Origin of the sequence: Rathayibacter sp. AY1F9 (genome assembly GCF_002932155.1) — a bacterium.
In the GTDB taxonomy this organism is placed as follows: domain Bacteria; phylum Actinomycetota; class Actinomycetes; order Actinomycetales; family Microbacteriaceae; genus Rathayibacter.
This window is the reverse complement of the sequence record NZ_PSVA01000009.1, coordinates 1-57,509: the sequence shown is the minus strand read 5'-3', so window position 1 is coordinate 57,509 and position 57,509 is coordinate 1. Positions and strand designations below refer to the sequence as shown.

The following is a 57,509-nucleotide window of genomic DNA, read 5'->3' as shown; positions in this document are numbered from 1 at the left end:
GAGGAGGCCGAGAAGGTCCAGGCCGCCGGCGGCCTCTACGTGCTCGGCACCGAGCGCCACGAGTCGCGCCGCATCGACAACCAGCTCCGCGGACGCTCGGGGCGCCAGGGCGACCCGGGGGAGAGCCGCTTCTACCTCTCGCTCACCGACGACCTCATGCGCCTGTTCAACTCCGGCGCAGCCGAGGCGCTCATGGGCCGGGGCAACGTCCCGGACGACATCGCCATCGAGTCGAAGGTCGTCTCGCGCGCCATCCGCAGCGCCCAGTCGCAGGTCGAGGCCCGCAACGCCGAGATCCGCAAGAACGTCCTCAAGTACGACGACGTCCTCAACCGCCAGCGCGAGGCGATCTACTCGGACCGCCGCCACATCCTCGAGGGCGACGACCTGCACGAGCGCACCCAGAAGTTCCTCGTCGACGTGATCGACGAGATCCTCGAGGTGCACACCGGCGACGGCAACGGCGACGACTGGGACTTCGACGCCCTCTGGACCGAGCTGAAGACGCTGTACCCGATCAGCCTCACCATCGACGAGGTGGTGCAGGAGGCGGGCAGTCGCGGCCGCATCAACAAGGAGTTCATGCGCCGCGAGATCCTCTCGGACGCGCAGCTCGCCTACCAGCGCCGCGAGGAGCAGCTGGGCTCTCCCGCCATGCGAGAGCTCGAGCGCCGTGTGGTGCTCTCGGTGATCGACCGCCGCTGGCGCGACCACCTCTACGAGATGGACTACCTCAAGGACGGCATCGGCCTGCGCGCGATGGCCCAGCGCGATCCGCTGGTCGAGTACCAGCGCGAGGGCTTCGCTCTGTTCCAGCAGATGATGGGGCAGATCCGCGAGGAGACCGTCGGCTTCCTCTTCAACCTCGAGGTCGAGGTGACCCAGAAGCAGGGCGAGGTCGCCGGAGTCGCGGCCAAGGGCCTCGCTCAGCCGGTCGCTCCGGCCGAGAAGCTCAGCTACTCGGCCCCGAGCGACACCGGCGGCGTCGAGGTCCGCAACCAGCGCGGACAGGTGCAGCAGGCGGCCACCGCGAAGGCCCGCGCCGAGGAGGCCCGCAAGGCGCTCCCCGAGGGCGAGGCGGAGGAGACTCCGACGACCGGCGCCTTCGGCCAGAAGCCGGGCGGCTCGGACGCCCCCGCCAACCGCGAGGAGCGGCGCGCGCAGTCCAAGCGCCGCTGAGTCCTCCCCGGACGACGCCGACGGCCCCGGTCCCGCAGCAGCGGGTATCCGGGGCCGTCGGCGTTCCTGCGGAGGCTCGGAGCCCGCCTCGCCCGCCATCAGGACTCGCCGCGCGCGAGGGCCGAGACGAAGCCGCCGGCGAAGGTGTCGCCGAGGCCGATCGTCGTCGGCCGGTCCGTCTCGAGGGCGAGCCCGGGGACGCAGCTGGCCTCGAGCGCCGACTCCACCGCTGCGCACACCGCTTGCGAGCAGGGCTGGGGAGGGAGTCCGCCGACGCGGTCGTAGTCGGCGGCGGTGAAGCCGTCCCCGAGGAGGTCGCGGAGCTCGGTCGCGCGGATCATCTCGTCACCGACGCCCCCGGAGCGTGGAGGCCCTGCGCGACAGGGGAGTGGAGATCGTGCTCCCGGCCGGTGCGGCCGCCCGGGAGCGCTGACCCGCTCCTCACAGCACGTTGATCGCGGTGGCACGCCAGCGCGCGTCCGTGCCTTCGAGCCGGATCGCGACGGCCCGGCTCCGTGCGCGGTGATGCACCAGCACGACTCCCTCGACGACACCGTCCCGCGGCTCCGTGACGATCACCCGTCCGACCGTGAACGGGACGCGCTGCGCCGTCCGCTTCCGCAGGCTGCGGGCGCGGGCCGCGAGCACGACCCGCTTCTGCAGGTGGTGGTAGACCTCGTCGCTCAGCCACCGCGCGATCTGGTCGATCTCGCGCGAGCCCTCGAGGATCTCGATCACGAGGTGCGTGAGCCGGGCGAGCAGGGGCTCCGGTTTGGGCAGCTCCGCGCGGGTCGCAGGCTGCGGGGCGAAGAACTCCGCGATGGTGAGCCGCTCCACGGCCGCCTCGGGGTCGAGGGGGAGGGTGCGGTAGTCGAAGGCGTGGAGGGGAAGGCTCATGCGGCGATCTCCTGGGGCAGGACGAGCTGTTCACGGGTCCGGGTCACCTCTCTGCTCGACGGGCGGGGCGCGCTGGGTCGGCACGCGAGGACGACCTCATCGAAGCAGTCGAGGGATGCTCATGGAGTGCAGAGGCGCAGACTGTGGATAATCGTCGACCGTCCCGAGCTGTGGACAGCGAGCCCGGCGTGCGCCGCCCGGCCGCGCCCTAGGCTTGTCGGGTGTCGACCCTCAGTGACCTCGTCCTCTCCCACGGCCGATCCGACGAAGCGGACGTCGAATGGCTGCACCTGCTCGTCGGCGATCTGCAGCTGCTCGCCGACCTGGCCTTCGCCGACATCGTGCTCTGGGTGCCCACGGCCGACGACAGCTTCGTCGCCGTCGCCCACGCGCGCCCCAGCAGCGCGGCGACGCTCTTCTACCGCGACTTCGTCGGGCAGAGGATCAAGTCGGAGTGGCGCGCCCAGGTCGTCGAGGCGTTCGAGACCGCGCGGATCGTCGACACCTCCGCCCCGGACTGGTTCGAGGAGACGCCCACCCGCGTGCGCGCGGTGCCCGTCCTGCGCCGCCTGGGGGCCTCCGACGGCGGGACGACGGACCGCCCCATCGCGGTCGTCACGCGCCACACCAACCTCAGCGAGACGCGCACGCCCAGCCGGCAGGAGCTGACGTTCAACGACTGCGCGAACGACCTCTTCTCGATGATCGCCTCGGGCGACTTCCCCGATCTGGGCGCGCCGACCGGTCCTCGCCGCGGGGCGCCGCGCGCCTCCGACGGCCTGATCCGCCTGGACGTCGACGGCGTCACCACGTTCGCGAGCCCCAACGCCCTCTCGGCGTTCAACCGCATCGGCTTCGCCGACGAGCTCGAGGGGGAGTCGCTCGCCGAGGTCACGACGAAGCTGATCGCGGGGAAGGTCGTCATCGACGAGTCGCTCCCGCTGGTCGTGACCGGCCGGGCGCCGTGGCGAACCGACATCGAGGCCCGCGGAGTGACGGTGTCGCTGCGCGCGATCCCGATCCGCGACCGCGGCGAGCGGGTCGGCGCCGTCGTCCTGTGCCGCGACGTGACGGAGCTGCGCCACCAGGAGCGGGAGCTCATCACCAAGGACGCGACGATCCGCGAGATCCACCACCGAGTGAAGAACAACCTGCAGACCGTGGCCTCGCTGCTGCGGATCCAGGCCAGGCGCACCCACTCCGACCTCGCCCGGGAGGCGCTCACGCAGGCGATGCGCCGCGTCGCCGCCATCGCGGTCGTGCACGACACGCTCTCGGAGGGGCTGAACCAGAACGTCGACTTCGACGCGGTCTTCGACCGGGTGCTGCTGCTGATCGCCGAGGTCGCCTCGACCCACAACACCACGGTGCACCCGAAGCTGACGGGGAGCTTCGGCAACCTGCCCAGCGAGTACGCGACTCCGCTCGCCCTCGCCCTGACCGAGCTGGTCACCAACGCCGTCGAGCACGGCCTGGCCGGACGGGAGGGCGACGTGGAGATCGTCGCCTCGCGCAGCGATGACGAGCTCACGGTGAAGGTGCGCGACACGGGCGTCGGGCTGCCGGAGGGCAAGGTCGGATCGGGTCTGGGCACGCAGATCGTGCGCACGCTCATCCAGGGCGAGCTCGGCGGCACCATCGACTGGCACACGCTGGTCGGGCGCGGCACCGAGGTCACCATCGAGGTGCCGCTGCGGTGGCTGGAGCGCGCCCGCTCCTGAAGCCGGAGACGACGCGACCCCCGCTGCCGAGAGGCGACGGGGGTCGGGGTCGTTCGTGCCGCCGAGCGGCTCGTGCGCCTAGGAGGCGCGGCGTGCGCGGGCGGCGCGGCGCTTCAGGGCGCGACGCTCGTCCTCGCTGAGGCCGCCCCACACGCCCGAGTCCTGGCCGGTCTCGAGGGCGTACTGGAGGCAGACCTCGGTGACGGTGCAGCGTGCGCACACCGACTTCGCCTTCTCGATCTGGTCCACGGCCGGGCCGGTGTTGCCGACCGGGAAGAAAAGCTCGGGGTCTGCGGTGAGGCAAGCGGCCTTGTCGCGCCAGTCCATGCGGGTGCTCCTTGTGTGAAGGCGTGCGTGGAGGAACCACGCAGTGTTCGGGTGGGATGATCGATCCACGCCGACGATCCCGACCAGTACTCGACCTCCGCGCCCTCACCGGCGCACGCCACGAGGCCCCGTGCTGGAGCGCGGGGTGGATCGGGGTGGTGGACGGGAGAACGCTCGGTTCTTGCCGGCGCACTCGACGCGATGCGCGAGCACTGCGTCGGCCACCCGGCTCCAGTGCTGGTCATCCGGCTCGCCCCCGTGCCTGACGGCGCGGCGGGATCGGATGTTCACATCGGCGGAAACCCACGACCCTGTGAGCGGTGAAACGAACTGGACTAGCCTGTCACGGGGATGAGCCCGAATCAAGAGTCCTGGATGGGATGTGCCTGTGACCGCTGACGCGAACGGGTCCCGCGGACCCCGCCCGACCGCCTCCCGGCCGCTCGGTCTGGTGGTGCTGATCGCGGTCCTGGCCCTCGAGACGCTCGCCGTCGCCGGGGTCGCGGCGTGGCTCGTGCTCGAGCTGCTGACGACCCGGGCCGATACGGTCGGCGGCGGGATCGCCATCGTCGTCCTCGCGCTGATCGCCGTGTGCTGGGCCGCCGCGACGACGCTCGGCGCCGTGCGACGGCGAGGCTGGATGCGCGCGTCGGCGCTGACGATCCAGCTGGTGATGATGGCCGTGGCGCTCGGCGCCTTCCAGGGCCAGTACGCCGTGCCCGACATCGGCTGGGCGCTGCTGGCGCCGGCCGCGGTGGCCGTCGTCGCGCTGTTCCTCCCGAGCGTGGTCGCCGCCACTCGTCGCGATCCGGCCGTGTAGCCGGACGGCTGGCGCGCCGCCGCTCGCGGGTGCGACGCTGGAGGGACCCCCTCCTCGACACGGAAGCGACGCGCATGGACTCCACCCGACTCGGCTCCAGCGGCCTGCAGATCTCCTCGATCGTCCTCGGCTGCATGAGCTTCGGCGCTCCCGACCGCGGTGCCCACGGCTGGAGCATGGGCGAGGAGGAGTCGCGGACCTTCCTCCGGCGGGCGCTGGAGCTCGGCGTCACCACGTTCGACACGGCGGACGTCTACTCCGACGGCACGAGCGAGGAGTTCGTCGGCCGGGCGCTCGCGGACTTCGCGGTCCGCGAGGAGGTCGTGATCGCCACGAAGGTCCACGGGCGGATGCGCCCCGGCCCCAACGGCGGCGGCCTCTCGCGGCGGCACATCCTCAGCGCGATCGACGACAGCCTCCGGCGTCTCGGCACGGACTACGTCGACCTCTACCAGATCCACCGCTGGGACCCCGAGACGCCGATCGAGGAGACGATGGAGACGCTCCACGACGTCGTCCGCTCGGGCAGGGCGCGCTACATCGGCGCCTCGAGCATGTGGGCGTGGCAGTTCGCGAAGGCGCAGTACACCGCGGATCTGGGCGGCTGGACGCGGTTCGTCTCGATGCAGGACCAGTACAACCTGATCCAGCGCGAGGACGAGCGCGAGCTGCACCCCTTCTGCGTCGACCAGGGAGTCGGCGTGATCCCGTGGTCGCCGCTCGCCCGGGGCCGGCTCACCCGCGACTGGGACGAGACCACGGCGCGCACCGAGACCGACGTCTTCGGCGGCACCCTCTACCGCCAGCAGGAGGAGGCCGACCGGCGGACCGTCGCGACCGTCGCACGCATCGCCGAGCAGCGCGGCGTGCCCCGTGCGCAGGTGGCGCTCGCCTGGGTCCGGCAGCAGGAGGCGGTCACCGCTCCGATCGTCGGAGCCACGAAGCTCCACCACCTCGACGATGCGGTCGCGTCGCTGGACGTGGAGCTGACCGCCGACGAGCTGGAGGCGCTGGGCGCCGACTACGCACCGCGCGCCAACGAGGGGTTCTGATCAGGCCGATGCGCCACCGCTGATCCGCCCGAGCGGTCTCCGCTATGTTTCCTCTCGAAGATGACGGAAGCTCGGATCGGGAGGCGGCATGGCGAGGAGTGCCGGGGATCCGCTAGGGGCGCGCTACCGCCTGCTCGAGCGGATCGGCTCGGGTGCCGCGGGCGAGGTGTGGCGCGTCGCCGACGCGCAGGGGCCGGACCGCGCGGCGAAGCTCCTCCGCGGTGAGCACGTGCACGACGCGGGCCTGGTCGAGCGGTTCGTCCGTGAGAGGTCGGTGCTCACCCGTCTGCGGCACCCGCACGTCGTGGAGGTGCTCGACCTCGTCGTGGAGGGGGAGACGCTCGGGATCGTGATGGAGCTCGTCGGCGGTGGACCGCTGCGGGAGCTGCTGCGGGACGAGGGCACCCTCCCGGCGGTCGATGCGCTGCCCGTGGCGGCCTCGATCCTCGACGCTCTCGCCGCCGCGCATGCGATCGGCACGGTCCACCGGGACGTGAAGCCCGACAACGTCCTGCTCGCGGAGGGTGCGGACGATGCGGGCTCCGCCGTCCGCGTCTCCGACTTCGGCATCGCTCACGTGGTCGCCGAGGGGCCGCGCGCGACGACGGGTGTCATCGGGACGCCGGAGTACCTCTCGCCCGAGATGCTCGCCACCGGAGCGGCCGGCCCGCCGAGCGACGTCTACTCGACGGGGATCCTGCTCTACGAGCTGCTGTGCGGCCGGACCCCGTTCGCCGGCCCCGGCGCCGATGTCGCGGTCGCCTACCGGCACGTCGCGATGCTCCCGCCGCCGCTGGATCTGCCGCCGCGGCTCGCGTCGCTCCTGGACCGGATGCTCGCGAAGGATCCGGCGTCGCGGCCGACGGCTGCGGAGGCGGCGGGGATCCTGCGACGCCTCTCCCCGGCGCTGGCCGGGCTGCCGGCGCTGCCGCGCGCGGCGGGCGCGGCGGAGTTCGAGGAGGCCGAGCGCCCGGGCACGGTCCTCCGCGGGATGGCGGTGGAGATGTCGTCGGAGCCGGTGGAGGAGGGGCCCGCTCCCGAGCTCGGCCCGTCGTCGCAGGCGACCGTGCTCCGCCCGGTGCCGCGCCGCGAGCTGCGCCTGGCGGAACGGCCGTTCGAGGCTCCAGCTCGGCGGGGGCGCGGCGGACGTCTGCGGATGATCCTCGCCGCCCTCGGCGCCGGCGTCCTGCTCATCGGGGCGGTGCTCCTCGCCGTCCAGCCGCGCGGCGGCGGAGCACGGGCCTCGGCACCGGATGCCGACCTGTCGGCCCGGCAGCAGGACCGGCCGCTGCCGACGGGCCTCGGAGTGACGCGATCGGCCACCTGGGACGCGGAGCGACGGGCCGTGGTCGTCGAGATCTCCTACTCCGCCCAGAGCGCGCCCCTCTCGGGGTCCTTCCTCGAGGTGCTGCCGGGCCCGGACGCCGCGGCGGCGTGCCCCGCGGCCAGCTGGTCCGGAGTGACGGCGGTGCGCAACCGGCCGAGCGTCACCGGAGTCGGGGTCGGCTGCGGTTGGAGCCTGACGGACCTGCACGTCCCGGCGCAGGGGATCGTCGACGTCACGGCGACCGTGCCGATCGCGGTGGCCGAGCAGAGCGCCCTGGACGGGTGGCTCGCGGCGGCCGCATCAGCGACGGCACAGGCGGTGGCCGACCCTGCGGTCACCGGGACGGCGTATCCCGTGCAGCGGCTGCGGGATGTGCGGATCGAGACTCCCGCGCGGACGGTCGGCCGGACCCCGCTGCCGGTGACGCTGGTGCCGGTCTGGCCGAGCGGGGCGGACCCCGTGAATCCCCTGCTGGCGACGCCGTCGTCCGCGCCGGCGAGCAGCATGCTCGACGCGATCGCGGGCGGAGTGGAGGGCGTGCGGTTCAGTGACGGCTGCAGCGGCGCGGTCGCCGTGTCGTCCGACGGGCTGACGGTGACCGCCCTCACGGTGACTCCGTCCTGCGAGCTGCGCGCCCGAGTGGGCGCGTTCTCGGACCTCTCGAGCAGTCCCTTCGCGATCACCACTCGCGAGTGAGTCGACCTCTCGCGCCAGTGTCGCGCCGTCGACGCCATGCGCGCCGTCTGCGCGGTCTCGCCTCCTACCATGACGAGACATCCTCATGAAACCACGGTGGAGTGGGGAGCGGGCGGGACGGTCCCGTCCGCAGGGGTAGAAAGGTGCGATCCATGTCACGTGTTCTCTCGACCGACGAGGCGAAGTCCGCGATCCAGCAGATCCAGTCGATCGTCAACGGCGGCCTCGCCGATCAGATCAGCCGCCTCGACGCACAGGGGCGGACACTGTCCGATCCGAACGTCTGGGACGGTCCGCTGGCCTCGCAGTTCCGCTCGTCGACCTGGCCGGAGACGAAGTCGGCCCTCGAGAAGGCCAAGCAGGAGCTCGAGGAGCTGCGCAGCCAGCTGGCGACGATCTCGCAGAACATCTTCGCCGCCGGCGGAGGGAGCTGACCGGCCGTCCCGCCCCTGCGTGCTCCGGCGAGCGGGGGCGGGACGTGCTCGTCGTCTCCGCGCTCCTTCCTCCGCGCACCTCCATCGGTGCGTCTCGGAGTGATCGGAGCGCTCTCGAGGAGGACGCGCCGATCGACTCGGTGGCGGAGGCGCGATCACCCGCCCGAGGGCGCTGATCAGCCGCCGTCCGCCGGCGTCGGCGAGACCGACTGCACGAAGTGGATCTCGCCGTCGAGGCTGACGAAGCCCCGGCCCACCGTGGGCGGGACGGGGAAGCGCCGCGGGATCTGCGCGCCGAGGAGAGTGCCGTCGTTGTCGACGTCGGGCTGGAGCAGCAGCACGCAGCGGGAGGCCGCCGCCTTCTTCGTCCAGTTCCCGAAATGGCTGCGGAGCTCGCTCGACCGGCCGGCCAGCACGACGCAGAGTCCCGGGCGACCCGACGAGACCAGCCTCATCAGCGCCTGGTCGGTGTCGTCCCAGCGCTCGGCGTCGTCGAGGAGGAGCAGCACGGGGCCCTCCTCCGTCGAGAGCGACGCGAGGAGGGTGCGGAGTTCCTCCGCGCCCACGGCGAGTCGGTCGAGGTCGGCGCCCCTCAGCGGGGAGCGTCGATCGCACACTCCCCAGACGGCGACCGAGCCGGCGGCCCGCGCCGCCTCGGCCAGGGCGAGCAGCACGGTCGACTTGCCCGATCGGGCGGGTCCGGCGATGACGACGTGCTCGCCCTCGAAGACCTGGAACGCCAGCGGGGCGAGGTCCGACTCGCCGAGGCCGATCGGGAGCAGCCACGGCTCGCGATCGAAGCGGGCCTCGATCCCGAGCGCGCTCACGGCGACCCTGTCGGGAAGCGTGCCGACCGTGCTCGTCCTGCCGCGCGCATCCGGCCAGGCGGCCGCGAGCTCGGCGATCGCGTCGTCGAGACCGGCCCTCGGAGTCGCGACCTGCGTCTGCAGGAGCGACGAGGTGAGAACGCAGCGCCCCGGCACCGCTGCCGGCGCCTGCACCGGCTTCACCCCGGCGGCGGCGTAGTCCTGCGGGTCGGCGAGGCGGAACAGCCACTTCTGCGTCGTGACCTCCTCCATCACCGAGGGGATCGCCCTCGCCCGGGTGCTCGTCACCGCGAAGTGCAGGCCGAGCTCCGGTCCGTCGGCGTAGGCGCGGGTGAACGCCTCCATCAGAGCCAGGCCCTCCCAGTCCTGGAACTCGTCCTTCAGAGTGGCGAGACCGTCGACGAGCACCAGCGCACGACGGTGGCCCCCGGGCGATGCTCGGCGCCGGCGCACCTCGTCGCGCAGGTGACGGAGGAACCGGGTCTGCTTCTCGTGGGATCCGCCACCTGCGCCGACGTAGGAGACGGTGTGCGGGAGTCGCGCAAGCGGGGCGGAGTCGCGGGAACCGGCAGCGAGGACGTAGAGGTCGAGCTCGTCCGGGGGGAAGTGGCGGGCGGCCGTCAGCGCGATCGACGCGAGCGCCGTGCTGGTGCCGCTGCCGGGGATGCCGATGAGGAGCAGGTTCCCCTCGCCCAGATCCCAGCCGGTCGGCGTCCGGCGCTGCCGGTCGGGGTCGTCCGAGAGTGCGACGTGCAGGACGTCGCCGACGACGCGACCGAGGTCGGACTCCTCCGCACCGAACCCGCTGAGGGCCACGGTGTCCTCGAGCGGCTCCGGCCAGATCGGGCGGGGAGGGCCGAAGCCCGAAGCGACGTCCGCCTCGACCACCGCGTCGATCAGGAGGTCGAGATCGGTCGGGGCCGTCTCGTCGGCGGCGACCGGGGAGGGGCCCTCGACGGGGACGCCCGTGGGTCCGACCGGGCGGACCTCGATCGCCTCGACGGCCGCCGCCTCCGCGCGACCGGTGACCAGCGCCGTCTGGACGGGCGAGATGTCGTTCTGGCCCCGCTTCACGTACGCCCGGCCGGTCTGGGAGCGGGAGATCCCGGCCGCGCTCGCGACTCCGATCACGTCGGCGGAGTCGTCCCGGCTCTGCACCCGGAGGGCGACGCGGAGGTTGGTGTTGGCGAGGATGTCGTCGTTCACCACTCCGGCCGGACGCTGGGTGGCGAGGATCATGTGCACGCCGAGCGTCCGGCCGACCGCGGCGACGCTCACGAGGGACGTCAGGACGTCGGGATGCTCCTTCGCGAGAACGGCGAACTCGTCGACGACGAGCAGGAGCCGCGGCATCGGCTCCGGCGGCGAGGTGGCCCAGTACGCGTCGAGGTCGTCGACACCCTCGCCGGCGGCGGCGAAGAGCCGCTGACGACGCCGCATCTCGGCCTGGAGCGAGCGCAGCGCGCGGTCGGCGAGCTGGGCGTCGAGGTTGCTGATGGTGCCGATCGTGTGCGGGAGCCGCTCGCAGGACGCGAACGCTGCACCCCCCTTGAAGTCGATGAGCACGAAGGTGAGGCGCGTCGGATCGTTCCAGGCCGCGAGGCCGGCCACGAAGGAGCGCAGGAACTCGCTCTTGCCCGAGCCCGTGGTGCCGCCGACCAGGCCGTGCGGGCCGTCGGCGACGAGATCGAGCACGAGCGGACCGTGCTCGGACGAGCCGACGGGCGCGCGCACGCCCCGGGCGCTCGACCACCACCCCCGGACGTCCGCGGCGGTCGGACGATCGGCGCCCAGGAGCGGCGGCAGCCGCACGAGCGCGGAGAGGGCCGCCCCCGCGGTGACGAGCTCCGGGTCCTCGAAGCGCGCCAGGTCGCGCGCACAGCGCTCGGCCGTGGAGGAGGCGAGACCGGCGAGCACCACGTCCTCGACGGTGATCCGCTCGTCGGGCCGGGAGAGGAGCGCCGAGGCGTCCGCTCCGACCCGGACGACGACCGTGCAGGAGGCGGGGAGCTGCTCCTCCGACGCCGCGAGGACGAGGCCGGAGATCCGGGTCGCCGCCTCGCGCTCGCCGCGGCCGAGTCCGAGGAGTTCGCGCGCCGGAGCGGCGCGTCCCTCGGTCAGCACGTCGGAGTCGAGCACCAGGAGCACGCGCGGCGAGTCCTCGTCGCGGAGGGCGCGGAGGAGCTCGGAGCTGCGGTCGCGCCGGTCGGAGAGTCGGCGTCCGCCCCCGGGCAGACGCGTGTGGGGGAGCCAGGAGGCCCAGCTCCAGTCGGAGTCGCGTCGCCGGTCGCAGAACACCCCGATCGCCAGGTCGGCCGGACCGCAGTGGACCGCCGCCTGGCAGAGCAGGCTCCTCGCCAGAGCGAGGCCGCCCTCGCGGTCGCCGACGATCCCGACGACGCCCGAGTCCGCGAGATCGATGGACACGGGCGCGCTCGGGACGACGCTCACCGCGAGGATCGCGCGCACCTCCTCCTCGAGCCGCGGCACTCCGCGCTGATCGAGCGGGGGAGACCACGGGACGTCGCCGACGCCGATGTGCAGGCGGAGCACATCGGCGGAGGTCGCGCGCCGCTGCCACAGCGACGTGGCGGGCAGCGCCGCCCGGCGGATCGTCGTCGCCGGGTCGGGCGCGTCCTCCTCGAGGCGGGCCCGTTCGACACGCGCGGAACGGGCGATGTCGTCGCGGAGCGTCTGCAGCGCCTCGCCGTAGCGCTGCTCCTCGGACCGGGTCGCTCGGGCGTGCCGGTGCCGCTGCTCGAACCACAGGCCCACCCCGGCCACGGGGCTGAGCGCGGCGAAGAGGGCGTAGCGCGCATCGCCCATGATGAGGACCATCGCGAAGGCGAGGACGAGCGGCGCGGCGACGGTGATCACGCTGAAGGTCGTGGCGGAGGCGATCTCGAGGCGGGCCGGCGGGACGACCGCCTCGCCGGCCGCCGGACGTCCCGGTCGCGGCGGCCGGTTGAAGGGCACGGTCGCCGTCGCGGTGACGTTGTCCGTGCTCCCCGGCTCGGGCGCGAGGAGCTCGGGAGGCGCGGGGCGCAGTCGGAGAGCCGCCCCACCGGCGATCACGACCACGGCGTCGGAGACGAGGACCCCGTCCCCGGTCGCGGAGACGCCGTCGACCAGAGTGCCGTTGGTGCTGTCGGCGTCGCGCACCCGCAGGCCGTCGCCCTCGCGGGTCACCGAGAAGTGCTCCCAGGAGGCGCTCGCCGTGTCGAGGACGACGTCGGCGTGCGGGGAGCGGCCCACGATCAGCGCACGGCCCCGCGGGATCTCGACCACGGCTCCCGCGCCGAGACCGCCCGACAGCACGGCCGTCCACCCGCGGGCCGCGGCAGGTCGGGGCAGGGGGGAGCGGGCGATCCGCGTTCCCTCGAGCAGCAGCAGATCGGCCAGCCGGGTCTCCACAGGATGCAGGGCGGTGTCGACGGCGAGGGCCGTCCCGGGCGGGAGGCGGTGCCCGGTGGCGGTGGCGATCAGCTCGCCGAGTGTCGCGGAGTCGCGGTGGCGGCCGAGGTCGATGTCGGAGCGGGTGCCGTCGAGATCGAGGAGGAGTCGCACCGGGGGCTCACGGTCGGGGCTGTCCGGCGAACCAGAGCAGCGGCGGGTCGGCGGGCCGCAGGCCGAGGCGCTGCGGCGAGGTGTGGAGGGAAAGTGCCGGGGCGTCCAGAGCGTGCGCGGCGCCGAAGTCGAGCGGCGGACCGGCGAGCCCGTCCGTCGGTCCGATCGTGGATCCGCGGAGTGCGGCGGCGACCGCCGAGGGTTCCCTGCTGCCTGCGACGGCCGCGGCTCGCACGAGCGCCACGACGGCGTCGTGGCTGGGGGCGTCCGCGACCGCGGCGAGATCGCGGAACGAACGGTCGCCGAGGAGGGTCGCCCGCGCGGCATCGTCGGCGGTCATCCGCACGGCCCCCAGGAACGCGGAGGCCGCGCGTCCGCGCTCGTCGCCGCGGAGGGCGACCGCGTCGCCGGAATCCGTGCCGATCGTCGTCAGATCTCCCGAGAGGGTGCCTCCGGCCGCGGCCAGGGCGGGAGCGAAGGCGGGGCTCAGCGCGTCGGGCGTGAGCAGGATCGGGACGGACGCCCCCGCCGCCTGCAGAGCGGCGACCGCCGTCGCCTGCGCCGCGGCGGGGCCGGACACGACGACGCGCTCGACCGCCAGCTCGCCCTCGAGGTGCGGGCGGGCGGCGGTGATGATCACGTCCGCGGTGGCGCCGGGATCGGCGGTCACCGTCGCGGCGGGCGAGAGACCGGTCGGGGTGCCTCCACCGGTGTCGACGAGGAGTACCCGGGCGCCGCCGCCGGCCTCCTCCACGAGTGCCGCGTCGGTCGAGGCGGTGTCGGGTCCGAGGGACCAGACGCCGTCGCCGGGCAGGGCGGGGTCGCCTCCGTACGGGAGGACGGCCGCTGTCCCCGCTGCCCGAGCGGCGTCCACGGCCGCAGCGGTGTGCATGCCGTAGGTCGCGAGGACGAGGCCGGACACGCCCTGGCCCGTCAGCTCCTCGACGGCGGCGCGGGCACCCTCGGGCGTCCCGTGGTCGTCGACGGCGACGAGACCGATCTCGCAGTCGCCCATCGCTGACCGGTGCGCTGCGACGACGGCACCGTTCGCCGCGTCCTTCCACTCCGCGCCCTCGCCCGGAGCCGAGCTGAGCGAGACCACCACCCCGAGCGTCAGCTGCTCGGGCACCCGGGCGCACGAGAAGCCGACCGGGAGAGCGGCGACCTCCGTCATCGGGGCGGACTGCGGGGGCAGGAGGGAGACGAGGGCACCGCTGACGCCGAGGAGGGCGACGGCGCCGCCGATCAGCATCGGGCTCCGTCGGGCGGTGCGGGGGTGCTGCGCCGCGCGCCTGCCCAGGCGGGTCATCGCTCGTCCCCGATCCGGAAGGAGTAGACCGTCCGGGTCCGCGTGCCCTCGGGCAGGTCGAGGTGGAACGCGGGAAGCTCATCCCCGGCGCGGAGGGAGGCCCGCTCCTGGGCCTGCGCCAGCAGGATGCCCGAGACGTCCTCGGATCGCACCGCGGCGTAGCCCCGTGCGCTCTGCGAGGCGAGGGCGAGCTGCACGTCGGCGGTGCCGACCTTCGCGGCACTCGTGGTCATCGATCCGAGCAGGCCGGAGCCGCCGACCGTCCGGTCGCCGAGGTCCAGGAGCACCTTGTGCAGATCGGCGGCGAGGAGCGCGGCGGCCGCGTCGGTGTCGCGGGTCGAGGCGTCGATCGTCGTCGCGATGCCGGCCAGGGAGGCGCGCGTCCGCTCGGAGACGGCCCCGCCGATCCGGGCCTCCGCGGTGCGGAGAGCCCGGTGCCCGGCGTCCACCGTCGCTGCACCGTCGGAGCGGATGCCGGAGGAGGCCGTGCGCAGGCTCGAGACCGACCGGTCGAACATCGCGACGACCGCGTCGGCGTCGGCGCCGGAGCGCGTCGAGATCCGCCGCACCTGCTCGTCGAGGAGTGCGGTGACCGCGGAGGCGGCGGCCGTGTCCGTCTCGGCGAACGCCTTCTGGATCGCCGGTGCGAGAGCGTCCTGCTGGGCGCCGAGAGCGTCGATGCGGGTGCCGAGGGCGTCGCGCTGAGCGGTCAGCGCGTCGACGCCGGTGCGGAGGGAGGCGAGCAGGCCGGTGAGGCGTGCGTCGTCCGAGCCGGCCGTCTCGTCGGCCTCGGCCATGCCGCTGCGGACCGTGGCGAGCGCGGCGCGCAGGGCGGCGAGGTCGGCACTCGCGCCGGTGCTGCCGACGGTGGAGGCGACGGCGGTCCACGCGTGGACCTGGTCGCTCAGCCGGTCGGCCAGGGGGGCCGGATAGCCGTCGGGAGCGTCGAGGCGGCCCGCGCCGGAGCAGGGCGTCGCGGTCAGGTAGGCGCGGAGCTCCTCGACGGAGCCCCGGGTCACCTCCACGGGTGCGCGCGTCGGGCGCCCGGTCGGCGTGGGTGCGGCAGCAGGGGACTGTGTCGCCGGCGACAGCTCGCAGAGCCGATCGGCCAGCTCCTGGTTCTGCGCCGACAGCGACCCCGTGCTGGTCGGCGTGCCGAGCTCGTCCAGGGCGGTCGTGGCGGCGGCGCCGACCGAGGCGACCGTCGTCTCCAGGCCCGCGGTGTCCGCGTCGAGCTCGTCCAGCGTCGCCGACAGGGCGGCGAGCGCCCGGGTGACGGATCCCTCCGGGTCGGCCAGGGTGTCCACCGAGGCCGACGCGGCGTCCACCCTGCTCGCGAGGGCGGCGAACCCGGCCTGCACGCCGTCCATCAGCTCCGGCTGCAGGGAGTCGACGAGGTCCTGCCCGCGATCGAGCATCCCGAGCAGCACGGTGTCGACGGCGGCTGCGGAGGCGGCGAGGGAGCATGTCATCGAGGGTGCCGTGCAGGTCTCGGCGGAGGGCTGTGCCGGCCCCGCGGCAGCACGGAGAGCCGCGACGACCTCGTCGCGGCAGGACTCGGCCGCGGTCCCGTACGCGTCGAGCTCGGCCGTGAGCCGTAGCAGCTCCGAGTGGATCGAGCCGGTGCGGCCGCCGTCGACGGCGAGTCCGCATCCGCTGCCCGAGACCGTCGGCGGCGGCACCGCGGCCGATGTGTCGCCCAGCATGGCGTCCACCGCGTCGATCGCCTCGGACAGCTGCGCCAGCAGGCCGGACTCGGTGCCCGAGACCGTCGACGACAGCTGCGCCCGGAGCGCGCCGAGCTGCCCGGAGAGGCTCTGCATCGAGGCCGCCGTCGAGGCGGCGCCGGCCCGCAGCTCCTCGGCCGTGCGGACACCGAGAGTCTCGGAGGTCGCGTCGAGCGAGGCCCGCACCTCGGCGACGGTGGTGCCGGCCTGCGTCAGCAGGTCGTCCACCGCGGTGACGACCTCGATCGTGCGGCGCTCGAGGGCGAGCGGCGAGGCGTCGGAGGAGTCGAACGCGGCGCCCAGCGCCCCCTCGGTGGTCGGGTCGGTGCTCAGGCCGGGCTGGACCGCCAGGTCGAAGGCGGGGACGGCGAAGTCGGCGACGTCGGCGACGAGGGTCAGCGTCGCCATCGCGCCACCGCCCGGGGGAGCGAGGAGAGCGGCCCACTGCACGACGGCGTCTCCGTGCTCGTCACGGCTGAGCACGCCGTTGGTGACGGCACCCGACTCGCTCTCGGTGACGACGCGACTCGGCGAGACGCCCGGCAGGACCGCGGAGGCTGCGATCGTCAGCGGAGCGCCGACGAGTGCACTGCGGCGGGCTGCACGACCGGCCGCGTCGAACGCGACCTCCTCTGGCCGGACCGTCAGGTTCTCCACCGCGAGCGAGATCTCGATCCGACCCGAGCGCCCGGCGAGGTCGGCCGGATCGGTGCCCGAGGCGTCGGCGGTGCGCCACGAGGGCCGGACACGGACCGGCAGGTCGGCGGCGACCTCGGGGGGATCGTAGACGGTGGTGGTCGCCGAGGTGTCGGACGGGTCGTCGCCGACGGCGAGGGCCGTCCCCTCGATCGCACGGACACCCCCGTCGGACGAGACGGCGACGGACACCGCCTGCAGCACCCTGGCGGCGGTGAGCGCCGGCTCCGGTGGCGTGCAGCCCGCCAGTACAGCTGCCACGACCGCGATCGCCGCTGCGGCCGTCGTCCTGCGAGCATTCGAGCGCACCCTGACCACCCCTCGTCCCGACGGGGCACCGGGCGGTGCCGCTCACGTCGACATGAGAGATGCTCGCAGATGAGCGGAACCCCGAGAGCCGGTGGCGCACGATGACCTGCACCGCGCGCCCCGGGGTCAGACGAGCTTCAGCTTCTTGCGGAGCGCCTGCACGTGCCCGGTCGCCCGGACGCCGTACTGCGCGAACTCGAGCGCTCCCTCGGCTCCGACGACGAACGTCGAGCGCAGCACGCCGACGACGGTCTTGCCGTAGAGGCTCTTCTCGCCCCACACCGCGTACGCGCGGTGCACGGTCATGTCGGGGTCGCTCAGCAGCGGGTACGCGATGCCCTGGGCGTCGGCCCAGCGGCGCAGCGCCTCCGGGGCGTCCCGCGAGATCCCGAGGACCTCGTAGCCGGAGTCGCGGAGGGACGCCGCGTTGTCGCGGAAGTCGCAGGCCTCCGTGGTGCAGCCGGGGGTGTCGGCCTCGGGGTAGAAGAACAGGATGACGCGCCGTCCGCGGTATTCCGTGAGCGAGACGGGCTCGCCGTCCTGGTTCGGCAGCGTGAACTCCGGAGCGGAGTCGCCGACGGCGAGGCGCGCCTCGGCGGGGAGGGGGGAGAGGTCGGTCATCGTCTGCTTCCGTCGGTCGTGGCGAAGGTGGTCAGGAGGCGCTGGAGCGAGTCGAGGCGCTCCGGTCCGCTGGCGCCCAGCAGTCCGCCCTCGACAGCCTCGATGATGGCGCAGTCGGGGGAGTCGGGCAGGTGCGTGCAGCCGCGCGGGCAGTCCCGGGCGATCACGGCGAGGGTCGTGAACGCGCCGAGGATGTTGTCGGTGTTCACGTGGCCGAGTCCGAACGAGCGGACGCCGGGGGTGTCGATGACCCAGCCGTGCCGGTCGCCGCGCTCCACGCGGAGCGAGACGGTGGAGGACGAGGTGTGCCGACCGCGGCCCGTCACGGTGTTCACGCGCCCGATGGCCCGGTGCGCGTCCGGGACGAGCTTGTTCACGAGGGTGGACTTGCCGACTCCGGAGTGCCCGACGACCACGGTCTCGTGGCCGAGGAGGGCGTCGGCGATCTCGTCGACCGGCGGCTCGTCCTGGCTCGAGAGGAACACTCGGAGGTCGAGCCCCTCGAAGTTGCGGAGGAACGGGGCCGGGTCCGCGAGGTCGGTCTTGGTGATGCAGAGCATCGGAGTGATCCCGGCGTCGAAGGCGGCGACCAGGTAGCGGTCGACCAGCCGGGTCCGGGGCTCGGGGTCGGCGGCGGCCACCACGCAGAGCATCTGGTCGGCGTTGGCGACGATCACGCGCTCGATCGCGTCGGTGTCGTCGGCGCTGCGGCGGAGGAGGGTCGACCGCTCGCGGATGCGGACGATGCGGGCGAGCGTCCCCTCGTCGCCGCTGGAGTCCCCGACCACGTCGACGCGGTCGCCGGCCACGATCGCCTGGCGCCGCAGCTCGCGGGCCCGGGCCGCCGTGAACTCGTGCTCCTCGGGCGTCCCGTCGCCGATCATCACCGTGTAGCGACCCCGGTCGACGCCGAGCACCATCGCGATCTCTGCGTCCTCGTAGGCGGGCCGGTTCTTGGTCCGGGGCTTCGTGCCCTTCGGGTTCGGGCGCACCCGCGCGTCCGACTCGTCGTACCCGTCGAAGTCGTCGAGAGCACCGTCGGCGTCGAGGCCGCTGTCCGTCCACCACGACACGGGTCAGACCGATCCGGCGAGGGTCGTCCACAGTTCCGGGAACTGGGGGAGGGTCTTCGCTGTCGTCGCGACGTCCTCGATCACCACGCCGGGGACCACGAGGCCGATCAGGGCGCCGGCGTGGGCCATGCGGTGGTCGGAGTAGGTGCGCCAGCGGCCGCCGTGGAGCTCGGCGGGCTCGATGCGCAGACCGTCCTCGAGCTCCGTGACCCGGCCGCCGAGGCCGGTGATCTCGGCGGCGAGGGCGGCGAGGCGGTCCGTCTCGTGGTGGCGGATGTGGCCGATCCCGGTCAGGGTGCTGGGAGTGGAGGCCAGCGCGGCGAGCGCGGCGAGGGCGGGGGCGAGCTCGCCTCCCTCCGACAGGTCGAGGTCCACGCCCAGGATCTCGTCGCCGCCGGTGACCACGAGGTCCTCGCCGTCGCGCTCGACGCGGGCGCCGAACAGCGGCAGGATCCGCTCGAGGTGCGCCCCGACCTGCGTGGTGACGGCCGGCCAGTGGCGAAGCCGGACGCGGCCGCCCGTGACGAGGGCCGCAGCGAGGAACGGCGCGGCGTTCGAGAGGTCGGGCTCGATCAGCACGTCGGCGCCGCCGATGGGCTGCGGCGCGACGGTCCACTCGCCGTCGGCGGGCGTGCCGACCTCGACGCCCCGTGCCGCCAGCGCGGCGACGGTCATGTCGATGTGGGGCCGGGAGGGGACGGCGCTGCCCTCATGGCGCAGGTGCAGTCCCTCCTCGAAGCGGGCGCCGGCCAGCAGGAGCGCCGAGACGAACTGGCTCGACCGCGAGGCGTCGACGACGACGTCGCCGCCCCGGACGGCCCCGGAGCCGTGGACGGTGAAGGGGAGCGCGCCGCGGCCGTCGTCGGCGACGTCGACGCCGAGCGCGCGGAGGGAGGCGATCGTCGCCCCCATCGGCCGCTTCGCCGCGTACGCGTCGCCGTCGAAGGTGGTGGGGCCGAGCGCGAGGCCGGCCAGCGGCGGGACGAAGCGCATCACGGTGCCCGCGAGCCCGCAGTCGATCGTCGTCGAGCCGAGCAGCTCCTCCGCGGGCTCCACGACCAGGTCGGCGCCGAAGCCGCCGGTCGAGCCGGACTCCCGGATCGTGGTGCCGAGCGAGCGCAGCGCCTCGATCATCAGGGCGCTGTCGCGGGAGTGCAGCGGCGCCCGCAGCGTGGAGGGTCCGTCCGCCAGAGCGGCGAGCACCAGCTCCCGGTTGGTCAGCGACTTGGAGCCGGGCAGGCCGACCTCGGCGTCGAGAGCGCCGGCCGCGAGGGGTGCGGGCCAGGCGTCGTCGCCGGGGAGCGCACGGGCGTCGCCGTACGGATCGAACTCGGGGGCGGAATAACGCGAGAAGACCATCGGTTGTCAGGATAGTCGGCGCGCAGGGCGTCGTCAGGAGCGTGACGGAGGCGGAGCATGACGGCAGCACCCCCGGTCCTCCGGAGCAGCAGGCCCGTCGCCCGGAGGCGCCCTCGTGCCGCAACCCCGGTCGTCCGCCGCGCCGCCGCTCTAGAATCGCTCGTGATGACTCGCGACGACGAACCCCGCACCACCCCCGCCGACGAGGCTCCCGAGCCCGCCGACGCGGAGCAGACGATCGTGGAGACCGTCGAGGAGTCGCTGGACGACGCCCCGGTCGAGGCTCCCGTCGATCTCCGCTCCCTCTTCGAGCAGCAGGCGCTGCCCTTCATCGACCAGCTCTACGCGGCCGGTCTGCGGATGACGAAGAACCCCTCCGACGCGCAGGACCTCGTGCAGGAGACGTTCGCGAAGGCGTTCGGCGCGTTCCGCCAGTTCGAGCAGGGCACCAACCTGAAGGCCTGGCTCTACCGCATCCTCACGAACACGTTCATCAACTCGTACCGCAAGAAGCAGCGCGAGCCCTACCAGAGCGCGATCGACGAGCTCGAGGACTGGCAGCTGGGCGGCGCCGAGTCGACCACGGCCACCTCCAGCCGCTCGGCCGAGGCGGAGGCGATCGACCACCTCCCCGACACCGCGGTGAAGGAGGCGCTCCAGGCGATCCCGGAGGACTTCCGGCTCGCCGTCTACTTCGCCGATGTCGAAGGCTTCTCCTACCAGGAGATCGCGGACATCATGAAGACCCCCGTCGGGACCGTCATGAGCCGGCTGCACCGCGGCCGGCGCATGCTGCGCGAACGACTCACCGACTACGCACGCGAGCGCGGATTCCGCGCCGCATTCACTTCCGGGAGCACGAAATGACCGACAGCGGCTGCACGAAGGCGAAGGCCGAGCTCGAGGAGTACCTCCACAACGAGCTGTGCAAGGAGGACGCCGCCGACATCCGCGAGCACATGGCGGGATGCGTCGACTGCGCCGATGAGGCGAAGGTCGGCGTGGTGCTGACGGTCGCCGTGCAGCGGGCCTGCAAGGAGACGGCGCCGGAGGACCTCCGCGCCCAGGTGCTCGGCATGCTCCGCGACGAGCACGCCGCGCACTCCCAGGCGCCCGCCCGCCTCTAGGCGCCGCACGACCCGGGGAGCCCCGGCCGTTCGAGACCTCCCGCGCACCGCGGGCCCTCGAAGGGCCGGGGCTCCGTCGTGTCCGGCGGCCTCCGGGTGCCGCGGCACCCGCACGTCGCGCGCGCTCCTGCCGGTCTCTGCGGGCCTGCGGTCAGGCACGGTCCGCCTGCAACGCGACGGGCCCGCCGGAACACGAGGTTCCGACGGGCCCGACCGCGTCGTGCGGACCGCGGGTCAGCGGGTGAGCGCCCGCGACAGCAGGTCGGCCTGCTCGGAGGCGTGCCGCTTGGCCGAGCCGGCCGCGGGGGAGGCCGCGGACGGCCGCGAGACCACGCGCATGGACCGGCCCAGCTTCGGAGCGACCTCGAGGGCCATGAACGGCCAGGCGCCCTGGTTCTCGGGCTCGTCCTGCACCCAGACGAGCTCCGCGTCCGGGTACCGCTCGGCGATGCCGCGCAGCTCCTCGATCGGCGCCGGGTAGTACTGCTCGACCCGGACCAGCGCGATGCCGTCGTCGGGCTTCTTCTCGAGCTCCGCCTTGAGGTCGTAGTGGACCTTGCCGGCGTGGAGCAGGACGCGCTTCACGGCGGAGGCGTCCTGGATCCGCGCGTCGTCGATCACCGGCTGGAAGCGGCCCGAGGTGAAGTCCTCGACCGGGCTCGAGGCTCCGCGCAGGCGCAGCATCGCCTTCGGGGTGAAGACGATCAGTGGGCGGCGGGGCCGGGAGTAGGCCTGGCGGCGCAGCAGGTGGAAGTAGGACGCCGGCGTCGACGGGCGCGCGACGGTCATGTTCCGCTCCGCGCACATCTGCAGGTAGCGCTCGATCCGGGCCGACGAGTGGTCGGGGCCCTGGCCCTCGTAGCCGTGCGGGAGCAGGAGCACGAGCGACGAGCGCTGGCCCCACTTCTGCTCAGCCGAGGAGATGAACTCGTCGATCACGATCTGGGCGCCGTTCGCGAAGTCGCCGAACTGCGCCTCCCACAGCACGAGCGAGTCGGGCCGCTCCACCGAGTAGCCGTACTCGAACGCCATCGCCGCGTACTCCGAGAGCAGCGAGTCGTAGATCCAGAGCCGGGCCTGCTGCTCGGACAGGTTCATCAGCGGCAGCCACTCCTGGCCGTTCTCGCGGTCGTGGAGGACAGCGTGGCGCTGGACGAAGGTCCCGCGGCGCGTGTCCTGGCCGACGAGGCGCACCGGGGTGTCCTCGAGCAGCAGCGAGCCGAGCGCGAGCAGCTCGCCGAAGGCCCAGTCGATGGAGCCGGAGCGGCTCATCTCCTGGCGCTTCGCCAGCAGCTGCTGGAGCTTGGGGTGCACGGTGAAGCCCTCGGGCGGCGTCGTGAACGCGTCGCCGATGCGGGTGACGACCTCGGTCTTCACGCCGGTCACCTCGGGCTCGCCCGGGTAGTCCTCGCCCTGCTGCGCGTCGGGCAGCTCGAGGTCGGCCACGGAGTCGCCGTCGGCGGTGATCACGGGGATCGCGCCGGTCTGCGCGGCGTGGGTCTCGGCGAACGCGCGCTCCAGGCGGTCCTGGAAGTCCTGGTGGGCGCGGTCGTACTCCTCCTCGGTGATGTCGCCGCGGCCGACGAGCGCCTCGGTGTACAGCTTGCGGACCGAGCGCTTGGCCTCGATCAGGCTGTACATCAGCGGCTGGGTCATCGAGGGGTCGTCGCCCTCGTTGTGCCCGCGCCGGCGGTAGCAGATCAGGTCGATGACCACGTCGCGGTGGAACCGCTGGCGGTACTCGAACGCGAGCTGCCCGACATGGACGACCGCCTCGGGGTCGTCGCCGTTCACGTGGAAGATCGGCGCCTGGATCGTCTTCGCGCCGTCGGTCGAGTAGATCGAGGTGCGGGCCTCGTGAGGGGGAGTCGTGAACCCGACCTGGTTGTTGATGTTGATGTGGATCGTGCCGCCGGTGCGGTACGCGCGCAGCTGCGACATCTGCAGGGTCTCGACCACCACGCCCTGGCCCGCCATCGCGGCGTCGCCGTGCACGAGGATCGGCAGCGTGGTGAAGGTGCCGATGGGCTTGCGGTCCTGCTTGGCGCGGACGATGCCCTCGAGCACGCCGTTCACGGCCTCGAGGTGCGAGGGGTTCGCCGCCAGGTAGACCGGGATCTCCTCGCCCGCCGCGCCGCGGAAGGTGCCCTCGGTGCCGAGGTGGTACTTCACGTCTCCGGAGCCCTGGACCGTGCGCGGGTCCTGGGTGCCCTCGAACTCGCGGAAGATCTGGCCGTAGGTCTTGCCGGCGATGTTGGTCAGCACGTTCAGGCGGCCGCGGTGGGCCATGCCGATCGCGACCTCGTCGAGGTGCTCGTCGGCCGCGCCTTGCAGGACGGCGTCGAGCAGCGCGATGAGCGACTCCCCGCCCTCGAGCGAGAAGCGCTTCTGGCCCACGTACTTGGTCTGCAGGAAGGTCTCGAAGGCCTCGGCCTCGTTGAGCTTGCCCAGGATGCGCAGCTGCTCGTCGTGGCCCGGCTTCTCGTAGCCGCGCTCGAGCTTCTGCTGCATCCAGGCGCGCTGCTCCGGGTCCTGGATGTGCATGTACTCGACGCCGACGGTGCGGCAGTACGAGTCGCGGAGGATCCCGAGGATGTCGCGCAGCTTGAGCTGGCGCTTGCCGCCGAAGCCGTCCGTGACGAACTCGCGATCGAGGTCCCAGAAGGTGAGGCCGTGGCTCTCGATGGCGAGGTCGGGGTGCGAGCGCTGCACGTACTCCAGCGGGTCGACGTCGGCCATCAGATGCCCGCGGACGCGGAACGAGTTGATGAGCTCCTGCACGCGGGCGGTCTTGGAGACGCGCTCGGCGAGGTCGACGGCGATGTCCGTGGACCAGTGGATCGGGTCGTAGGGGATGCGCAGCGCGGCGAAGATGTCCTCGTAGAAGCCGCGGCCGCCGAGCAGGAGCTCGTGCACGATCTTGAGGAACTCGCCCGAGCCGGCGCCCTGGATGACGCGGTGGTCGTAGGTCGAGGTCAGGGTGATGGTCTTGCCGATGCCCAGCTCGACCAGCGTCTTCTCGGACGCGCCCTGGAACTCCGCCGGGTACTCGAGGGCGCCGGCTCCGATGATGCAGCCCTGGCCCTTCATCAGGCGGGGGACGGAGTGGACCGTGCCGATGCCGCCGGGGTTCGTCAGCGAGAGCGTGGTGCCCGCGAAGTCGCCGGCGACGAGCTTGTTGCCGCGCGCGCGCTTGACCAGGTCCTCGTAGGCCGAGAGGTAGGCGGTGAAGCTCAGCGTGTCGGCGCGCTTGATGCTCGGCACGAGCAGGGCGCGCGTGCCGTCGGGCTTCGGCATATCGATCGCGATGCCGAGGTTGACGTGCGCCGGGGCGACGACCGCGGGCTTGCCGTCGACCTCGTCGTAGAACACGTTCTGGCTCGGGAAGTCCTTGAGCGCGCGGATGAGCGCCCAGCCGATCAGGTGCGTGAACGAGACCTTGCCGCCGCGGGTGCGGCGCAGGTGGTTGTTGATGACGATGCGGTTGTCGATCATCAGCTTCGCCGGGATCGTGCGGACGCTCGTCGCGGTGGGGATGCTGAGGCTGGCGTCCATGTTGGTCGCGAGGCTCTTCGCCATGCCGCGGAGCGGGGTGACGACGTCCTCGTCCGGCGTCGAGTCCTCGGCGGAGGGCTTGCTCACCGGAGCGTCGGCCGGGATCGGCTGCGCCTTCGGCTGCTTCGACGTGGTGCGGGAGGCGGGGGTCGACTCGGAGGAGGAGGCCGCGGCGGGATGGGTCACGGCGCCTCCGCCGCTCGACGAGACGCGCTCGGCGGCAGCGGCGGGCTTCGAGGCGGCGGGCGCGGGGGCCGCGGCGGGAGCCGGAGCCGGAGCGTCCTTGCCGGAGTTCGCGAGCTGGGCGCCGTAGCGCTCCAGGATGGGCCACCAGGACTCGTCCACCGAGGCGCGGTCGGCGCTGTACTGCTCGTACAGCTCCTCCACGAGCCACTCGTTGGCTCCGAAGTCCTCCGCGCCCTGCTCTGTTCCTGCTCCGGTCAACTGGCTCGACACAGCCGATCGCCCACTCTCTCCGTTGATTCGTCCTCGATCATCCGGACGGGCCCGTCGCATCCCTCGGCGCCTGCCACCGCGGCGGAGGAGGTCGTCCTCGCACCAGCGGGAACCGGTGCCGTCGCCTGGTCCCGTCCCGGTCGCCCAGCCTAGCCCCGTTCCCTGCACGGCCGACCCGGGGCCGCGCCGGAGTAGCGTTTCCCCCATGCGTTTCTCCGGCGGAACACCCTCAGGCGACCTCACCTACTCGGACGTCTTCCTCGTCCCCGGCCGCTCGTCGGTGACGAGCCGCCTCGACGTCTCGCTCGCCCCGGGCGACGGCACCGGGGCGACGATCCCCGTCGTCTCCTCCAACATGAACTCGGTCACCGGTCAGCGCCTCGCAGCGACGCTCGCGCGCCGGGGCGGGCTCGGCGTCCTCCCGCAGGACATGCCCCTGCAGGCGCTGGACGCCGCGATCCGCTGGGTGAAGCGCCAGCCGGTCGCCTTCTCCGGCGCCCTCACCGCTTCGCCGGCGACGACCGTGGAGGAGGCGCTGCGCATCCTGCCGGCCGTCGCCGGCCACGGCTTCGTGGTGCAGGAGGAGGGCGGCGCGATCCTCGGCTGCGTCCCGGCCTCGCGTCTGGCGACCGCGCTGCCAGACGCGCGTCTGGGCGACCTGGTGCACTCCGCCACACCCTCGATCGACGCCGACGACGTGCCCACCGCGCGGGCCGCCTTCGACCTCATGGTGGCCGCCGACCTCGACTTCGCCCCGGTGCTGCACGACGGCGCCCTGGTCGGCACGCTGTCGCGCACCGGCGCCCTCCGCTCCACGGTCTACGACCCGGCGCTCGACGCGGACGGGCGTCTGCGCGTCGCGGCGGCGATGGGCATCAACGGCGACGTCGAGGCGAAGGCGCGCGCTCTCGTCTCCGCGGGCGTCGACGTCCTCGTCCTCGACACCGCGCACGGCCACCAGGAGGGAATGCTCCGGGCGCTCCGGACGGTCTCCGCGCTCGATCTCGGAGTGCCGATCGCGGCGGGCAACGTCGTCACGGCCGACGCGGTGCACGACCTCGTCGACGCGGGAGCGGACATCCTCAAGGTCGGCGTCGGCCCCGGCGCGATGTGCACCACCCGGATGATGACCGCGGTCGGCCGCCCGCAGTTCTCGGCCGTCCTCGAGACGGCCGAGCGCGCGCACGAGCTGGGCGCCCACGTCTGGGCGGACGGCGGGGTGCGCTACCCGCGCGACGTCGCCCTCGCGCTGGCCGCGGGCGCCGCCTCCGTGATGATCGGCTCCTGGTTCGCCGGCACGATCGAGGCTCCGGGGGAGCTGCGCAGTGACGCGGCCGGCCGGGTCTACAAGGAGAGCTGGGGCATGGCCTCGGCCAAGGCGGTGCAGGAGCGCTTCGACCGCCTCGACGCGTACGAGCTCGCCCGCAAGCGCCTCTTCGCCGAGGGCATCTCCTCCTCCACCATCTACCTCGATCCGCTGCGGCCCTCGGTCGAGGACCTGCTCGACATGATCACCTCGGGGGTCCGCTCGTCCTTCACCTACGCCGGCGCCCGGAGCGTGGCCGACTTCCACGAGCGGGCGCACGTGGGCCTGCAGTCGGCCGCGGGCTACGAGGAGGGCAAGGCGCTGCCGGTCAGCTGGTGAGCGGGCGCCGCGTGCTAGAACCGAGCCCATGACCATCGTCGACAACGCCGTGTACGTCGACGGCCGCCGCATCCGGAACCCCGACTCGCTCGAGGACACCTTCGAGCTGATGCGCGACGAGCACGGCATGGCCTGGATCGGCCTCTACCGCCCGACGCGCGAGGAGGTCGAGGCGGTCGCCGAGGAGTTCGGGCTGCACCCGCTCGCCGTCGAGGACGCGCTGAGCGGGCACCAGCGGGCCAAGCTCGAGCGCTACGACGACGGGCTCTTCGTCGTGCTGCGGCCGGCGCGCTACGCGGACGCCGCCGAGACGGTCGTCTTCGGCGAGCTGCACGTCTTCGTCGGCCCCGACTTCGTGGTCACCATCCGGCACGCCGATTCCCCGGACCTCGCCCGCGTGCGCCGCCGCCTGGAGGAGGATCCGGCCCTCCTCGCCCGCGGGCCCGAAGCGGTGCTCTACGCGATCCTCGACCAGGTCGTCGACGAGTACGCGCCGGTGGTGTTCGGCGTCCAGGGCGACGTGGACGAGATCGAGGACCAGCTCTTCGGCGACGACTCGGACGACGGGCTCTCGGAGCGCATCTACCGGCTCTCGCGCGAGGTCATCCACTTCCAGCGCTCGGTGCAGCCGCTGACCGCCCTGCTGCACGAGCTGCTGCAGGAGTCGACGCCCGTGGAGGGGGAGCCCTCGCCCTCGCCGGAGCGGATCGAGCTGCGCCGCTCCCTCCGCGACGTGCTCGACCACACCATCCGCGTGACGGAGGCGGTCGACTCCCTGCGCGCGATCCTCGACAAGGCGCTCACGGTGCACTCGACGCTCGTCTCGCGCCGGCAGACCGAGACCGGGCTCGCCCAGAACGACGTGGTCCGCAAGATCTCCTCGTGGGCGGCGATCCTCTTCGCCCCGACGCTGGTGGCCGGCATCTACGGGATGAACTTCGACGACATGCCGGAGCTGCACTGGCGCCTCGGCTACCCCTGGGCGCTGGGCCTGATGGTGCTGTTCGGCTTCGCGCTCTACGCGGTGTTCAAGCGGAAGAAGTGGCTCTGAGCCGCCGCGTCGGAGCACGCCCGGCAGCGCTCCGCGGCGGGTAGACTCGGCGCCACAATGGACGACCCTCCCTCTGCGCATCCGGCCCGTTCCGCTCGCCGCCGTGCTCCTCGGACTCCCGCCCGCCGCTCCGGTGCCGCCGCTCCGCCGGCCCGCACTGTCCGGCCCTCCTCGCACCTCCCTCTCGTGACCGGGGGCGACCACCGTGGGAACTGAGTGGCTCCTCCTCGGCGTCGGCCTGCTGCTGACCCTGGGCACCGGCGTCTTCGTCGCCAGCGAGTTCGCGCTGGTGAACCTCGACCGGGCCGATCTCGAAGCCCGTCGCGACCGCGGCGAGACACGCCTGGGCATGACCATCGCGGCCCTGCGCGTCACCTCCACGCACCTCTCGAGCGCGCAGCTGGGCATCACCCTCACGACGCTGCTCACCGGCTACACGATGGAGCCCGCCCTCTCGACGCTGCTCCAGGAGCCGTTCAGCGGATTCGGCATCCCGGAGGAGGCGCTCGCGCCGGTCATGACGGTGGTCGCCATCGTCATCGCGACCCTGCTGTCGATGATCCTCGGCGAGCTGGTCCCCAAGAACTTCGCCCTCGCTCTGCCGCGGGCGACCGCGAAGCTCGTCGTGCCGCTGCAGACCGCGTTCACGACGGTGTTCCGCCCGGCCGTCGCCCTGCTGAACGGCAGCGCGAACGCCCTGCTGCGCCTGGTCGGCATCGAGCCGAAGGAGGAGCTCTCGGGCGCCCGCAGCGCCGAGGAGCTCTCGAGCCTCGTGCGCCACTCCGCCAGCGCCGGACTGCTCGAGGAGGACACGGCCGACCTGCTCGGGCGCACCCTCCGCTTCTCCGCCCTCACCGCGGGCGACGTGATGACGCCGCGCCTGCGCCTGTCGACGGTCGAGCGCGCGAGCACCGCGCAGGACGTGCTCGACCTCGCCCGCACCACCGGGTTCTCGCGCTTCCCGATCACGGACGACGACATCGACGACATCGTCGGAGTCGTGCACGTCAAGCAGGCCGTCGCCGTGCCCCGCGGCAAGAGGTCCGACGTGCCGGTCACGGCGCTGCGCTCCGAGCCGCTCCGCGTCCCCGAGACCATGAAGCTCGACGTGCTGCTCACGGAGCTGCGCGGACGCGGCTTCCAGCTCGCGGTCGTCGTCGACGAGTACGGCGGGACGGCGGGCGTCGCCACGCTCGAGGACCTGGTCGAGGAGCTGGTCGGCGAGGTCGCCGACGAGCACGACCGCTCCCGGGCCGACGTGGTCAAGCTCCCCGGCTCCACCACCTTCCCCGGCATGCTCCGCCCCGACGAGGTCCTCGACCGCGCCGGCGTGCACATCCCCGAGGAGGGGCCCTACGAGACGGTCGCCGGATTCGTGATGAGCGAGCTCGGCCGCCTCCCCGCCGTCGGCGACCGGGTCGACGTCGAGGGCGGGTCTCTGCGCGTCGAGCGCCTGGACGGCCGCCGCATCGACCGCCTCCGCTTCACGCCCGATCCCGACGCGGATCCCGACGGGATCCCCGACCCGCTCGCCGACGTCGCCCGCGGACACCGCGGACGGAAGGAGTCCGACGATGAGTGACTGGGCCGGAATCGCCTGGCTCGTGGTGCTCCTCGCCGCGAACGCCTTCTTCGTCGGAGCGGAGTTCGCGGTCATCTCCGCGCGCCGCTCCCAGATCGAGCCCCTCGCGGAGAGCGGACGCCGCAGCGCGATCACCGCGCTCGCCGCGATGGAGCACGCCACACTGATGCTCGCGACCACGCAGCTGGGCATCACCGTCTGCTCGCTGCTGATCCTCAACGTGAGCGAGCCGGCGATCCACCACCTGCTCGAGGTGCCGCTGCACGCCGTCGGCATCCCCGACGAGCTCTCCGGCACCGTCGCCTTCGTCATCACGCTGCTGATCGTGTCGTTCCTGCACGTGGTGCTCGGCGAGATGGTCCCCAAGAACATCTCGTTCTCGATGCCCGACCGCGCCGTGCTCCTCCTGGCGCCGCCGCTCGTCGCCATCGCCCGGGTCCTCCGCCCGATCATCGTCGCCCTCAACGCGGTCTCGAACGGAGTGCTCCGCCTCTTCAAGGTGGAGCCCAAGGACGAGGCGAACAGCACCTTCACGCTCGAGGAGGTGCAGACGATCGTCGACCAGTCCACCCGCGAGGGCACGCTCCGCGACTCGACCGGGACCCTCCTCGCCGCGTTCGAGTTCACCGAGAAGAAGGTCCACGACGTCGCCCTGCCCCTCGACGGGATCGTCAGCCTCCCCAGCGGAGCGACTCCCGCCGACGTCGAGCGCGCCGTCGCCAAGCACGGCTTCTCGCGCTACGTGATCCTCGGCGAGGACGGCACCCCCGAGGGCTACATCCACCTCAAGGACGTCCTCGACCTCGACGGCGACACGGAGGGCGCCAAGTTCCGCCTCCCCGTCCCCGCCAAGCGCATCCGCCAGCTCGCCTCGATCTTCGAGGCCACCGACCTCGAGGACGCCCTCGCGATCATGCGGCGCACCGGCGCCCACCTCGCCCGGGCGTTCGACGAGCAGGGCCGCGCCACCGGAGTGCTGTTCCTCGAGGACATCATCGAGGAGCTCGTCGGCGAAGTCGACGACGCCACCCGCCGCTAGGCGCGGGCCGCGGAGGGGCCGTCTGCGGCGTTGTCGTCGGGCGCGATACCGCCGGTATCGCTTCCTCCTCCGCCTTGCATCCGACCCCTCCGCGGCCCGCGCCCGCGGGTGCTGGAGGCGGCGTTGTCGTCGGGCGCGATACCGCCGGTATCGCTTCCTCCTCCGCCTTGCCACTGCCCCCTCCAGCACCCGCGCCCCTCTGGAGCAAGGGGAGAGGGGTGCGGCTGCGCCGGCACCAGTGCGCTGCGCCGGCACCAGTGCGGCTGCGGCGGCACCGGGCGGCTCCGCCGCAGGGCGACGTAGGGTGGCGGGATGGGTGAGCGGGTCGGGACGGCGGAGGCGGCGCGGAGCATCAGGGTGCCGTGGGAGGACGACGACAAGTACACGCGCGGGGTGCTGGGGATCGCGACCGGGTCGGAGCGGTACCCGGGAGCGGCGGTGCTCGGCGTCGAGGCGGCGGTGCGGACGGGAGTCGGCATGGTCCGCTACCTCGGACCGGAGCGGCCCGCGGGACTGGTGCTCGCCCGGCGGCCGGAGGTCGTGACCGCGGTGGGACGCGTGCAGGCCTGGCTCGTCGGCTCCGGCACCAGCGCCGAGGACCGCAGCGACGAGGAGCGGCGCACCCTGATCGAGCAGCTGCACTCGGGAGTCCCGGTGGTGCTCGACGCGGGCGCGCTCGACCTGATCGACGAGGCCGCAGGCCCGGTCGTCATCACGCCGCACTACCGCGAGCTCGCCGGAGTGCTCGGCCGAGCGGGTCTGGACGCGGACGCCGCGACGATCGCCGAGGCCCCGGGGGAGTGGGCGCGCCGGGCGGCGGACCGCCTCGGAGTCTGCGTGCTCCTCAAGGGCGGCACCACCCACGTCGTCGCGGGCGGCGTCGAGCTCGAGGTCTCCGGATCCACGCCCTGGCTGGCGACCGCGGGCAGCGGCGACGTCCTCGGCGGCGTGCTCGGCGCACTCCTCGCCGGTCGGGCCGCGGACGCCGAGGCGGCCGGGGCGACTCTGACCGCGGAGGACCTCGCCCCCGTGGCCGCCGCGGCCGCCGTCCTGCACGCGGAGGCCGGACGGAGCGCCTCCGCCGGCGGCCCGATCGCCGCGCTCGACATCGCGGAGCACCTGCCCGGAGTGGTCGCCGCACTCCTGCGCTGACACGCCCGTCGGACGAGCGCTGAACCGAACCGGGACCGCCGCCGTTGTCCTGGAGGAAGCGACGCCCGCGGCCCGGCTCACCGGCTCCGCACCGCCGCCTCATCGGGTGCTCGAAGCGAGCACCTCTACCGTCGGATCCGCCGCGTCCGCCTTGACCAGGAGAACAGACATGACCGCGAAGACCACGACTCCCGCCCGCTACGGCCTGACCCTCCTCGCCGGCGCCGGCACCCTCGCCGCGCTCGCCGCCTGCTCCAGCACCACCACGACCGGGAGCGACGCCGCCGACGCGGCGACCACCACCGCTCCGAGCACCGCCACCAGCTCCGCCCCCGAGGCGACCGGCGCCGCGTCCTCCGCCGCGAGCGGCAGCAGCTACGCCGACGGCACCTACGAGGCCGAGGGCGCCTACACCTCGCCCGGAGGGAACGAGAAGGTGGGCGTCTCGCTGACCCTCGCCGACGGCGTCGTCACCGACGTGACCGTGACCCCGGAGTCGGAGAACCCCACCGGCCAGCAGTACCAGTCGCGCTTCGCGGGCGGCATCGCGGGCGAGGTCGTCGGCAAGCAGCTCGACGAGCTGAAGGTCTCCAAGGTGTCGGGGTCCTCCCTCACCTCCGGCGGCTTCAACGACGCCGTCGAGACCATCAAGGCCGATGCCACGGCCTGACGCCCCGACGGTCCTCGGCCACGCGTGGCGGTTCGACGCGATCGGCACCGGCTGGCAGATCGACACCGCCGAGCCGCTCGAGCCCTCCCACCGCTCGCGGGTCGAGGCGCGCATCGCGGAGTACGACCGCACCTGGTCGCGGTTCCGTGACGACTCCGCCGTCTCGCAGCTGCGGGTCGGAGGCGAGCACGTCTTCCCCGACGAGGCGGCCGACCTCTTCGCACTGTACGACGTGCTCGACGAGCTGACCGGCGGGGCGGTCACCCCCTTCGTCGGCGGCTCTCTCGAGCAGCTCGGCTACGACTCCGCGTACACCCTCGTCCCGCGCGGACCCGCCGTCCCCGCTCCCTCCTGGGCCGGCGCCCGTCGCGGGGCGGCGGGACTGCGGGTCGAGCCCGGGACCGTCGTCGACGTCGGCGCCGCGGGCAAGGGCCAGCTCGTCGACCTCGTCCTCGAGGAGCTCGACGGAGCCGGGCCCGCCGTCGTCGACGCGAGCGGCGACCTCCGGGGCATCGGAGCCGGACCCGTCCGGGTCGGCCTCGAGCACCCGTGGGACCCGAGCAAGGCACTGGGAGTGGCGGTGCCCGGCGACCGCGCGCTCTGCGGCTCGGCGAGCAACCGCCGCGCCTGGGGCAGCGGCCTCCACCACGTCCTCGACGGGCGGACCGGAGCTCCGGTCGAGACCGTCGTCGCCACCTGGGCGGTGGCCGACACGGCCCTCGTCGCCGACGGGCTCGCGACCGCGCTGTTCGTCTGCCCGCCCGAGACCCTCGCCGAGCGCTTCGACTTCGAGTTCGTCCGCGTCCGCAGCGACGGCACCCTCCACTACTCGCCTTCCTTCCCCGGAGAGGTCTTCCGATGATCGGCACCTTCGACCGCGCCCTCGGCCGCGTCACCACCTACCGGCTGGTCTGGATGACGCTCGCCGCGCTCCTGCTCGTCGCCGTCGGCTACGCCGCAGCCGGTCTGATCTTCTCGACGCCGCTCGAGATCCTCGGCACGACGCTCGTCGCCGTCGCCTCGACGGCCCTGGTCAGCGCGGTCCTCGCGAGGCTGTTCCGGAGCCGCGCGCACCTGGAGTCCTCGCTCGTCACCGGTCTGCTGATCGCCTGCCTGCTCTTCCCGACGGCCGATCCCCGCGGCCTCGCCGTGATCGCGCTCGTCGGCGCGATCGCCGCCGCGTCCAAGTACGTCCTCGCCTGGCGGGGCCGCCACCTCTTCAATCCGGCCGCGGTCGCCGTGCTGATCATCGGCTTCACCGGACTCAACGCCGGAGCCTGGTGGATCGCCAGTGGCGCGATCTGGCCGTTCGTCGTCGTGGGTTCCCTCCTGATCGTCGCGCGGGTCCGCCGCTTCGCCGTCTTCGCCGTCTTCGTCGTCGTCGCCGGCGGGGTGTCCGTGCAGCAGGCGGTGCAGAACGGCCAGGACCTCGGCGCCGCGGCGGCCCTGGTCCTCACGGCCTACCCCTTCGTCTTCGCCGGCGCCTTCATGCTGACGGAGCCGCTCACGCTCGCGCCGCGCCGCTCGCAGCAGCTGATCATCGCGGTCGTCGCAGCGCTCGTGGCGAGCGTCCCCTTCCACATCGGCGTCGTCTCCGCCACTCCGGAGCTGGGCCTCGTGGTCGGCAACGCCCTCGCGTTCGCCTTCGCATTCCGCCAGCGTCGGCGGCACACGCTCGAGCTCGCCTCGACCCGCGTGCTGGCGCCGGGCATCGCGGAGTACCGCTTCCGCTCCCGCTCGCCGCTGACCTTCGAGCCGGGCCAGTGGCTCGAGCTCGACCTGCCGCACCGCGCCGACAGCCGGGGCAGCCGGCGCACCTTCTCGGTCTCGTCCGCTCCGTCCGACGGCGAGATCGCGATCGCCCTGCGGATGCCGGAGAAGGCGAGCAGCTTCAAGCGCGCCCTCGCCGCTCTAGAGCCCGGCGACTCGCTCCGGGCGACGAGCGTCGGCGGTGACTTCGTCCTGCCTGCCGATCCCACCGTGCCGCTGCTGCTGGTGGCGGGCGGCATCGGGATCACCCCGTTCGCCAGTCAGCTCCGCTCGCTCGCGGACGGTCCGCGGCGCGACGTCGTCGTCGTGGTCGCCGCGCCGAGCCTCGCCGAGGTCGCGTACCGCGACCTGCTGCAGGAGTCGGGGGCCCGGGTCGTGCTCTGCTCGAAGGAGACGCCGACCGACCTCCCCGCACGGTGGTCGCAAGTCACAGGCCGACTGACCGCCGAGCTGCTCGCGGACGCGGTGCCGGACGCCGGCCGCCGCGTGGGCTACGTCTCCGGGTCGCCGTCGTTCGTCGACTCGGTCCGCGGCGCCCTGCGCGGTGCCGGGGCGAAGCGGATCCGCACCGACGCGTTCGCCGGCTACTGAGTTCGTCGGGTCGTGACGCCTGCGGGCTGCTGACGCCTGCGGGCTGCTGACGCCTGCGGGCTGCTGACACCCGCGGGCTGCTGACGCCCGCCGTCTGCTGACGCCCGGCGGCGACCGACGCCGCCGGGCAACCGATGCCCGGCGGGAGCGGCGCTCTCAGGCGGGCTCAGGTGCTGCCAGGGTCCCGTTCAGCGGCCCCTCTACAATGACGCGGTGCCGTCCTCCCCTCCTCGAGCGTCCTCCCACCCCCTCGCCCGGCTGCGCGAGAACCGCGACTCCGTCGCCGTGCTCTGGGGCGCCTTCGCGCTGGTGCACGTGGTGCTCTCCCTCCTGGCGCTGTTCGCTCCGGGTCTGCCGATGGGCGACGTCAGCATCGTCTACAAGGAGTGGATGAGGACCGCCGTCGAGGGCGGCGGCATCGCCGGGATCGACACGGGCTGGGTCTACCCGATCCTCGCCTGGGGCCCGATCGCCGCCTCCTGGCTCTTCGGCTCGGCGGGCTACGACCTGATGTGGCTCGTCCTCGTCGCGCTCGCCGACGCCGCCGCCTTCGCCCTGCTGCTGCGCGGCCGGTCGGCACCGCGCCTCGCGGCGGCGCGCTGGTGGCTGCTGTTCCTCGTCCTCCTCGGGCCGATCGCCATCGGCCGCATCGACGCCTTCACCGCGCCGCCGGCCATCGCCGGGATGCTCTGGGCGGCGACCCGTCCGGGCGTCGCGGCGCTGCTGCTGACCGTGGCCACCTGGATCAAGGTGTGGCCGGCCGCGATCCTCGCCGCTGCCGTGCTGGTCCTGCGCGGACGGCTGCGGATGATCCTCGTCCCCGCGGTCGCCTCCGTGATCATCGTGCTCGCGGTCGTCCTCGTCGGCGGCGGGGACCAGGTCTTCAGCTTCGTCACCGACCAGACCGATCGGGGCCTCCAGATCGAGGCCGTCGTGAGCACTCCCTGGATGTGGCTGTCGGTCCTCCCGGGATCGGGGAGCTACGTCTACTACGCCGCCGACATCAACACCTTCGAGATGCACGGGCCCGGCACCGAGTTCGCGGCGAGCCTGATGACCCCGCTGCTCGCTCTGGCCATGCTCGGCGTGGCCCTGCTGGGTGCCCGTGCTCTCGCCCGCCGGGCGGACCCCGCCAGGCTGTTCCCGCTGCTCGCGCTGACCTTCGTGGTCGTGTTCATCGACACCAACAAGGTGCTCTCGCCGCAGTACATCGTCTGGCTCGCGCCGCCGGTGATCGCCGGGCTGATCGCGTGCCGCGACGGCGCGTTCGACCGGCCCGCGAAGTTGACCCTCGTCACTGCGGCTCTGACCCAGGTGGTCTACCCGTACCTCTACCTCTTCCTCCTCTGGTCGCACTGGTGGATGGTGCTCGTGCTGACCGTGCGGAACATCCTCCTCGTGGTGCTGCTCGGCTGGCTGCTGCGCGAGCTGTGGAGGATGGGGACGGCGCGGGTCGTCGCACCCGGCGCCACGACTTCCGCGTCGTCGCTGACCGGCGAGACCCGCCTGGCGCCCCAGGGCTCGTAGGCTCGGAGGGCGCGGGGCCGGCACGCGGTGCGCGCAGTCAAGGAGGCACCCATGCTCGTCGCATTCTCGGTCGCACCGTCCGGGGGCGAGGCGCCCGACGCGTCCGTCCATGACGCCGTCGCCGCCGCCGTCCGCATCGTCCGCGAGAGCGGCCTGCCGTCGCGGACGACCTCGATGTTCACCGAGATCGAGGGGGAGTGGGACGAGGTCTTCGACGTCGTCAAGCGCGCGACGGAGGCCGTCGGAGCGTTCGGGACGCGCGTGTCGCTCGTCCTGAAGGCGGACATCCGCCCCGGCTACTCGGGCGAGATCGACGGCAAGATCGCCCGGCTGAACGACGCGCTGGGGGAGTAGCGGGTCCGCGCCACGACCTCTCGTGTCCGGGCGTGCTCGAATCGATTCGACATCCGTCCGATCCTGAGTAGCCTTGACCGGTGACGCTCTCGCCCGCTCGGACCCGCCTCGCCCTGCTCGCCCTCGCGATGGGGGGCTTCGGCATCGGCTCGACCGAGTTCGTCGCGATGGGGCTCCTCCCGCAGCTCGCCGCCGACCTCCTCCCCGGGGTCTGGGCCGCGAGCCAGGAGCAGGCCGTCTCGCAGGCGGGGATGCTGATCTCGGCCTACGCGCTCGGTGTCGTGGTCGGCGCCCCCACCATCGCCGCCGCAGCGGCGCGCTGGCCGCGCAAGAGGCTCCTCCTGACCCTCCTCGTCGCCTTCACCGTCGGGACGATCGGCTCGGCGCTGCTCCCGAGCTTCCCGCTCGTCCTCGCCGCGCGCTTCGTCGCCGCGCTTCCGCACGGCGCCTACTTCGGCATCGCCTCCCTGGTCGCCGCCGACCTGATGGGTCCCGGCAAGCGCGGCAAGGGAGTCGCGTTCGTCCTCTCCGGGCTCACGATCGCGAACGTCATCGGCGTGCCCGCGATCACCTGGGTCGGGCAGGTGGCCGGCTGGCGCAGCGCCTACCTCGTGGTCGCGGTGCTCTTCGCGCTGACCGTCGTGGCCGTCCAGCTGCTGGTGCCCGCGCAACCCGGGAATCCGGCGGCGACCGTCCGCAACGAGCTGCGGGCGTTCGGGCGCCTGCAGGTCTGGATGACCCTGCTCGTCGGCGCCATCGGCTTCGGCGGACTCTTCGCGATGTACAGCTACATCTCGCCGCTCGCGACCGAGGTGACGGGCCTGCCGCTCGGCGCGGTCCCGTGGATCCTGGTCGTCATCGGCCTCGGGATGACCGTCGGCAACCTCGTCGGCGGCTGGGCCGCCGACCGCGACGTACGGCGGGCGCTGGTGGTGTTCTTCGCCGGCGTCGGCGTCTCGCTGATCGGGCTCGCGCTGTCGGCCTCGTCGGTCGTCGGGCTGGTGGTGTTCGCGTTCCTCTCGGCGGGCTTCTCGGCGGCCGCGTCGCCCGCGATCCAGACCCGGCTGATGGACGTGGCGCGCGACAGCCAGACGATCGCGGCCGCGCTCAACCACTCCGCCCTCAACATCGGCAACTCGGTGGGTGCCGCGCTCGGCGGCCTGACGATCGCCGCCGGACTGGGCTACCTGTCGCCCATCTGGGTCGGCGTGGGCCTGACCGCGGCCGGAATCGTGCTCGCCTTCGGCAGCATCGCGATCGACCGCGCCCGGGGCACGGTCTACCCGGTCCACCGCGAGCCCGCCCAGCCGGGCACCGGCGGCATCCCGGTCGACGCGCTGTAAGCAGAGCGCGGCCAGGGCCTCTGGAAGACTCTCGGCATGCGCGCCGTGAGCTACTCGTCCTTCTCCGCCCTCCCCGCGATCGTCGAGGTCCCGGAGCCCGTCTGCCCCGTCGACGGCGTCGTCGTCCGCGTCGCGGCGACCGGGGTGTGCCGGAGCGACTGGCACGCGTGGAAGGGGCACGACGACTCGGTCGTCCTGCCGCAGATCCCCGGGCACGAGTTCGCCGGGACGGTGATCGCGACGGGAGCCCAGGTGTCGCTCTTCGCGGTCGGTGACCGGGTCACGGCGCCGTTCGTGTTCGCCTGCGGCGACTGCGAGCAGTGCCGGGAGGGGGCGACGCAGGTGTGCCTCCGGCAGCAGCAGCCGGGATTCACCCTCGACGGGTCGTTCGCCGAGGCGGTGGCCGTGCCGGGTGCGGACCTGAACCTGGTGCGCCTGCCCGACTCCGTCGGCTTCGTCGAGGCGGCCGGTCTCGGCTGCCGCTTCGGGACCGCGTACCACGCCCTGCACGAGCGCGGCCGGGTCGCCCCGGGGGAGTGGGTCGCGGTGCTGGGCTGCGGCGGAGTCGGCCTCTCCGCAGTGATCGTCGCGCTCGCGGCCGGGGCCCGTGTGGTGGCGTCGGACGTCTCCGCCCCGGCGCGGGAGGCCGCAGCCGCGCTCGGGGCGGTGACCGTCCCCGGAGGCGAGGGTGCCGCCGAGGCGATCCGTGCGGCGACCGGAGGGGGTGCGCATCTGGCGGTCGACGCCGTCGGAAGCAGCGTCACGGCGGAGGCGTCGATCGCCGCCCTGCGTCCGCGCGGCCGGCACGTGCAGGTGGGTCTGCTCCTCGGGCCCGACGCGGCACCGGCGATCCCGCTCGGCCGGGTCATCGCCCAGGAGCTGGAGCTGCTGGGCAGCCACGGCATCGCCCGGAGCGGCTACACGGCCCTCCTCGACGACATCGTCGCCGGCCGTCTGCGCCCCGCCGACTCCGTCGGCCGCACCATCGCCTTCGAGGACCTGCCCGACGCCCTCGCCGCGATGGACGCCCCCGCCGCGACGCCCGGCATGACGGTCGCCGTCCTGGCCCCCTGACGCGGGCCCGCAGGAGCACTCGCAGTCCCGGTCCGGTGGGTCTCGATGCCCAGCGTCCCGCGGCATCTCGACCAGCATCGACCCGTTGTCCGTGCCTGGCGGGTCTCGATACGCCGCGTCCCGCGGCGACTCGACCGGCACGACTCGGGCACGCCCGCCCGGCTCGACTGCAGGAGCAGGTGGCCGCCGCTCGACGAGGTGGAGCCCGCCGACAGCGATCCGCGTGCCGGCGGATCGATGCCGGGCGACGCACCTCGCTCCGCGGAACGCACCACGTCGTGAAGCCGACCGCGCCGCGGCGGGCGGGGACCGCCGCGCCTTCGTGGAGCCCGCCGACAGCGATCCGCGTGCCAGCGGATCGATGCCGGGCGACGCACCTCGCTCCGCGGAACGCACCACGTCGTGAAGCCGACCGCGCCGCGGCGGGCAGGGACCGCCGCGCCCTCGTGGAGCCCGCCGACAGCGATCCGCGTGCCAGCGGATCGATGCCGGGCGACGTACCTCGCTCTGCGGAACGCGCCACGTCGTGAAGCCGACCGCGCCGCGGCGGGCGGGGACCGCCGCGGAAGAGGACTCAGTCCGTCTCGATGAGGATCCCGTCGTGGATGGCGCGCTTGCGGAGCGCCACCTTCGTGCCGACGTCGATGCCGACGACGCGGTACTTCTCGCGGATCCGCTTGAGGTACGACTTCGCCGTCTCCTCCGAGATGCCCAGCTCGAACGCGACCGACTTCACCGGCTCGCCGCCGCCGTAGAGAGCCATCACGCGGCGCTCCTGCGCGCTGAGCTTCGGCGCTCCGTCGGAGTCGCCGGTGGAGAGCGCCATGTCGAGCTCGTGCGAGATGTAGGAGTGGCCGTCCTTGGCCGCGCGGATCGCCTCGACGATCATATCCGCGTCCTCGGTCTTCACCAGGTAGCCGAGGGCTCCGGAGGCGAGCGCCTCGCGGACCACGGCGGGCTCGGAGTAGGTGCTCATCAGCACGGTCTTCACCCCGGTGGTCTTGAGGGTCGAGAGCTTCACCGAGATCGGGATGTTGTCCTTGAGGTCGAGGTCGAGGAGGACGACGTCGACGGGGAACTCGGGGTGCGTGAGCAGCTCGGGCCAGGAGGCGACCGCGGCCACCAGCTGGATGTCGGAGGCGGCTCCGCGGATCCACTCCGTGAGCGCTCCGAGGAGCATCTTGTGGTCGTCCACGACCGCGAGAGTGATCTTCGCGTCAGCGGTGGGTGTCATCGGTGTCCTTAGGTCGGCGGTCGTCGGCGGTCTCTCGGCGGCTGCTCACCGGTCGGCGGGATTCTCGACCAGGCAGTCGATCTCGATCCGGAGCTCCCCGTCGCGCGAGGTGTCGCGGAAGACGCCGACCTGAGCGATAGCCTCCCACGTCGCAGGATCGACCCCGCGCAAGGGCGCGCCTGAGGAGCGGAGCGTGATCGGCACGAGCAGTCCTCGAGCGGCCGTCCCGACTCCGGGATCGCGGGGGCTGCCCGACTCGACGTGGAGGACCACGGCGAGCCCGGTCGCGCTGTCGGCGATCAGCCAGATCGCCGAGAGGAGCCCGTCGCGCTGCTGGTGCCCGAGGAGTCCGGCGGTGCCGTCCGGGTCGTCGAGCTCGACGAGCGGCGCGAGCAGCTCGGACTCGAGCACGGCATGGTGCAGCCAGGTCTCGCGCCGCCCCTCGATGAGGTGGAGGCGGAGCTGGGTGGCGAGCGAGGTCGCGTGGGCGGCGCGCTGGGCGTCGAGGGGCAGGCGGACCGAGCCGTCGCCCACCTCGGCGAGGAGGCGCTCGGCGGCGAGGTCGAGCCGTGCGAGCTCTTCCGAGGCGAGCATCCCGACCGCGTAGCGCGGGCCGAGCGTGGTGCTCTGCACGAGGGCGCGGTCGATCTCGAGCTGGACCATCCGGCGGAATCCGCGCATCATCACGACCACGACGACGGCCGGAGCGATCGTCACCACGAGGGCGCTGATGCGCACCGAGAGCGCGCCCGCGCCGCCCGACTCCATCGAGAGGAACGCGATCACCTCGGCGATCGCGACGAGGGCGCTCACCGCGAGGATCTCGATCCCGCGCCGGTGGACGATCAGCGCGGCGTGCGCGACGGCGCCCGCGACCGCGGCGGTGGGGACGGTGCGGGCCGCGCCGGAGTCGGTCACGGCCACCAGGTCGAGCACGACGGCGGCTCCGAGGGCGACGAGGAAGCAGAGGTAGACCGGGAGCGGCAGGCGGCGTCCGCCGAGGTGGATCGCGAGGACGGTGGATCCGAAGGCCAGGACGACGAGGACCCAGGCGATCGCCGCGGGCGCGAGGTCGCTGTAGCGGGCGGAGGTCGAGAGGAAGATCAGCAGCTCGTAGGCGAGGATCGCGGCGGCGATGCCGTTGAGGCCGCTGCCGAGGTAGTTGGTGCCGAGCCCCTCCTGCTGGCGGCGGACCGAGCGGGCGGACCGGGAGGAGCGGCCGTGCGTCGCGGGCACGCGTCCCAGCAGCGGGGCCCGCGACTCCGGTGCGGGGCTCACTTCGGGACCTCCAGCACCACGGTCGTCCCCGATCCGGGGGCGCTGAACAGTCTGGTGCGGCCGCCGACGTCGCCGAGCCGGGCGATCACCGACTCCTTGAAGCCGAGCTTCGTGTCGGGGACGGTCGCGATGTCGAAGCCCGCGCCCGCGTCCGTGACCATCGCGCGGACGGTCGTCTCGTCCTCGGCGATCGTCACGTCGGCCGAGGCGACGCCGGAGTGGCGGCGCACGTTCTCGAGGCACTCCGCCAGGGCGAGGACGAAGGAGTCGAGGGCCGCGCCGGTGAGCGCCACCTGGCCGGAGCCGTGCCAGATCACGTCGAGCCCCATCCGGCCGAAGCGGTTGCGGACGGTCTCGAGGGTGTTGGCCGCGGGGGCGGAGGTGACGCTGGTCAGCTGGTAGGAGCCGGACGCGCTCGGGGTGGGGGTCCCGCCGAGCCGGAGCTGGCGCAGGAGCTGCGCGTCCTGCGCCGCCTGCTGCCGGAGCGCGTCGACCGACACTCCGCGGCCCGAGTGCGCGAGGAGCGTGAGGGTGGCCAGCACCGTGTCGTGCAAGAGCCGCGCGCCCTGCCGGCGCTGCGCCTCCGTCTCGCTGGCGAGGCGCTCCACGCGGTGGGCGTTGCCGATGCTGTCGATCCGCCGCACCACCCGCGGGACCGCTGTGCCGATCCAGAGGGCGAAGCCGCAGAGCGTGCCCCAGGGCAGCAGGCTCTGGACGACCACGGTGGGGATCATGGTGCCGCTCGAGACGAGCACCGACGGGATCAGGCTCGGGAGGAGCACCGGCAGCAGCAGGAGCAGGCGGCGCGCGGACGTCGTCACGACCACGGCGATGCTCGCGGTCACGGCGTTCGCGGTGTTGACCAGGACGAACCCGGCGAAGTCGGCGCCCGGAGCGAGCCCCAGGGCGAGGCCCCAGCCCAGCAGCAGGCCGCCGACGGCGACCGCGATCACGCGGCTGCGGCGCCCCGTCCGGGCGAGCTCGACGTGGGCGGCCATCATGCCCAAGAGCAGCGCGACGGCGAACGGCACGGCGGCGGGCTGGAGTGTCCCGGGGATGAGGGCCATGCCGAGCGCCCCCGCCTCCGTGAGCAGGCCGATCCCGCAGGCGGAGTGGCGCAGCAGCCGATCGCGCTCGCGGGCGCTGCGGATCATCGGCACGCTCTGGCCCCCTCCGGTCGTGGCGCGGGGCTGGCCCCCGTCTCACGATAGCCACTGCCCGGGCCGGTCGGCGCGGTTCGGGGCGTCGAACCGCGCCGGAGTCGGGCGGGTCAGGCCGTCACGGGATGCGCCAGCAGCCGGGCGAGGTGCGCGCCGACCGCGTCGTCCTCGATGAGGAACCCGTCGTGGCCGAACGTCGAGGTGATCACCGCGACCTCTCCGCCGTCGAGAGCGCCGGGAGCGTGCGCCGCGATGATCCGCTGGCCCTCGACCGGGAAGAGCCGGTCGCTGTCGATGCCGAGGACGAGGGTCGGGCTGGTGATCCGGGAGAGGGCGGCCGCCTCGCCGCCCCGGCCGCGGCCGACGTCGTGCGAGTTCATCGCCTCGACCAGCGTGATGTAGCTGTTCGCGTCGAAGCGGCGGGTGAACTTGTTGCCGTGGAAGTCGAGGTACGACTCCACGGCGAAGCGGCCGCCGCCGCCGAGCGGGCTGAGCCCCGACTGCCAGCTGCGCTCGAAGCGGGCGTTGAGCTCGGAGGGGCTGCGGTAGTTGAGCAGTGCCATCCGGCGGGCGAGCGCGAGGCCGTGGTACGGGCCCTGGCCGTCGCCGGCGTCGTAGTAGGAGCCGCCCGCGAAGGCCGCGTCGTTGCGGATCGCCTCGAGCTGCACGAAGTTGAGGGCGATCTGGTCGGCCGTGGCCCGCGGGGGAGCTGCGAGGACCGCGAGGCGCGCGACCCGCTCCGCGTGGTCGATCCCCCACTCCAGCGCCTGCATCCCGCCCATCGAGCCGCCGATGACGGTGTGCCAGCGCTCGACGCCGAGCAGGTCGCTGAACTGCACCTGCGCCCGCACCTGGTCGCGGATGCTCGTGTACGGGAACCGTGCGCCCCACTCGTGGCCGTCGGGGGCGAGGGACGCGGGACCGCTGGAGCCCTGGCAGCCGCCGAGCATGTTCGGGGCGACCACGAAGAAGCGGTCGGTGTCGATCACGAGGCCGGGGCCGACGAGTCCCGACCACCAGCCGTCCGTCGCGTGGCCGGGATCGCCGCGGCCGAGCAGGTGGGAGTCGCCGGTCAGCGCGTGCAGGACGAGGACGGCGTTGTCGCGGCGCTCGTTCAGCGCGCCCCAGCTCTCGTAGGCGATGCGGGCGTGGGGGAGGCGGCCGCCCGCCTCGAAGTCGAACGGGCCGAGGTCGACGAAGCGGCGTCCGCCCGGGTGGTCGCCGTCGCGCCAGGCTCCGGTGGCGGGCGGCTTGCCGATGACCGAGAGGAGCTGGCGCTCGGTGACGAACGCCGACGGGACCGTGTCCTCGAGTGTCTGCTGCCAGTCCATAGCGCTGTCCATCGTGTCAGAGCGCCGCGGGGCGGAGCCGTTTGTTACGCCCTGCTCCCGCGCTCCTCCGCCCGCGCGCGGAGCGCCCTGACGCGATCCCCGAGGACGGGGACCCCGTCAGGGCGCCGAGGGGCCTCAGGCGTTCGCGCGGGAGGCCTCGACGACGGCGCGCGCGGCGCGGAGGGCCTGGTCGAGGTCGGCGCGGAGGTCGTCGACGTTCTCGAGTCCCACCGACAGGCGCACCAGGCCCGGAGTGACGCCGGCGGTCAGCTGCTGCTCGGGCGAGAGCTGCGAGTGCGTGGTCGACGCGGGGTGGATGACGAGCGAGCGGACGTCGCCGATGTTGGCCAGGTGCGAGAACAGCTCCAGCGAGTCGACGAAGGCCCGGCCGGCGTCCACTCCGCCCTTGAGCTCGAACGAGAGCACCGCGCCCACGCCCTTCGGCGCGTAGCGGTTGGCCGCGGCGTACCAGGGCGAGGTGGGCAGGCCCGAGTAGTTCACCGAGGCGATGTCGGAGTGGTTCTCGAGGTACTCCGCGATCTCCTGCGCGTTCTGCACGTGGCGCTCGATCCGGAGCGAGAGGGTCTCGATGCCCTGGATGAGCTGCCAGGCGCTCGCCGGGGCGATCGAGGCGCCGAGGTCGCGCAGCAGCTGCACGCGGGCCTTGATGATGTAGGCGAGGGAGTCGCCGACCGCGTCCGTGTAGACGGCGCCGTGGTACGACTCGTCCGGCGTGGTGAGGCCGGGGAAGCGCTCGGCGTTCGCGGTCCACGAGAAGCGGCCGCCGTCGACGATCGCTCCGCCGATGACCGTGCCGTGGCCGCCGAGGAACTTCGTCGCCGAGTGCACGATGATGTCCGCGCCGTGCTCGAAGGGGCGGATCAGGTAGGGCGTCGCGATGGTGTTGTCGACGATCAGGGGCACGCCGGCGTCGTGCGCGACATCGGCCACGGTGCGGATGTCGAGGATGTTGATCTTGGGGTTGCCGACGGTCTCGGCGAAGAACAGCTTCGTGTTCGGACGGACGGCGCGGCGCCACTCCTCGCGGTCGTCCTGGTTCTCGACGAAGGTCGTCTCGATGCCGAGCTTGGCGAGGGTGTACTTGAAGAGGTTGTAGGTGCCGCCGTAGATCGAGGACGACGAGACGATGTGGTCGCCGGCCTGGGCGATGTTCAGCACGGCCGCGGTCTCGGCGGCCTGGCCCGAGGCGAGCAGCAGGGCGCCGGAGCCGCCCTCGAGGGCGGTGAGCCGCTCCTCCACGACCGCCTGGGTCGGGTTCTGGATGCGGGTGTAGATGTTCCCGAACTCGGCCAGCGCGAACAGGTTCTGGGCGTGCTCCGCGTTGTCGAAGACGTAGGAGGTGGTCTGGTAGATCGGCGTCGCGCGGGCCTTGGTCACCGGGTCCGGCGCGGCGCCCGAGTGGATCTGCTTGGTCTCGAACTGCCACTTCTCGGAGTCGGTCATGGTGCTTCCCATCGGATCGTCGGGGTCGGTGACGGGGCCGTTCTCCGTCGCGACGAGCGTACGCGGGGGCCCGCCGGGCGGCCAGGACCGCCGACACACGGGGTAACGGCCGTCAGCGCCGCTCGGGCTGCCGGTCGCGCTTGGCGCCCGTAGGGTCTGCGCGGTCCGGGCGCGGAGGCCTCTCGTCGGCCACCGGGGCGAAGAGCCAGGCCGCGCGGGGCTCGACCAGCCGGTGGAAGACGGTGCGGGTCCAGCCCAGCGAGAGCGCGACCGAGACCGCGACGCAGAACACGATCATCAGCACGAGGGCGAGCGTGCTCTCCGTCTGCGAGAGGATCCCGGACTCCCGCAGCGGATAGAGGACGAAGCTGTGGAGGAGGTAGACGTACATCGTCGACTGCCCCCAGGCGGTGAGCGGGGTGCGGCGGCGCGGAACCAGCGCGAAGAGCGCGAGCGAGAGCACGACCGCTCCGGCCATCAGGGCCAGCCGCACCAGCCCGGCCCACCACTGGGTCTCGCCGAGGGCGTCGTAGGGGCGGTCGTAGAAGAACCAGTAGCGGAGGTCCGCCGCGCGGAACGCCTCGATGTTGACGGTCATGACGACCGCCGTGACCGCGAAGAGGACGACGGCGAGGATCCGGGCGAGGAGCACCCGCGACGGCGGCTGATCGAGCCAGCGGTCGACGGCGGAGCGGCCGCCGGGGGCGAAGCCGCGCAGGCGCCAGCCGAACACGAAGAACGGCAGGATCCCGATCGCGCGTGCGAGCGAGAAGGTCGAGTCGATGTTGTCGTAGTAGCTGACCCCGACCGCGAGCACCACGCTGATCAGCAGCGGCCAGCGCAGCAGCGCCAGGTAGGGGAGGACGAGGCGGAAGATGCCCAGCGCGAGCAGGAACCACAGCGTCCAGCTCGGCTTCGTCGGGTTGAACTCCTGCTTCCCCTCGACCAGGAACTGCACCAGGGTCCAGATCGTCTCCATGATCAGGTAGGGCAGGAGGATGTCGGTCAGCACCCGCCGCATCGCGCGCCCGCTCGGTGCGCCGCTCTTGGAGAAGTAGCCCGAGATGATCGCGAACGCCGGCATGTGGAAGGCGTAGATCGTCAGGTAGACGATGAGCGAGGTGTCGGAGTTGGCCGTCAGCCTCTGGACGCCGTGCCCGATCACGACGAGGGTCACGCAGACGAAGCGCGCGTTGTCCCAGAGGGGAACGCGGCGCTTCGGGGTGACGGCTGTCCCGGCGGTCGCGGGAACCGGGTCGGCGGGCGGCACGCGGCCAGACTAGCGTTGGCCTGCGACGACGGAGTCGAGGGTGTCCGAGGCTTGACGGAAGGGGACGGGCGTGGATCGACGCGTTGTCGTGACAGGAGCGAGTTCAGGGATCGGGGCGGCCACGGTCCGCCTGTTCCGCGACCACGGCTGGGAGGTCGTCGCCGTCGCGCGCCGGCGCGACCGGCTGGAGGCGCTCGCCGCCGAGACCGGCGCCGGGTACTTCGCCGCCGACCTCACCGACGCCGCCCAAGTCGACGCTCTGCGCGACCACCTCTCCTCCTCCGGGCCCGTGCACGCCCTCGTGAACAACGCGGGCGGCGCGCTCGGACTCGACTCGGTCGAGAAGTCCGACCCCGAGGACTGGCGCCGCATGTTCGAGATCAACGTGCTCTCGGTGAAGCTCGTGACCAGCGCGCTGCTCCCGCTGCTGCGCGCCGGGATCCGGGGGAGCGGCACCTCCGCGGACATCGTGACGGTCACCTCGATCGCCGGCCACGTCGCCTACGAGGGCGGGGGCGGGTACAACGCCGCCAAGCACGCCGCGCACGCGCTGGTCGCCGTGCTGCGGCTCGAGCTGGCCGGCGAGCCGATCCGCGTGATCGAGATCGCGCCGGGGATGGTGCACACGGACGAGTTCTCGCTGGTCCGCTTCGGCGGCGACCGGGAGCGCGCTGACGCGGTCTACGCCGAGGTCCCCGACCCGCTGGTCGCGGAGGACGTCGCCGCTGCGATCGTCTCCTCGGTAGAGCTCCCCGCCCACGTCAACCTCGACCTGGTGACCATCAAGCCGGTCGCGCAGGCGGCCCCGCACAAGGTCGCGAAGGGACCCCTGGCCCCGCGCGCCTGACCGATGTGACGCGGAGGCCCGCGACGGCCTAGCCTGTCCCTCATGGTTTCCGACGCCGACGACTCCGCCGCCCTCCTCGCCGCCACGGAGAAGGAGGTGCTCGGCTGGCTCGAGTTCGGCGACGCCGCTCGGCACCTGGCCGACGACGTGGTCGCGTCGGGCTACCGGCCGGAGCTGGTCGTCGCCATCGCGCGCGGCGGTCTGCTCCTCGCGGGCGCCGTGGCCTACGCGCTCGGCATCAAGAGCTGCGGCGCGCTGAACGTCGAGTTCTACACCGGCGTCGAGGCGCGACTGGCGGAGCCCGTGGTGCTGCCGCCGCTGCTCGACGAGGCGTCCGTGCGCGGCAAGCGCATCCTCCTGGTCGACGACGTCTCCGACTCCGGCCACACCCTCGCCCTCTCGGTGAAGCTCATCCGCGCGATGGGTGCCGAGGTGCGCACCGTGACCCTCTACACGAAGCCGCGCACGGTGCTCGAGCCCGATTTCTTCTGGCGCCGCACCCCGCGCTGGATCGTCTTCCCCTGGTCGGCTCTGCCCCCGGTGGACGGAGCCCTCGCCGAGGACGACGAGTGAGCGTCCACCTCATCGGCGGCGGAGGCGGCGTCGAGCACGACCAGCAGCTGTACGGGGCGTTCCTCGCGGAGGCGCGCGCCCACGCGGTCGACGCCGGCCGGATCGAGGGCCCGCGCATCGCGATCGTCGTCGTCCACGACGGGCTCGGCCCGGAGGCCTATGCCGGCTACGCGGCACTGCTCGCGACGGTCGGCCCGCTCGACGCGTTCGCCGTGATGAAGCCGGAGGGCGGCCGGATCGATCCCGCGGTCTTCGACGACGTCGACGGGATCTTCGTCGGCGGAGGGCTGACCCCGGCCTACCGCGACGCGCTCGAGGCCTGCTTCCCGCGGCTGCGCGATCTCGTCTCCTCCGGAGTGCCGTACGCCGGCTACTCGGCGGGAGCCGCCGTCGCGGCCGACCGCGCCCTCGTCGGCGGCCACCGGATCGGCGGCGTCGCCGTCGTCCCGGAGGGCGCGGCGGAGGAGCTCGACGAGGTCACGGTGCTCGAGGGCATCGGCCTCATCGACGTGACGGTCGACGTGCACGCGGCGCAGTGGGGGACCCTCGGCCGCCTGGTCGCGGCCGTCGAGGCGGGCCTGGTCGACGGCGGCGTCGCGCTCGACGAGTCCACCGTGCTGATCGTCGGCACCGGCGCGCTCCGCGTCGGCGGCGCCGGCTCGGTGTGGCGCGTCAGCGGCAGCGACGCCGGAGTCGTCGTCGCGACGCTCGCGGCGGGCTGACCCGGTGGACCTCGCTGAGCTCGCGGCCTCGGGACTGATCGACAGGGGCTGGGCGGAGGCGCTCACCCCCGTCGCCGGGGACATCGCCGCGATGGGCGACTTCCTCCGCGGCGAGGTCGCGGCCGGCCGGCCCTACCTCCCCGCGGGCCGCGACGTGCTCCGCGCCTTCGCCGCACCGCTCGCGGACGTGCGCGTCCTCATCGTCGGACAGGACCCGTACCCGACGCCCGGGCACCCGATCGGGCTGTCCTTCGCGGTCGAGCGCCACGTGCGCCCGCTGCCGAGGAGCCTGCAGAACATCCACCGCGAGCTCCGGGACGACCTCGGCGTCGAGCCGCCCGAGCACGGCGACCTCAGCGGCTGGACCTCGAGCGGCGTGATGCTGCTCAACCGGGTCCTCACCGTCGCCCCCGGCGCTCCCGCCTCGCACCGCGGGAAGGGCTGGGAGGTGGTCACCGAGCACGCGATCCGCACGCTGGCCGCCCGGGACGCGCCTCTCGTCGCGATCCTCTGGGGCCGCGACGCCGCGTCGCTCCGCCCGATGCTGGGGGAGGCCGGAGTGATCGAGAGCGCGCACCCCAGCCCGCTGTCGGCCTCGCGCGGCTTCTTCGGCTCCCGGCCGTTCAGCCGCGCCAACGCCCTCCTGGAGGAGCGCGGCGCGGAGCCGGTCGACTGGAGTGCTCTCGCGTGACCGGGCGCTCGCCCGCGGGGCGGCTACGCTGGCCCGGATCGATGGGCGGAGCCGAAGGGGAGCCGGATGCTTGAGGAAGAGTACGAGAGCCGGCGCGTCCTGCCGCCGCACCTGCGGAAGGCGCCGCCTCCCGAGCCCGGCTTCTCGTTCGAGATCCGCGACGCCCGCGACGCCGACCTCCCGGACATCCGCGAGATCTACAACCACTACGTGCGCAACACGGTGGTGACCTTCGACGAGGACGACTCGACGCTGAAGGAGTGGAGGACGAAGTTCACCCGCAACCAGAAGCTCGGGCTGCCCTTCATCGTGGCCGTCTCGCCGTCGGGCCAGATCCTCGGCTACGCGATGGTGTCGCCGTGGTCCTCCAAGCGGGCGTACCGCTTCACCGTGGAGAACTCGATCTACCTGCGGGCGGCCTCTACCGGGAAGGGCCTCGGCCGGGCGCTGATGGCCGAGCTCCTCGAGCGCGCGAAGGCCGTGGGGATCCGTCAGATCATGGCCGTCATCGCCGACAAGGGCGCGGAGGCGTCGCTGGCGATGCACGCGCAGTTCGGATTCGTCGAGGTCGGCCGGATGGGCCGCGTCGGCTTCAAGTTCGAGCGCTGGCTCAGCACCGTCCTGCTGCAGAAGACCCTCAAGTAGGGCCGACCCGCCCCTGCGAATGCGCCTCATCGACAGGTGCCGGGGAGCGCGCCGTCCCTACACTGGACGGCATGGAATGGCTCGTCCCGCTCATCGTCGTCGTCGCGCTCGTCGTCATCCTCGGGGTCTACCTCTGGGCGACGTACAACTCGCTGGTCACCCTCAACGTCCGCGTGGACGAGGCGTGGAGCGACATCACCGTCCAGCTGAAGCGCCGCGCGGATCTGATCCCCAACGTGATCGACTCCGTGAAGGGCTACGCCTCGCACGAGCGCCAGGTCTTCGAGTCGGTGACGCAGGCTCGCGCCGAGACGCTGCAGGCCCAGGGCCCGGCGGAGGCGTCGGTCGCCGAGGACCACATGCAGAGCGCGCTGAAGTCGATCTTCGCGGTCGCGGAGGCGTACCCCCAGCTGCAGGCGAGCCAGAACTTCCTCCAGCTGCAGGGCGAGCTGGTCGACACCGAGGACAAGATCCAGTCGGCCCGGCGCTTCTACAACGGCGGCGTGCGCGAGATGAACACCAAGGTGAAGGTCTTCCCGAACACGCTCTTCTCGCGTCGGCTCGGCTTCTCGGAGCGCGAGTTCTTCGAGGTCGGCGATCTCGCCGCGATCTCGGAGCCCCCGCGCGTCCAGTTCTAGGCAGCCGCCGTGTACAGCGCGATCGCCCGCAACAAGCGCAACACGGTCCTGATCCTCGTCCTGTTCCTGGCGATCATCGGCGGCCTGGGCGCCCTGGCTGCAGCGGTCTACCGCAGCACGACGATCGTCGTGGTGGTGCTCGTGATCGCCGCCGGGTACGCGTTCTTCCAGTACTTCTTCGCCGCTCGCCAGGCGGTCGCGCTCAGCGGCGGCGTGGCGGTGGAGAAGGCGGACGAGCCGAGGCTGTTCCGCATCGTCGAGAACCTCTCGATCGCGACGGGCACGCCGATGCCGAAGGTGTACCTGATCGACGACCCGGCGCCGAACGCGTTCGCGACCGGCCGTGATCCCGAGCACGCCGTCGTGGCTGCGACGACGGGCCTGCTCGCGATCATGGACGACGCCGAGCTGGAGGGCGTGATGGCCCACGAGCTGGGCCACGTCCGCAACTACGACATCCGCGTCTCGATGATCGTCTTCGGTCTCGTCGTCGCGGTGGGCTTCCTCTCGGACGCCTTCCTCCGCCTGGCCTTCTTCGGGCGGGGCGGCAACGGCAACGGCGGGGGCAACCCGGCGCTCCTGGTCGTCGGGCTGGTGTCGATGGTCCTCGCGCCGATCGTCGCCTCGGTCGTGCAGCTCTCGATCTCCCGCCAGCGCGAGTACCTCGCCGACGCCACCGGTGCGCTGACGACCCGCCACCCCGACGCCCTCGCCCGCGCCCTGCTGAAGCTCGAGTCCGCGGGCCGGCCGATGCAGCGGCAGAACAGCTCGATGGCGCACCTCTGGATCGCCGACCCGTCGAAGCCGGGAGTGGTCGCGCGCCTCTTCGCGACCCACCCGCCGATCGCGGATCGCGTCGCCCGCCTCTCCGAGATGGGCTCGCGCTTCTAGCAGGACGATCCGGCGGCCGCCCCGTCGCCGATCGCCGCCCGCCCGGATCTCACCCCGGGCAGCGGGGCACGCGTTACCACGCCGGACGGAACGTCATCCGGTCGGAGCCGCGAGCGGACCGCCGTCGACGGTCGTCAGGTACTCGGCGAAGACCGGCGCCGGGTCGATGCCGCTCGCGGCCGCGTCGACCAGCGCCCGCCGGACCAGGGCGAGGACGACGGTGGCCAGGACGGCCGCCCGGTGCGGGGATGTGCGGCCGAGCCCCATCCGCTCCGCGAGGAACGGCGTCAGCGCCTCCTCGCCGTCGTGCAGCGACTGCGCCCAGACGGCGCGCATCGCCGAGGTCTCGGTGAGCAGGGGGATCAGCCGGAGGGTGCGGTCGAGCTGGGGACCGGAGGCCGCCGCGGCGAAGGCGTGTCCGAGCGCCGCGTTCAGCGGCTCGGCGGCCGGGCGCTCGAGGAGGGCGCGTCCCATCGCGGCGATCGCGGCGGCGAGCACCGGGCGCACGCAGTCCTCCTTCCCGCCGAGGTACCGGTGGAAGGTCCGGAGGGAGACGCCGGCCGCGTGGGCGAGCTCGCCCGTGCCGACCCCGACGACGCTCCCGCGCTCGAGCAGACGGGCGACGCAGCGCTCCGAGAGCGCCAGCGCCAGGACGCCGCCGGGCGCGCTCACGCGATCCTCCTCAGTGCTGCGGCGAGGGCGGCCGCGAGGTCGCCGCGACCGACGACCTCGACGGCGTCGAGGCCCTGCCAGGCCGCCGCCTCGACCAGCAGTGCGGCGAGCCGCTCCGGCGTGTCGGCCGGGGCCCCCGGCTCGAGCCAGGCGGCCTGCACGAGGAGGACCCGGCGCTTGCGCTCGCTCTTGAGGTCGACCCGGGCAGCGATCACGTCGTCGAGGAGCACGGGGAGGACGTAGTAGCCGTGGACCCGCTGCTCGGCCGGGGTGTAGATCTCGATCCGGTAGCGGAAGCCGAAGAACAGCTCGGCCCTCGGCCGGTGCCAGACCACGGGGTCGAACGGCGAGAGGAGCGCGTCCGCCCGGAGCGTGCGGGGGCGTCGGGCGTCGACGTGCCGCCAGAGCGGCACGGATCGCCCGCCCCGCTCCCAGCCGCGCACCTCGACGCGCTCGAGCTCGCCCGCCTCGACCAGCTCGTCGATCGCGACGCGCGTGGGGGACTGGAGCAGCCGGTGGTAGTCGGCCAGGTCGCCGAGGGTGCCGATCCCGTGGGCCCGGGCCGCCCGGCGCACGAGCTCGCGGACGGCGTCGGGGAGGGGCACGTCGGCATCGAGCACCGCGCTCGGGAGGAGCCGCTCGGCGAGACCGTAGGAGCGCTCGAAGCGCGTGCGCCCCGCCGTCACCACCTCGCCCCAGCGGAACAGGACCTCGAGGCCGCGCTTGATGTCGGACCAGCCCCACCAGGGGCCCGTGCGGACGTTGGCCTCGTGCTCGATCTCGGAGGCGCGGAGGGGACCGTCGGCGAGCGCGGCGCGGAGCCAGTCGAGGGTGGCGCGGTTTTCGTGGGCCCAGCCCTCGTGCTCGGGCAGGCGGACCCGGCGGTAGTGCTCCATCCGCCAGCGGTAGAGCGGGAGATCCTCGCGGCGGACGAGGGCGGCCTCGTGTGCCCAGTACTCGACGTAGGGGCCGTCGGGGGAGAAGGGCGCGGCGTCGAGGAGGGAGCGCTCGTAGGGGCCGAGCCGCGCGAGCAGCGGCAGGTAGTGGCTCCGCTCGAAGACGTTCACCGAGTCGAGCTGGAGCGGGCGGATCCGGTCCACGGCGGCGCGCACCCGGCGCGCGTCGACCCGGGACGGACGGGGGCCGAACCCCTGCGCCGCCAGGGCGATGCGGCGCGCCAGCGCGGGGGAGAACTGCTCGGTCATGGTCCGCCCACGCTAGCGAACGCCCCCGACATCGCCGTCCCCGATTCGCCCCCGGCGTTCGCCCGGCATTCACCGCCGCGCTCCCTCGCCGACTCGCGGCGCTCCTACCGTGCCCGAGGCCGTCCCACCGGGGCGGCCCACCCGACTCCTGGAGGACCCTTGACCATTCAGCGCCTGTCGCGCACCGCCGCGGTCGCCGCCGCCGGCACCGCCCTCGTCTTCACGCTCTCGGCCTGCTCCGGCGGCGCCACCGCCTCGTCCGACGGCGGCGGCGCGGACGCGGCGTCCGCCACGTCCGCCGCGGACCTCGGCGGGCTGGACGCCCTGGTCGAGGCCGCGAAGGCCGAGGGCGAGCTCAACGTCATCGCCCTGCCCGACACCTGGGCGAACTACGGCGAGCTGATCAGCGGCTTCGAGGACGAGTACGGCATCACCGTGAACTCCGCCGACCCCGACGTCTCCTCCGCGGAGGAGATCAGCACGGCGGAGAACCTCGCCGGGCAGGACACCGCTCCCGACGTGTTCGACCTCGGGCCGGCCGTCGCTCTGGCGAACACGGACATGTTCGCGCCGTACAAGGTCGAGTCCTGGGACGACATCCCCGAGGGGAACAAGGAGGAGTCGGGCCTCTGGGTGAACGACTACACCGGCCTGATGTCGATCGGGTTCGACGCGGCCGCGGTGCCTGCGCCCACGTCGCTCGAGGACCTCCTCGGCGCCGACTACCGCGGCTCGGTCGCGATCAACGGCGACCCGACCCAGGCGGGAGCCGCCGCGGCCGCAGTGCAGCTCGCGGCTCTCCAGTCCGGCGGCTCCGCCGACGACGTCCAGGCGGGGATCGACTTCTTCGAGAAGCTGAACGACGCCGGCAACTTCCTGCCGCTGGACCCGACCGACGCCACCATCGCCTCGGGCGAGACCCCTGTCGTCTTCGACTGGAGCTACAACAACCTCGCCGCCGGGAAGGCGAACGAGGGCACCCGCGAGTGGACGACGACCGTCCTCCCGGGCTCCGCCGTCGGCAGCTACTACAACCAGGCGGTCAACGCCGACGCTCCGCACCCCGCGGCCGCGCGGCTCTGGCAGGAGTACCTCTACTCCGACGCCGCGCAGAACCTCTACCTCGCCGCCGGCGCCTACCCGGTGCGCCTGGCCGCGATGACCGAGGCCGGCACGGTCGACCAGGACGCGCTCGACGCCGTCGGCGCCGCTCCCTCCGACCTCGTCCAGTTCACGGAGGAGCAGACCGAGGCGGCCTCGTCGCTCCTCGCCGAGAAGTGGGCCGCGGCGATCCAGTGACCACCGCTCCCGCCGAGGCCGTCTCCGGGGCGTCCGCGCTCCGGGGACGGCGCGGCACCCCGGCCGTGCTGGGCGTCGCCCCCTTCGCGCTCTACGTCCTGCTGTTCCTGGCCGTCCCCACGGTCCTCGCGGTGGCGACCGGATTCACGGACGGAGGCGGCCGCTTCACCACGGCTAACGTGCTCGCGCTCGGGGATCCCGTCGTGCTGTCCGCCTTCGGCGCGTCGCTCGGGCTCTCGGCCGTGACCGCCGTCGTCGGCGCGGTGCTGGGCGCGGTCGTGTGCCTGGCCCTGCTCGGCTCCGATCCGCGCGGGGCGCTCCGAACCGTCGTCGATGCGGCGGCGAGCGTCCTCGCGCAGTTCGGCGGTGTGATGCTCGCGTTCGCCTTCATCGCGACGATCGGCGTGCAGGGGCTGGTGACCACCCTCCTCGCGGGAGCGGGCGTCGACCTCTACGCCGACGGCGTGTGGCTCTACCAGCTGCCCGGGCTCGTCCTGCCCTACCTCTACTTTCAGGTGCCCCTGATGGTGCTCACGTTCCTGCCCGCGCTCGAGGGCCTGCGCCCGGAGTGGGCCGAGGCGAACGCGGTGCTCGGCGGGGGCCGGCTCGGCTACTGGCTGCACGTGGCCCTCCCGGTGCTGGCGCCGTCGTTCCTCGGCTGCGTGCTGCTGCTGTTCGCGAACGCGTTCTCCTCCTTCGCCACCGCGGCGGCGCTGATCAGCCAGGGCGCGCAGATCGTCCCCCTGCAGATCCGCGCCGCGCTGGTCAGCGAGACGGTGCTGGGCCGTGAGAACCTCGCGGGCGCCCTCGCGCTCGGGATGCTCGCGGTGATGGTGGTCCTGATGTCCGGGTACGCGCTGCTGCAGCGCCGGGCCCGGCGGTGGCAGCGATGAGGCCCGCGCGGCTCCTGTCCGGGGCGGTGCTCGTGATCACCGGGCTGGTGTTCGCCGTCCCGATCGTCGCGATGGCGGAGTTCACGCTCCGCGGCGCCGGCGGCCACGACCTCTCGCACTGGACGGCGATCCTCGACCCGGAGAACGAGCGCGCCTACCGCTCGCTGTTCCAGGGGATCGGCAACTCGCTGGTCCTCGCCGTCGTCACCGCCCTCATCGTCCTGGTCCTGCTGGTGCCGACGATGCTGCTCGTCGAGATCCGGCTCCCGCGCCTGCGCCGGGCTCTGGAGCTGGTCTGCCTGCTCCCGCTGACCGTGCCCGCCATCGTCCTCGTCGTCGGCCTCGCGCCGGTCTACTCCGTGGTCACCGAGCTCGCCGGCTCCGCGCCGTGGACGCTCGCTCTCGCCTACGGGGTGCTGGTACTGCCCTACGCCTACCGCGGCGTGGCGGCGGACCTCGCCGGTCTCGACGCCGTGACGCTCTCGGAGGCGGCCCGCTCGCTCGGCGCGGGCCCGCTCGCGGTGCTCGGGAGGGTCCTCCTGCCGAACCTGCGCCGGGGCCTGGTCGCGGCCGCGCTGATCACCGTCGCAGTCGTCCTCGGCGAGTACACAATCGCCTCGCTCCTCAGCCGCACCACCCTCCAGACCGGCCTGGTGCAGGTGTCGAAGTCCGACGCCTACGTCGCCGTGATCTTCTCGCTGCTCTCCCTCCTCTTCGCCTTCGCCCTCCTGCTCGGGATCGGCCGCCTCGCGCGGATCGGCCTGCCGACGGGTCGGGCGCGCTCCTCGAAAGGCTCCTCGTGACCGCTCCCACCCTCCCCGGCGCCCGCGTGCGCTTCGTCGACGTGGAGCGGCACTACGGCTCCGCGCGAGCGCTCGACGGCGTCTCGTTCGACGTGGCCCCGGGCGAGTTCATCGCGCTGCTCGGCCCCTCCGGCTGCGGCAAGACCACAGCCCTGCGAGCCCTCAGTGGTCTCGAGCGGATCGACGCGGGGCGGATCCTCGTCGACGAGGAGGACGTCGCCCACGTCCCCGTCGCGAAGCGCGACATGGGCATGGTCTTCCAGTCGTACTCGCTCTTCCCGCACCTGCGGGCGCGCGAGAACGTCGAGTTCGGGCTGCGCACCCGGGGAGTCGGGGCGCGCGAGCGCCGGGCGGCCGCGGGGGAGGCGCTGGAGGTCGTGGGCCTCGGCGCCCTCGGCGACCGCTACGCGCACGAGCTCTCCGGCGGCCAGCAGCAGCGGGTGGCGCTCGCGCGCGCCCTCGTCACGCGGCCGCGGGTGCTGCTGCTGGACGAGCCTCTGTCGGCACTGGACGCGAAGGTCCGCGTCCAGCTGCGCGACGAGATCAAGCGCCTGCAGTCCGAGATCGGCATCACCACGTTCTTCGTCACGCACGACCAGGAGGAGGCGCTCGCCGTCGCCGACCGCGTCGCGGTGATGAACGCCGGGCGGATCGAGCAGCTGGGTGCACCGGAGGACCTCTACGCGCGCCCGGCGACCGGCTTTACGGCCCGCTTCGTCGGCCTCTCGACGGTGGTCGCGGGGACGGTCTCGTCGGGATCGGTCCTCGCGCTCGGCGTGCGCCTGCCGCTCGTCGACGCGGCGGCGGCCGACGGGCCCGTGTCGGTGTTCCTCCGCCCCGAGGACCTCGCCGTCGTGGCCGACGGCGCTCCCGACTCCCTGCCCGGAGTCGTCCTCGCCTCGAGCTTCCTGGGGCCGGTGCGGCGCTCGACAGTCCGGCTGTCGACGGGCGAGGAGGTCACCGTCCAGCACGCATCGGGGCACCGCCTCGAGCCGGGGGAGCGGGTCGGCGTGCTG

49 protein-coding genes (1 of these 49 running past the window's edge) are annotated in these 57,509 nt (G+C 73.2%); 31 read left to right on the top strand and 18 right to left on the bottom strand.

The window, feature by feature from the left end; translation table 11 throughout:
* On the top strand, window positions 1–1,179 hold the 3' portion of the coding sequence (secA, locus tag C5C37_RS07920) for a preprotein translocase subunit SecA (RefSeq protein ID WP_104338761.1). 1,617 nt of this gene lie to the left of the window's left edge; only the last 1,179 of its 2,796 coding nucleotides appear in the window; its start codon lies beyond the left edge, outside the window; the stop codon is at window positions 1,177–1,179.
* A 98-nt stretch (window positions 1,180–1,277) separates the two neighbouring features.
* Here the strand turns inward: secA and C5C37_RS07915 are convergent, their stop codons facing one another.
* Window positions 1,278–1,520 (bottom strand): hypothetical protein, encoded by a 243-nt coding sequence (locus tag C5C37_RS07915; protein ID WP_104338760.1) that lies wholly within the window; start codon window positions 1,518–1,520, stop codon window positions 1,278–1,280.
* Window positions 1,521–1,620: 100 nt separating this feature from the next.
* On the bottom strand, window positions 1,621–2,076 hold the full coding sequence (locus C5C37_RS07910) for an Rv3235 family protein (RefSeq protein ID WP_219814471.1): 456 nt from the start codon (window positions 2,074–2,076) through the stop codon (window positions 1,621–1,623).
* A gap of 221 nt (window positions 2,077–2,297) precedes the next feature.
* On the opposite strand from C5C37_RS07910, the gene C5C37_RS07905 reads away from it, so the two are divergent.
* Window positions 2,298–3,797 (top strand): sensor histidine kinase, encoded by a 1,500-nt coding sequence (locus C5C37_RS07905; RefSeq protein WP_104224128.1) that lies wholly within the window; start codon window positions 2,298–2,300, stop codon window positions 3,795–3,797.
* Window positions 3,798–3,875: 78 nt separating this feature from the next.
* Here the strand turns inward: C5C37_RS07905 and C5C37_RS07900 are convergent, their stop codons facing one another.
* Window positions 3,876–4,124, bottom strand: coding sequence for a WhiB family transcriptional regulator (locus tag C5C37_RS07900; RefSeq protein ID WP_055788231.1), 249 nt, complete (start codon window positions 4,122–4,124; stop codon window positions 3,876–3,878).
* Window positions 4,125–4,512: 388 nt separating this feature from the next.
* On the opposite strand from C5C37_RS07900, the gene C5C37_RS07895 reads away from it, so the two are divergent.
* From C5C37_RS07895 to C5C37_RS07880, 4 genes are all read left to right on the top strand, one after another.
* The gene (locus C5C37_RS07895; protein WP_104246659.1) at window positions 4,513–4,944 is read left to right on the top strand and encodes a hypothetical protein; all 432 of its coding nucleotides are present in this window, start codon (window positions 4,513–4,515) and stop codon (window positions 4,942–4,944) included.
* Between the two features lie 74 nt (window positions 4,945–5,018).
* A complete protein-coding gene (locus tag C5C37_RS07890; RefSeq protein ID WP_104257096.1) occupies window positions 5,019–5,996 on the top strand; it encodes an aldo/keto reductase in 978 nt (325 codons plus the stop codon).
* An 88-nt stretch (window positions 5,997–6,084) separates the two neighbouring features.
* The gene (locus C5C37_RS07885) at window positions 6,085–8,019 is read left to right on the top strand and encodes a serine/threonine-protein kinase (protein WP_104297197.1); all 1,935 of its coding nucleotides are present in this window, start codon (window positions 6,085–6,087) and stop codon (window positions 8,017–8,019) included.
* Between the two features lie 152 nt (window positions 8,020–8,171).
* Window positions 8,172–8,453 carry a pyrophosphorylase gene (locus tag C5C37_RS07880; RefSeq protein WP_104224124.1) on the top strand — a complete coding sequence of 94 codons (282 nt, stop codon included), beginning with the start codon at window positions 8,172–8,174 and terminating at the stop codon, window positions 8,451–8,453.
* Window positions 8,454–8,629: 176 nt separating this feature from the next.
* Here the strand turns inward: C5C37_RS07880 and C5C37_RS07875 are convergent, their stop codons facing one another.
* The 6 genes from C5C37_RS07875 to aroA form a co-directional block, all read right to left on the bottom strand.
* On the bottom strand, window positions 8,630–12,847 hold the full coding sequence (locus C5C37_RS07875; RefSeq protein WP_104338759.1) for an FtsK/SpoIIIE domain-containing protein: 4,218 nt from the start codon (window positions 12,845–12,847) through the stop codon (window positions 8,630–8,632).
* 7 nt (window positions 12,848–12,854) lie between these two features.
* Window positions 12,855–14,156, bottom strand: a complete 1,302-nt coding sequence (locus C5C37_RS07870; RefSeq protein WP_146085201.1) for a hypothetical protein — start codon at window positions 14,154–14,156, stop codon at window positions 12,855–12,857.
* On the bottom strand, window positions 14,153–16,840 hold the full coding sequence (locus C5C37_RS07865; RefSeq protein WP_146082322.1) for a hypothetical protein: 2,688 nt from the start codon (window positions 16,838–16,840) through the stop codon (window positions 14,153–14,155). Before C5C37_RS07865 ends, C5C37_RS07870 begins: the two co-directional genes overlap by 4 nt.
* A gap of 174 nt (window positions 16,841–17,014) precedes the next feature.
* A complete protein-coding gene (gene bcp, locus C5C37_RS07860; RefSeq protein ID WP_104225495.1) occupies window positions 17,015–17,509 on the bottom strand; it encodes a thioredoxin-dependent thiol peroxidase in 495 nt (164 codons plus the stop codon).
* On the bottom strand, window positions 17,506–18,582 hold the full coding sequence (rsgA, locus tag C5C37_RS07855) for a ribosome small subunit-dependent GTPase A (RefSeq protein ID WP_104224119.1): 1,077 nt from the start codon (window positions 18,580–18,582) through the stop codon (window positions 17,506–17,508). The genes bcp and rsgA overlap by 4 nt, the downstream gene beginning before the upstream one ends.
* Before the next feature lie 3 nt (window positions 18,583–18,585).
* Window positions 18,586–19,941, bottom strand: coding sequence for a 3-phosphoshikimate 1-carboxyvinyltransferase (gene aroA, locus C5C37_RS07850; protein ID WP_104338757.1), 1,356 nt, complete (start codon window positions 19,939–19,941; stop codon window positions 18,586–18,588).
* Window positions 19,942–20,106: 165 nt separating this feature from the next.
* Here aroA and C5C37_RS07845 point away from each other — a divergent pair, with 165 nt between their 5' ends.
* Window positions 20,107–20,808 (top strand): sigma-70 family RNA polymerase sigma factor, encoded by a 702-nt coding sequence (locus C5C37_RS07845; protein ID WP_104224117.1) that lies wholly within the window; start codon window positions 20,107–20,109, stop codon window positions 20,806–20,808.
* A complete protein-coding gene (locus tag C5C37_RS07840; protein WP_104224116.1) occupies window positions 20,805–21,068 on the top strand; it encodes a zf-HC2 domain-containing protein in 264 nt (87 codons plus the stop codon). Before C5C37_RS07845 ends, C5C37_RS07840 begins: the two co-directional genes overlap by 4 nt.
* Window positions 21,069–21,302: 234 nt before the next feature.
* Here the strand turns inward: C5C37_RS07840 and C5C37_RS07835 are convergent, their stop codons facing one another.
* Entirely contained in the window at window positions 21,303–25,079 is a 3,777-nt protein-coding gene (locus C5C37_RS07835) for a multifunctional oxoglutarate decarboxylase/oxoglutarate dehydrogenase thiamine pyrophosphate-binding subunit/dihydrolipoyllysine-residue succinyltransferase subunit (protein WP_181068290.1), read from the bottom strand.
* Window positions 25,080–25,284: 205 nt separating this feature from the next.
* Between C5C37_RS07835 and C5C37_RS07830 the strand changes: the two genes are divergently transcribed.
* From C5C37_RS07830 to C5C37_RS07775, 12 genes are all read left to right on the top strand, one after another.
* Window positions 25,285–26,724 carry a GuaB1 family IMP dehydrogenase-related protein gene (locus tag C5C37_RS07830; RefSeq protein ID WP_104338756.1) on the top strand — a complete coding sequence of 480 codons (1,440 nt, stop codon included), beginning with the start codon at window positions 25,285–25,287 and terminating at the stop codon, window positions 26,722–26,724.
* A gap of 28 nt (window positions 26,725–26,752) precedes the next feature.
* Window positions 26,753–27,775, top strand: coding sequence for a magnesium/cobalt transporter CorA (gene corA, locus C5C37_RS07825; RefSeq protein WP_104224113.1), 1,023 nt, complete (start codon window positions 26,753–26,755; stop codon window positions 27,773–27,775).
* 205 nt (window positions 27,776–27,980) lie between these two features.
* Entirely contained in the window at window positions 27,981–29,357 is a 1,377-nt protein-coding gene (locus tag C5C37_RS07820; protein WP_104224112.1) for a hemolysin family protein, read from the top strand.
* A complete protein-coding gene (locus C5C37_RS07815; RefSeq protein ID WP_104224111.1) occupies window positions 29,350–30,396 on the top strand; it encodes a hemolysin family protein in 1,047 nt (348 codons plus the stop codon). Before C5C37_RS07820 ends, C5C37_RS07815 begins: the two co-directional genes overlap by 8 nt.
* Before the next feature lie 312 nt (window positions 30,397–30,708).
* Complete coding sequence (locus tag C5C37_RS07810) at window positions 30,709–31,548, top strand: ADP/ATP-dependent (S)-NAD(P)H-hydrate dehydratase (RefSeq protein WP_104338755.1); 840 nt, start codon at window positions 30,709–30,711, stop codon at window positions 31,546–31,548.
* A gap of 169 nt (window positions 31,549–31,717) precedes the next feature.
* Entirely contained in the window at window positions 31,718–32,218 is a 501-nt protein-coding gene (locus C5C37_RS07805; protein ID WP_104272596.1) for an FMN-binding protein, read from the top strand.
* Window positions 32,205–33,080 carry an FAD:protein FMN transferase gene (locus C5C37_RS07800; protein ID WP_104272597.1) on the top strand — a complete coding sequence of 292 codons (876 nt, stop codon included), beginning with the start codon at window positions 32,205–32,207 and terminating at the stop codon, window positions 33,078–33,080. Before C5C37_RS07805 ends, C5C37_RS07800 begins: the two co-directional genes overlap by 14 nt.
* On the top strand, window positions 33,077–34,579 hold the full coding sequence (locus C5C37_RS07795; protein WP_104338754.1) for an oxidoreductase: 1,503 nt from the start codon (window positions 33,077–33,079) through the stop codon (window positions 34,577–34,579). The genes C5C37_RS07800 and C5C37_RS07795 overlap by 4 nt, the downstream gene beginning before the upstream one ends.
* Before the next feature lie 213 nt (window positions 34,580–34,792).
* Complete coding sequence (locus tag C5C37_RS07790) at window positions 34,793–36,106, top strand: glycosyltransferase 87 family protein (protein WP_104262454.1); 1,314 nt, start codon at window positions 34,793–34,795, stop codon at window positions 36,104–36,106.
* A 51-nt stretch (window positions 36,107–36,157) separates the two neighbouring features.
* Entirely contained in the window at window positions 36,158–36,460 is a 303-nt protein-coding gene (locus tag C5C37_RS07785) for a thiamine-binding protein (protein ID WP_104224449.1), read from the top strand.
* A gap of 128 nt (window positions 36,461–36,588) precedes the next feature.
* The gene (locus C5C37_RS07780; RefSeq protein WP_104260233.1) at window positions 36,589–37,803 is read left to right on the top strand and encodes an MFS transporter; all 1,215 of its coding nucleotides are present in this window, start codon (window positions 36,589–36,591) and stop codon (window positions 37,801–37,803) included.
* Between the two features lie 36 nt (window positions 37,804–37,839).
* Window positions 37,840–38,877: an alcohol dehydrogenase catalytic domain-containing protein gene (locus tag C5C37_RS07775; protein ID WP_104338753.1), complete on the top strand. Its 1,038-nt coding sequence runs from the start codon at window positions 37,840–37,842 to the stop codon at window positions 38,875–38,877.
* A 574-nt stretch (window positions 38,878–39,451) separates the two neighbouring features.
* Here the strand turns inward: C5C37_RS07775 and C5C37_RS07770 are convergent.
* The 6 genes from C5C37_RS07770 to C5C37_RS07745 form a co-directional block, all read right to left on the bottom strand.
* A complete protein-coding gene (locus tag C5C37_RS07770) occupies window positions 39,452–40,111 on the bottom strand; it encodes a response regulator (RefSeq protein WP_104224447.1) in 660 nt (219 codons plus the stop codon).
* A gap of 45 nt (window positions 40,112–40,156) precedes the next feature.
* A complete protein-coding gene (locus C5C37_RS07765; protein WP_104257083.1) occupies window positions 40,157–41,389 on the bottom strand; it encodes a hypothetical protein in 1,233 nt (410 codons plus the stop codon).
* Complete coding sequence (locus C5C37_RS07760) at window positions 41,386–42,543, bottom strand: sensor histidine kinase (RefSeq protein ID WP_104338752.1); 1,158 nt, start codon at window positions 42,541–42,543, stop codon at window positions 41,386–41,388. Before C5C37_RS07760 ends, C5C37_RS07765 begins: the two co-directional genes overlap by 4 nt.
* Window positions 42,544–42,659: 116 nt before the next feature.
* Entirely contained in the window at window positions 42,660–43,880 is a 1,221-nt protein-coding gene (locus C5C37_RS07755) for a homoserine O-acetyltransferase (RefSeq protein WP_104338751.1), read from the bottom strand.
* A 135-nt stretch (window positions 43,881–44,015) separates the two neighbouring features.
* On the bottom strand, window positions 44,016–45,344 hold the full coding sequence (locus tag C5C37_RS07750) for a bifunctional o-acetylhomoserine/o-acetylserine sulfhydrylase (protein ID WP_104237865.1): 1,329 nt from the start codon (window positions 45,342–45,344) through the stop codon (window positions 44,016–44,018).
* 112 nt (window positions 45,345–45,456) lie between these two features.
* On the bottom strand, window positions 45,457–46,614 hold the full coding sequence (locus C5C37_RS07745; protein ID WP_104338750.1) for an acyltransferase family protein: 1,158 nt from the start codon (window positions 46,612–46,614) through the stop codon (window positions 45,457–45,459).
* Window positions 46,615–46,684: 70 nt separating this feature from the next.
* On the opposite strand from C5C37_RS07745, the gene C5C37_RS07740 reads away from it, so the two are divergent.
* From C5C37_RS07740 to C5C37_RS07710, 7 genes are all read left to right on the top strand, one after another.
* The gene (locus tag C5C37_RS07740) at window positions 46,685–47,461 is read left to right on the top strand and encodes an SDR family oxidoreductase (RefSeq protein ID WP_258074074.1); all 777 of its coding nucleotides are present in this window, start codon (window positions 46,685–46,687) and stop codon (window positions 47,459–47,461) included.
* Between the two features lie 42 nt (window positions 47,462–47,503).
* Window positions 47,504–48,034 (top strand): phosphoribosyltransferase, encoded by a 531-nt coding sequence (locus C5C37_RS07735; RefSeq protein WP_104224441.1) that lies wholly within the window; start codon window positions 47,504–47,506, stop codon window positions 48,032–48,034.
* Window positions 48,031–48,756 carry a peptidase S51 gene (locus tag C5C37_RS07730; RefSeq protein WP_104224440.1) on the top strand — a complete coding sequence of 242 codons (726 nt, stop codon included), beginning with the start codon at window positions 48,031–48,033 and terminating at the stop codon, window positions 48,754–48,756. The genes C5C37_RS07735 and C5C37_RS07730 overlap by 4 nt, the downstream gene beginning before the upstream one ends.
* Window positions 48,757–48,760: 4 nt before the next feature.
* A complete protein-coding gene (locus C5C37_RS07725) occupies window positions 48,761–49,447 on the top strand; it encodes a uracil-DNA glycosylase (protein ID WP_104224439.1) in 687 nt (228 codons plus the stop codon).
* 66 nt (window positions 49,448–49,513) lie between these two features.
* A complete protein-coding gene (locus C5C37_RS07720; protein ID WP_104262462.1) occupies window positions 49,514–50,092 on the top strand; it encodes a GNAT family N-acetyltransferase in 579 nt (192 codons plus the stop codon).
* A gap of 71 nt (window positions 50,093–50,163) precedes the next feature.
* On the top strand, window positions 50,164–50,730 hold the full coding sequence (locus C5C37_RS07715; RefSeq protein ID WP_104225511.1) for a LemA family protein: 567 nt from the start codon (window positions 50,164–50,166) through the stop codon (window positions 50,728–50,730).
* A 9-nt stretch (window positions 50,731–50,739) separates the two neighbouring features.
* Window positions 50,740–51,621: a M48 family metalloprotease gene (locus tag C5C37_RS07710; RefSeq protein WP_104338748.1), complete on the top strand. Its 882-nt coding sequence runs from the start codon at window positions 50,740–50,742 to the stop codon at window positions 51,619–51,621.
* 93 nt (window positions 51,622–51,714) lie between these two features.
* Here the strand turns inward: C5C37_RS07710 and C5C37_RS07705 are convergent, their stop codons facing one another.
* A complete protein-coding gene (locus C5C37_RS07705) occupies window positions 51,715–52,293 on the bottom strand; it encodes a TetR/AcrR family transcriptional regulator (protein ID WP_104224435.1) in 579 nt (192 codons plus the stop codon).
* Window positions 52,290–53,498, bottom strand: coding sequence for a winged helix-turn-helix domain-containing protein (locus C5C37_RS07700; RefSeq protein ID WP_104338747.1), 1,209 nt, complete (start codon window positions 53,496–53,498; stop codon window positions 52,290–52,292). Before C5C37_RS07700 ends, C5C37_RS07705 begins: the two co-directional genes overlap by 4 nt.
* Before the next feature lie 159 nt (window positions 53,499–53,657).
* On the opposite strand from C5C37_RS07700, the gene C5C37_RS07695 reads away from it, so the two are divergent.
* The 4 genes from C5C37_RS07695 to C5C37_RS07680 form a co-directional block, all read left to right on the top strand.
* Complete coding sequence (locus C5C37_RS07695) at window positions 53,658–54,797, top strand: ABC transporter substrate-binding protein (protein WP_104283387.1); 1,140 nt, start codon at window positions 53,658–53,660, stop codon at window positions 54,795–54,797.
* Window positions 54,794–55,690 (top strand): ABC transporter permease subunit, encoded by an 897-nt coding sequence (locus tag C5C37_RS07690; protein ID WP_104297224.1) that lies wholly within the window; start codon window positions 54,794–54,796, stop codon window positions 55,688–55,690. Before C5C37_RS07695 ends, C5C37_RS07690 begins: the two co-directional genes overlap by 4 nt.
* The gene (locus C5C37_RS07685) at window positions 55,687–56,493 is read left to right on the top strand and encodes an ABC transporter permease (protein WP_104338746.1); all 807 of its coding nucleotides are present in this window, start codon (window positions 55,687–55,689) and stop codon (window positions 56,491–56,493) included. The genes C5C37_RS07690 and C5C37_RS07685 overlap by 4 nt, the downstream gene beginning before the upstream one ends.
* Window positions 56,490–57,509, top strand: a 1,020-nt coding sequence (locus tag C5C37_RS07680) for an ABC transporter ATP-binding protein (RefSeq protein WP_104338745.1), incomplete at its 3' end; no start/stop codon positions are given. The genes C5C37_RS07685 and C5C37_RS07680, both read left to right, overlap by 4 nt.

Excerpts from the sequence above, each read along its gene's own strand:
- C5C37_RS07915 (WP_104338760.1), bottom strand. The coding sequence starts at position 1,520 with ATGATCCGCGCGACCGAGCTCCGCGACCTCCTCGGGGACGGCTTCACC.
- C5C37_RS07910 (WP_219814471.1), bottom strand. The coding sequence starts at position 2,076 with ATGAGCCTTCCCCTCCACGCCTTCGACTACCGCACCCTCCCCCTCGAC.
- C5C37_RS07900 (WP_055788231.1), bottom strand. The coding sequence starts at position 4,124 with ATGGACTGGCGCGACAAGGCCGCTTGCCTCACCGCAGACCCCGAGCTT.
- C5C37_RS07890 (WP_104257096.1), top strand. The coding sequence starts at position 5,019 with ATGGACTCCACCCGACTCGGCTCCAGCGGCCTGCAGATCTCCTCGATC.
- C5C37_RS07885 (WP_104297197.1), top strand. The coding sequence starts at position 6,085 with ATGGCGAGGAGTGCCGGGGATCCGCTAGGGGCGCGCTACCGCCTGCTC.
- C5C37_RS07880 (WP_104224124.1), top strand. The coding sequence starts at position 8,172 with ATGTCACGTGTTCTCTCGACCGACGAGGCGAAGTCCGCGATCCAGCAG.
- C5C37_RS07870 (WP_146085201.1), bottom strand. The coding sequence starts at position 14,156 with ATGACCCGCCTGGGCAGGCGCGCGGCGCAGCACCCCCGCACCGCCCGA.
- bcp (WP_104225495.1), bottom strand. The coding sequence starts at position 17,509 with ATGACCGACCTCTCCCCCCTCCCCGCCGAGGCGCGCCTCGCCGTCGGC.
- aroA (WP_104338757.1), bottom strand. The coding sequence starts at position 19,941 with ATGGTCTTCTCGCGTTATTCCGCCCCCGAGTTCGATCCGTACGGCGAC.
- C5C37_RS07845 (WP_104224117.1), top strand. The coding sequence starts at position 20,107 with ATGACTCGCGACGACGAACCCCGCACCACCCCCGCCGACGAGGCTCCC.
- C5C37_RS07840 (WP_104224116.1), top strand. The coding sequence starts at position 20,805 with ATGACCGACAGCGGCTGCACGAAGGCGAAGGCCGAGCTCGAGGAGTAC.
- C5C37_RS07830 (WP_104338756.1), top strand. The coding sequence starts at position 25,285 with ATGCGTTTCTCCGGCGGAACACCCTCAGGCGACCTCACCTACTCGGAC.
- corA (WP_104224113.1), top strand. The coding sequence starts at position 26,753 with ATGACCATCGTCGACAACGCCGTGTACGTCGACGGCCGCCGCATCCGG.
- C5C37_RS07815 (WP_104224111.1), top strand. The coding sequence starts at position 29,350 with ATGAGTGACTGGGCCGGAATCGCCTGGCTCGTGGTGCTCCTCGCCGCG.
- C5C37_RS07810 (WP_104338755.1), top strand. The coding sequence starts at position 30,709 with ATGGGTGAGCGGGTCGGGACGGCGGAGGCGGCGCGGAGCATCAGGGTG.
- C5C37_RS07805 (WP_104272596.1), top strand. The coding sequence starts at position 31,718 with ATGACCGCGAAGACCACGACTCCCGCCCGCTACGGCCTGACCCTCCTC.
- C5C37_RS07800 (WP_104272597.1), top strand. The coding sequence starts at position 32,205 with ATGCCACGGCCTGACGCCCCGACGGTCCTCGGCCACGCGTGGCGGTTC.
- C5C37_RS07795 (WP_104338754.1), top strand. The coding sequence starts at position 33,077 with ATGATCGGCACCTTCGACCGCGCCCTCGGCCGCGTCACCACCTACCGG.
- C5C37_RS07785 (WP_104224449.1), top strand. The coding sequence starts at position 36,158 with ATGCTCGTCGCATTCTCGGTCGCACCGTCCGGGGGCGAGGCGCCCGAC.
- C5C37_RS07780 (WP_104260233.1), top strand. The coding sequence starts at position 36,589 with ATGGGGGGCTTCGGCATCGGCTCGACCGAGTTCGTCGCGATGGGGCTC.
- C5C37_RS07775 (WP_104338753.1), top strand. The coding sequence starts at position 37,840 with ATGCGCGCCGTGAGCTACTCGTCCTTCTCCGCCCTCCCCGCGATCGTC.
- C5C37_RS07770 (WP_104224447.1), bottom strand. The coding sequence starts at position 40,111 with ATGACACCCACCGCTGACGCGAAGATCACTCTCGCGGTCGTGGACGAC.
- C5C37_RS07760 (WP_104338752.1), bottom strand. The coding sequence starts at position 42,543 with ATGATCCGCAGCGCCCGCGAGCGCGATCGGCTGCTGCGCCACTCCGCC.
- C5C37_RS07755 (WP_104338751.1), bottom strand. The coding sequence starts at position 43,880 with ATGGACTGGCAGCAGACACTCGAGGACACGGTCCCGTCGGCGTTCGTC.
- C5C37_RS07750 (WP_104237865.1), bottom strand. The coding sequence starts at position 45,344 with ATGACCGACTCCGAGAAGTGGCAGTTCGAGACCAAGCAGATCCACTCG.
- C5C37_RS07735 (WP_104224441.1), top strand. The coding sequence starts at position 47,504 with ATGGTTTCCGACGCCGACGACTCCGCCGCCCTCCTCGCCGCCACGGAG.
- C5C37_RS07720 (WP_104262462.1), top strand. The coding sequence starts at position 49,514 with ATGCTTGAGGAAGAGTACGAGAGCCGGCGCGTCCTGCCGCCGCACCTG.
- C5C37_RS07715 (WP_104225511.1), top strand. The coding sequence starts at position 50,164 with ATGGAATGGCTCGTCCCGCTCATCGTCGTCGTCGCGCTCGTCGTCATC.
- C5C37_RS07700 (WP_104338747.1), bottom strand. The coding sequence starts at position 53,498 with ATGACCGAGCAGTTCTCCCCCGCGCTGGCGCGCCGCATCGCCCTGGCG.
- C5C37_RS07685 (WP_104338746.1), top strand. The coding sequence starts at position 55,687 with ATGAGGCCCGCGCGGCTCCTGTCCGGGGCGGTGCTCGTGATCACCGGG.